Source organism: Synechococcus sp. WH 5701, assembly GCF_000153045.1.
GTDB lineage: Bacteria > Cyanobacteriota > Cyanobacteriia > PCC-6307 > Cyanobiaceae > Regnicoccus_A > Regnicoccus_A antarcticus.
In genome coordinates this window covers 1,738,786-1,792,002 of the sequence record NZ_CH724159.1, presented here as the reverse complement: position 1 = coordinate 1,792,002, position 53,217 = coordinate 1,738,786, and the positions used below count along the sequence as shown (strand labels likewise).

Here is a 53,217-nt window from a genome sequence, read left to right as displayed (position 1 = left end):
GGTCGCCTCCTAAAAGGTAACGGAGGCGCGCAAAGGTTTGCTCAGGCTGGTTGGAAATCAGCCGACGAGTGTAAAAGCAGAAGCAAGCTTGACTGTGAGACCAACAAGTCGAACAGGGACGAAAGTCGGCTTTAGTGATCCGACGGTTCTGAGTGGAAGGGCCGTCGCTCAACGGATAAAAGTTACTCTAGGGATAACAGGCTGATCTCCCCCAAGAGTTCACATCGACGGGGAGGTTTGGCACCTCGATGTCGGCTCATCGCAACCTGGGGCTGAAGTCGGTCCCAAGGGTTGGGCTGTTCGCCCATTAAAGCGGTACGCGAGCTGGGTTCAGAACGTCGTGAGACAGTTCGGTCCATATCCGGTGCATGCGTAAGAACATTGAGAGGAGTTCTCCCTAGTACGAGAGGACCGGGAGGAACGCACCTCTGGTGTACCAGTTATCGTGCCAACGGTAAACGCTGGGTAGCCATGTGCGGAGAGGATAACCGCTGAAAGCATCTAAGTGGGAAGCCCACCTCAAGATGAGTGTTCTCATGGCTTAAGCCAGTAAGGTCACGGGAAGAACACCCGTTGATAGGCTCTACGTGGAAGCGCAGCAATGTGTGAAGCGGAGGAGTACTAATAGACCGAGGGCTTGACCAACACTTGGCCCTGCTCAAGACGAGCATGAGTTGCTGAATTTGCAGACCGATGAGGTGAAAGCCAAGTCGATTACCTATGTAGTTCTCAGGGATCACCTGAGAGTGAACAGATTCTTTCCTGGTGTTCATGGCACTGTGGACCCACTCCGATCCATCTCGAACTCGGTTGTGAAACGCAGTAGCGGCGACGATAGTTGGAGGGTAGCTTCCTGCAAAAATAGCTCAATGCCAGGATAAAACAATCTGAACGCTCAATTCTTGACTCTGCAATGCAGAGAAGAGACGAAAAGGCCACCTATTGGTGGCTTTTTTGTGGCTTTTTTTGTGTGTACGCGTCCAGCCTCATCCTGGGAGTGGATTTATTCAGGTTGCAGGTAGTGTCCTTGCGAAAAAGGAGCGCCCGAATGTTGCCTTGTCGCTTTCGCGGGCAGGCGTCTGGGGCAGGCGTATCGAGCCGTCTTGGCAGGGAGCGCTTAAGATGATATTGATTCTGACCTGCTAGGCAACACGTGGATTCCTCGGAGGCCGATCAGACAGTTGATCGTGCTGGGAAGCGCCTGAAGCGGTTCATGCGTCGGTTGTGGTGGTCTTGTCGACTCTGGAACCATTTTGATTGTGTTGATCTGAGTGCGGCTTTTGCCTATCACACTCTTCAATCATTCTTTCCGGTTCTCTTGATCATCCTTGCGCTGGCCAGTTGGATTCTGGGACGTGATGATGGCCTGACCAGTCAGATCCTTGATTGGACATCCCAACTTTTGCCGGAATCAGCTCAGCGAGTTGTGCAATCGACCCTGGTTCAGCTTTATAGGCAACGCGGTGGTGCTGGCTTTCTTGGTGTGGCAGTGTTGTTGGTCACCGCCAGCAATGCGTATCTCAGCCTGCAGCGCGGCACTGATCATCTCTGGTCCCTGCGATTCGTGCGAGACTCCCGCGTCAGGATTGTGGAGACACCACTGCCTGTTGTTCAGAACGTGGTCCTCGTTGTCAGACGTTTCCTGATGCTGCGCCTGAAGGCCACGATGTTCCTGCTGGCTGTGGGAACTTTGTTTGTCATGGATCAACTGACCGTCAACCTTCGCTTCATGGGCTTTGAAACCTGGCGTGGGTTGACGGCCGCACCTCTTGCCTGGGTGTACCGCTACCTGTTCCCGGTATCTGCGCTCGCTGATCTGCTGGTGTCTTTACTGATAGCTTCATTGGTATCACTTGGCTTGCTGCGGTTGTTGCCTTCTCGGAGAATCAGTTGGCACTTGCTGTTGCCTGGTTCGGTTCTTGTTGGATCTGCGTATACTCTGTTGAACCTGGCTGTTGGTCGAAGTATCGTGTCTTTAGGTACGCGCTTCCAGGCTTATGGATTGATCGGTGGTGTCCTGGTTCTGACCCTGTGGGTGTGGTTGTTGGGGCTGATCTATTATTTCGGAGTGGCTTACAGCGTAGTGTTGGCCACCTCGGGCTCAACGGCGACCGAGCGCTTTGACCTTCACTTTGGCCTCACTCAGGCATCTCCCCTTCAGCAGGATTCCCAAGGGGGAACCCGCTGATGGCTCTTCGGAGATCCGCACCCGCCCCTCTGTCAAAACTCTGCAGGAGTGAGCGACGATGATTGAACCTGAAGATGTTGTGGTGGCCAAATCAAGCCTGACCTTGCGTCCACTCCCCACGGCACTCCTGTTGCTGTGTGCTGGAGTTGGTGCCTGTGTCGTCGGGATGTTTTTCACCCTGACCCTGGTACCAATGCTGATTGTGGCCGGTTTCATTGCTGCTTTCCTGATCGGTGCCTTGGTCTGTGCCTGGGCCGGGGTGGAGGCGCTCGCAGCCCTTGAGCGCTGGTTGGAGCGTGATTCACGCTTTCAGCGCTGATGAACCGGCAGTTGCCCTGGTTCTGGATTCTGCTGGCTGGCCTGTTGCTGGCCGCACCCACCCCGCTGGGCCGCCTGCTGCTTGACCTGCTGGGCGGTCTCACCTTGGCTGTGCTCCTGCTGCCGTTGCTTCTGGCCGGTGCTGGAGCCCTTGCCTTTCAGATCCTGAAGCGACGGGTGCGTACTTGTACGGTCTGTGGACTCAGCAGCATGGCCTCAACAACCTGCCCCGCTTGTGGTGCTCCACTTTCCAGTGAAGCTGACAGTGCCTCAGTCTCTTACTCCCAGTCTGCTCCGGTTGATCAGCCGGTGCCCAGGGGGCTCGCAAGTTGGCTCTGGACAAGCGGTGGGGCAACCTCTCAAGGGCCTCCCAACGATGGCAATCTCGATGTGAGCGATGTCACGATCGATGTGGAGTCGAGGGACGTTGACTCGCGTTGAAAGCTGGTCATCATCGCTCCAGGCCGGTGAAACTCCCTTGACGTAACGATCGTCGCCCTGATCACCTGCGCTGAACGACTATAGCTTGCATCACGACTTGGTCGAACTCCCGCGGCTGATCTCGAGCAGACGTCGCTCCCTCAGGAAGAGAAAGAATGGAGCCGCAAAGGCAAAGGCGATCGTCACACTGCCGAGCAGAACGATCCAGAGTCCGCGCATTTTCAACCGGCGGGCTTCACTGATGATCCAGATTGTGACGGCCGTCGCTCCAATCAGCAGATCGCGCGACAGCGACCGGGCCGCTGGGTTGGCGTTGGCCAATTCGATGAACTGTGCCAAGTCGAAGGCCTGACCGTAGTCGCGGATGAATTCAGCGTTGGCAAGCCATGGGAAGATGGCGCCACCCATGGCCAGAGCCAGGTAGATCCATTGCAACCAGGGCGATGCTGACGCCGATGTGATCAGAACTGTGGCGACAGTGTCCTCACTGCTGGGCACTGAGCCGGCTTCGTTGCTGGCTGGCGTCATGGTTGGGTCTCCAGGGCGTTCTGGTCTAACTCTTCAACTTGCTGTTGCACCTGCTGCAGCACCTGCTCACAGCGATCGGCGTAGGCCACGGCACGTCTGTACAGCCCGGCCATGGCCTCCACCTCCAGCTCCTCCGACTGCAGCGCCGCCAGGGTGAGTTCTAGGGCCGTGCGGCTCTGGGCGAACGTCAATTGCTGTGTTTCCTCGAGCCAGCTGTCCTCGGCCGGCTCCGGGGAAGGGGGCTGACGCTTACGGCTGCTCATGGATCTGGGTTCTCGTGACGACGCTCGAGGACGCGGACGTCGGCGGTTCCATCCAACCACTGAACCCGCAGGCCCTGGCCCACCTCCACCTGCTCGATCGAGCGCAAAAGCTGGCCGGCTTCGCCACGCACCAGACAGAATCCTCGTTTGAGTAGTTGCCTGGGCGAGAGGGCCTCCAGCAGCTGGCGCCGTTGCTGCAATTGCGTCCGGTATCGCTGCAACAGCGCCTGGGGGTGGTGTTGCAGCAGGCGCTGGCGCTGCACGACCAGCTGTTGCTGCTCCCGATCCACTCTCCAGCGCAGGGTCTGACGCAGCAGCTCCTGCCGTTGCCGCAGCTCCTGGCGCAGGGTTCGCCGGTCGGGCAGCAGGGCCACGATCGCTGCCGTGGGCGTAGCGGCCCGGTAATCGGCCACCAGGTCGGCGATTGTGGTGTCGTCTTCGTGGCCAAGACCGGTGACAACCGGCAGGTTCAAGGCCCCGAGGGTCAGGGCCACCTCTTCGCTGTCGAATACGGCGAGATCTTCGCGGCTGCCACCGCCGCGGGCCAGCACCACGGCTTCGATGCCCAGCCGTCCGGCGGCCTGACCCACCAGCTCCAGGGCTGTGCAGATGCTGGTCTGAACGGCACCTTGTACGGGGATGGGCACCACCAGAATCTTGGTGGCTGGCCAGCGTTCGGCAGCGGTGCGCAGCATGTCGGCCAGGGCGGAGCTGGGGCTGCTGGTGAGCAGCGCGATCACCGTGGGGAATTCAGGCAGGGGCCTTTTGCTGGAGGGATCGAACAGGCCGCTGCCCTCAAGGCGCTCCCTGACTCGCTCGAACTGGCGCAGAACGCTGCTCAGGCTGGGGCGGACGTCGAGAGCCTGGACGCAGAGACTGGCACGAGCCCCCCAGAAGTTGAGCTTGCCGACGACGATCACCCCATCGCCATCGGCTGGTGTGAAGCTCAGCCGCGGAAGCGCAGACGCCCAGACCACCGCCGAAATCGAGGCGGTCTCATCCAGGAGTGTCATCCAGAGATGGCCTTTCTTCAGCTGTGGCCTCGAGACCGTGGCCTCCAGCAGAAAGCGGGGGGCGAAGCCACGCTCCAGCAGGCTCCCGATCGAGCGGTTCAGGTCGCTGACGCTGTAACGGGGCAAAGGCTGGCCACTGGCGTCTGCCGCCAGCTCCGGGCCCCCGCTGGAAGTCGCGCGAATCAATGCTCCAGCCGCCCGTAGCAATATCCCCAGTAGAGGCTGATCGCGGAGGCCGCCAGAAAGAGCAGGCGGCCGAACGGATGGTCGAAACGAATCAGACCTGCCGTGGCGATCACCAGGACTGTGCTCAGCAGGCGTGATCCATCACGCCGATTCTTGACGAAGAACGGAGCCAAAGGCACGAACCGCCGAGGGAATCGCCGATTCTGGCTGACGGCTCAGGCGAGAGGAGATTTGGCTGCTGGGCCTGCCCCTCCAGCAGGTGTGGAGATGGCCAGAGCCGTTAAAAGCCCCACCGCCTCCACCTGACAGAGACGATGGGGTTGTCAGAGTACGAAGCCCGGAAACCAGCCGAGAGTGATCTCGGCGGCTCAACCCAGGCCGATCTGGGAGAGAATGCCTTGGCCGGTGAGCAGTTCGGTGGCCAGGCCGATCACGAAACCGAGCATGGCCAGGCGGCCGTTCCAGGTTTCAGCGAAGTTGACGAAACCAAAGCGGGGTTGGGTGGCGTCAGACATGAGTGGATCTAGCGGACATCCGTATTGTAACGAATCTTGGAGCTTGCTTGACGCTGGGATGCAGCCAATTTGCTGTTCGGATTTCCGGCCTGCCGGTCTGCCTTCTCGGAGCTGCGATTCCGTCTCGTTGAGGCAGCTTCCATGACCGGCGTTCCGGTAGGCGCTCGACGACGGCGTCTTCAAGGGCAATTGTCCGCTCCCCTGCCCAGCAGTCCGGACCTGGTCCTGGTCACGGATCTCGATGGCACCCTGCTGGAGGGGCCCATGTCCGGACGCCAGCGCCTCTACGGCTGGCTGAGATCGCGCCGGGAGCAGGTGCTGCATGTGTTCTGCACGGGGCGCGACCTTGGCTCGGTGTCCCGGTTGCTGAGGCAGGAACCACGCCTTGGGCTGGGGGCTCCCCACCTGGTGATCGGTGATGTGGGCTGCACGGTGGCCTGCGGCGCCAGCCTCCAGCTCGTGCCCCTGGCCGTCGATCCGATCGAGCGGCGCTGGCGGGGGCTGCAGCAGCGGCTCGAGCCCCTGCTGAGGGGCCAGCCGGGCCTGAGTGCCGAGCCCATCAGCGTCGATCGGCACCTCGCCTACGACTACGACCCTGAGAGCTTCGACCACGGACTGGTCCCCCGCCTGGAGGCTGAGGGTGTCGATTGCCTGCATTCGGGCGGCCGCTACTTCGATGTGCTCCCTGGTGGCGTCGCCAAGGGCTCCACCCTCCTGGAGCTGCTGGGCTGGCTGGAGCTCGACCCCCGCCAGGTGGTGACGGCCGGGGACAGCCTCAACGATCTGGCCATGTTCCAGACCGGACTCCCGGGGATCATGGTCGGCAATGCCGAGCCGGCCCTGCGCCTTCATCTACCCCGCTTGCCAGCCACTTTCCCGGCGGTGGGCCATGGTTGCGACGGCATCGTTGAGGGGCTTCACCACTTCGGCTTCGCCCACCTCTTCGATTGACTCATGGCGTCCTGGCTGATCCCTGACGGTTGCGGGCCTGGGCGCGGCTGGTGGCGGCAGTGGGCACGGCCTGAGCCGGATCTTCTGGCCAGGGATGCCTGGGGTAGCGCCCCCTGAGCTCCCGGCGCACCTGGGCATAGCTTCCCCGCCAGAAACCGCCCAGATCCTGGGTGATCTGCACCGGGCGCCTGGCTGGGGAGAGCAGATGCAGGCTCACCGGCAGCACACCCTCCAGAACTCTGGGCCCCTCGCTCAGACCAAACAGTTCCTGGAGTTTCACGGCGAGCACGGGCTCGCCACTGCCGTAGTCCAGTCGGGCCTTGCGCCCGGTGGGAAGGACGATCTGGCTGGGGAGCAGGCGTTCCAGCTCCTGGCGTTGCTCCCAGGGCAGCCCGCTCCAGAGCCCTTCCTTCAGGTCGAGCTGGCGTAGATCGTCCAGGGCACGCAGGCCGAGCAGCTGATCTCCCAGCCACTCCTCCAGCTCTCGCGCCAACGCTGCCTCGCTGCGATCGGGCCAGGGTCTTCCCAGGCGAGCGTGGGCCAGGGTGAGGCGGTGTTGCAGGTCACGGCTGTCGCGGGTCCAGGGCAGCACCCCCAGACCGAGCGAACGGATGCCTTCCAGCACCGCCGCCAGCACAGCCGCCTCTGGTGGGTCGTCCCAGGGGCGACGCTCCAGCACCAGGGCCCCGAGCCGCCGCTCGATCACGGCCCGCACCCGTCGCTCGGCCGGCTCCCAGCTCACCAGCGGCAGCTGGCAGCCCTGCTCGGCATGAAGTCTCTCCAGGCTCTGGCGCTGCAGCGGCAAGGCCTGGAGGATGCGAACATCGCTGCCGCTACCGTCCACCGTTGCCACCGCCAGCACGGTGTGGCCAGCCAGGGGGTCGTGGGCCGGCAGTTGGGCCCCGCGGCCACTGCGCATGAGAAAGCGCCCCTGCCCCTCCAGGCGTGCCAGGGCGATCCGCTCGGGATAGGCGCAGCTCAGAAGCCATGCTGCCGCCTCAGCCTCCGCCAGACAGGAGGTGCCGGCTGCTGGCAGGGAGGTCCCCTGCAACTGCTGCTGGAGTTGTCGGCAGAGCTGCCTGAGCGGCCCTCGCCTGGGGTCACGCCCGTCCTGGCGCAGCCAGTCGAGGCGGGCCATCAGATCGCTGCCCGCCCCCTGGCCCGCCAGGGGGTCGCGTTCATTGAGCAGGGTCGCCAGCTCGCAAGCCAGCCGGGCCCTGCCCAGGCGCTGGCCTTCCAGCAGCATGTGAGCCAGGCGGGGATGCAGTCCCAGCTGGGCCATGGCCCGGCCATGGGCGGTGAGAACCCCCTGCTGGTCGACGGCGCCCAGCTGAGTGAGCAGCTCCAGTCCCTGGCGCAGGGCGGCCTGCGGCGGCGGGTCCAGCCAGGGGAGCGATTCTCCCAGGCCTGCCCCCCAGCGGGCGAGTTGCAGCACCAGGGGCAGGGGATCCGCTTCCAGCAGCTCGGGCGGGTCGTAGGCCGGCCGCCGTTGCTGCTCTGCCGCCGACCAGAGCCTCACGCAGCAGCCGGGCCCCAGGCGCCCGGCCCGGCCCCGCCGCTGCTCGGCGCTGGCCTGGCTGGCGGGCAGGGTGACCAGTCCGTCCATGCCGGTGCGGGGATCGAAGCGGCTGCGCCGGCTCAGACCGCTGTCGACCACCAGACGAACGCCCTCGATCGTGAGGGAGCTTTCGGCGATTGCGGTGGTGAGCACCACCTTGCCGCCGGCATGGAGGCTGGCGTCGATGGCGCGACCCTGGGCCTCAAGAGACAGGCCTCCGTGCAGGGTATGGAGCTCCGTCCGCTGGCCCCAACTGGTGTTCTCGATCGTGCGCAGCGCCTGCTGGATCTCCCGTTGGCCCGGCAGGAACACCAGGGCCGTACCGGCTTCGCACTCCTCCTCCTGCAGCCAGTGGCCCTCGAGGGCGCGCACCACCTGGGCCCCCAGCGGCTCCCGCTCCCGTGGCAGTTGGTGGTGCAGCTCCACCGGATGGCTGCGCCCCTCGCAGCTGAGCACCACCGCGTCCGGAAGTTGCTGGCTGAGGGGTTGCAGGTTGAGTGTGGCCGACATCACCAGCAGCCGTAGCTGGGGATTCAGCAGAGGGCGGGCTTCCCGCAACAGGGCCAGGGCGAGATCGGCGTCGCTGCGACGCTCGTGAAATTCATCGAAGATCACTGCCGCCACACCGTCGAGAGCAGGATCGTCCTGAAGACGGCGCAGAAAAAGACCGTCGGTGAGCACCTCCAGGCGGGTTGCTCTGGAACAGCGCTGCTCCAGCCTCACTCGATAGCCCACCAGGGCGCCAACCGGCTCTCCGAGGGCTTCGGCCAGGCGGGTGGCGGCGGCTTTAGCCGCGAGCCGACGGGGCTCGAGCATCAGGATGCTGCCCAGCTCACCCTGGCCGGTGGCCAAGTGCTGCAGCAGGGCAAGGGGGACGCGGGTGGTTTTGCCGGCCCCGGGTGGGGCCTGAAGAAGAAGGGTGCCGCCGGGGGGAAGTTGGTGCAGGATCTCCGGCAGCAGCGGGTCGATCGGCAACGCTTCCCCGTGGCGGTTGCAGGGGAAGCCCATGGAGTTCAGCAGGGGGTGATGGGCCCCGCAGGCGAAAGCGTCTGGAGCGGTGCCAGGAGGCTCAACCTAGGAGCCGCAGGACAAGGGCCAGCAGGGCGGTGCTGAGCAATCCCAGGGAGGCCAGCAAGCGCACAAGCGGCCCGACGGACAGGCCCAGAGAGGACATGAAGAAAATCGGAAGAAGTGGATGCCGATGTTTTAACGCCGCCGGGTGGGGTGGGCGGTGTTGATGGCCACGTTTCGTCGCCACACGTTGGAATGATCACAGAGCCGAAGCTCCCGCTGATCAGCGCACGTGACGGGCCCCATCCACCGGGTGGTAGGCCTCTCCGGTGGTTTCCTCGTAGACAATCGCCGGCAGGCCCGTTTCGAACATGGTCTGGAGGGCCTCTTTGAGGTAGGGGTTCCAGCCGCCGGTGCTGACTTTGCCGTGGCGCACGGTCCAGTCCCAGGTGCCCTGCAGGTCTCGGGGGATGCGGCCTTCACGGTCGCGGCGGGCCACCAGGTCCTGAGATTCCACCAGCCCCACCAGAATCGGGTCTTTGCCGTAGGCAGGGGTCAGGCTCAGCTCCAGGCGGATGGGGTCGTCTTTGATCAGGTGAAGGCGGAAACGGGGCGGCAGCTTCAGTCCGCGCAGCACGGCCGCCACAATGCGTGTTTTCTGATCCAATTCTCGGCCTCCGCCAGAACTCGGGTTCACCAACCGGTTGTACCAGCCGGAAGGATCGCCCCAAGATATGAAGGAGCCGGATCAGTCGGTCTGGGCCGGGAGCTTGGGGGGATCGTTGTCTCCACCGAAGCGCACGGTGAGCAGATCCTCAGAGGTGATCTGCCCATCGGCATCGAGGAGCTCGGGGTGGATGGTGAGCCTGCCCGTGCGGTCTCCTTTGAGCTGGGCCTCGTCAGCCTGACCTGGAGCCATGGGTATTGAGCTGCCTGGATCGCCCGGGCGAGGGACAGCCGAAAATCCCCTGGCCATCACCTTGAAAGCCTGCCAGAGGAGAATCAGCAGGCAAGCTCCGTAGAGGATCGGAAAGATCTGAGACAACAACGGTGCCATTGGCGGCTCGGCGGTGCTGGGAAAATCCCGCTCACACCTCCATCATTGCCTGGATGAGGCTCCCTGGGCGAGCTTCCAGGCCCAGAGGCTGCTGCAAGCGGCTCCAAAGGCAAGAAAAATGAGCAACAACGAGCTCGTATCCATGGTTCGTTCGCAAATCTTTGTAAAGCCTAGGCGCTGGTCTGGTCTTTTGTCTGGGTCTTCCCGCTGCACTTCGTCACACCTTGGCGGGTGACCGGCCTTACGTGCAGCCCGCCACTGCCGTTACGGTCCAAAAACCCTTGTGAACCTCTGACGTGACGACGATGAAGTCCCTCTGGCGTCGGTCCATGCGTCCTGTTCTGCCCCTGGCCCTGCTGCTGGGATCTCCGCTGCTGCCGCTTGCTCCCCTGCCTGCCCTGGCCAGGCCTGCGGCGGCGGCGTCCCTCTCCCGCCAGTCGTTCGTGGCCGATGCGGTGCGCCGTTCAGGTCCGGCCGTGGTCACGATCGACACCGAGCGCACCGTTGTTCGCCCGGGCAGCGGCGGACTGCCGCCGGGAATGATGCTCGATCCTTTCTTCCGGCGTTTTTTCCCCCAGGCCCAGCAGCCCAGTCAGCGCACTGAGCGGGGCCAGGGCAGCGGCGTGATCTTCCAGTCCAATGGTCTGATCCTCACCAATGCCCATGTGGTCGAGAAAACTGACCGGGTCTTCGTGGGGCTCAAGGATGGCCGTCGCACGGAGGGCAAGGTGATCGGCCTCGACAACCTCACCGATCTGGCCCTGGTGCGGCTGATGGAGCCAGGTCCCTGGCCTGTGGCCCCCCTGGGCAATTCCGATGCTCTTCAGGTGGGTGACTGGGCGATTGCGGTGGGAAACCCCTACGGGCTGGATAACACCGTGACCATGGGCATCGTCAGCAACCTCAACCGCAATGTGGCCAAGCTGGGCATCACTGACAAGCGGCTGGATCTGATTCAGACCGACGCGGCGATCAATCCGGGCAATTCCGGTGGCCCCCTGCTCAATGCCGACGGTGAAGTGGTGGGGATCAACACCCTGGTGCGCTCAGGTCCCGGAGCGGGCCTGGGCTTTGCCATTCCGATCAACCGGGCCCGGGAGATCGCCAATCAATTGCTGGCCACGGGCCGGGTCAGTCACCCGATGATCGGCGTGGGGCTCGACAACCTTCCCCCCGAGCTGAAGCGCAGCTTGAGTGGGGGTGCGCTGGTGCGTTCGGTGATGCCTGGAGGCCCAGCCTCAAGAGCTGGTCTGCGCAGTGGAGACGTGATCGTGGCGGCGGCAGGCAAGCCGGTGGCCGGTCCGTCTCAGATGGTGGACGCCGTGGAGGCCAATGGTGTCGGGCGGCCGATGGCGCTCAAGGTGATGCGGGGCGGCACCCCGGTTCAGCTTGAGGTGGTGCCCACGGGCATGGAAAGTGGCAGGAGACAAGCCCGGTAAGCGCCGAAGTGATGATCCATGCAGACGAGGAGAGCACCATGGCAACCATGGGCTCCCCTCTGGATGGGATCAGCGCTGATCCCTGGTTCAGAGGACATCCATCGAACCGTTGACGTTTGGCTGGGAGGAGCTCTCACGGGATGGGACAGCTGCAGACCTCGCCAGGCCTCCGAACTGGCTGGGGGTTCCCAGCTGCTGGCGCATGATCCATTCCGTGGCGGCTTTCTGGGTGTGCCAGGCCTGCAGCAGTTGCTTGGCCAGACCACGCAACGACTGGGGATCCCCAGTGGAATCGATCATGCGGGTCATGCGCTCCAGCTCAAACTTTTGACCAAGGCTGAGGGCGAGCGGTTCGGACATACGAGACATCGCGACGGGGCAGTGAAGCCACGCCAATGCTACGAAGTGTTTCGGGTGCTCGCGTAGCGACCGGCACAGAGTTACCGATTTTTTGTCAGCATCTGCCCATGGCGTCGAGGCGTTTGGGCTGGCGCTGGAGGGGGCTCAGTGGTGCTCCCGGAGCTGCTCCACGCACTGGGTGATGCACTCGCCGTCGTCAAGGGAGCAGGTGGTGATGCACTCGAAGTAGCTCTCCACCGAATCACCGCCTTCGTCGTGGCCGAGGCTGGTGGCGGTGGCGATCACGGCCATGCCCAGAGCGGGTTGGTGGGAGCCTGATCCGCCTTGGCTGGCAGGGGGGTGGCCGAAGGAATGGGTCATGCGCCGGACCTGGGAATGGGGATAAGGTCAGGATATGGAGATCATTCCGGCGGGTCCAGACAGTTGAGTCTTTTTGCCTACTGAAGGATGAAGTTGTTTGTGCTTGCTTTAGAGATTCAGTTGATTCAAGGCTGAAGGCCGCGCTTTGCCGTTCAGCTGCCGGCGCGGGCGCGGCGTGACTGGGTCTTGTCCTTCTGTTTCTGCCGGTTGGCCTCCTGGCGGGCCTGTTTCACCCGTTCCTGCTGGGCGAGCCTTTGGGCTTCGGCCTCTTCGGCTTTTTTCTCCAGGTAATAGGCGTAGTCGCCCCTGTAGAGCACCAGTTCGCCGTCGCGCAACTCCACGATGCGGTTGGCCACCTGGGAGATGAAGTAGCGGTCGTGGGAGACGATCAGCGCGGCCCCTTCGTAGCCCTGCAAGGCCGACTCCAGCATCTGCTTGGCGGGAATGTCGAGGTGGTTGGTGGGTTCGTCCAGCACCAGAAGGTTGCACGGGGTCAGGAGCATCAACGCCAGCGCCAGGCGGGCCTTCTCGCCGCCGCTGAGCTGGCCCACCTCCTTGAACACGTCGTCGTTGCTGAAGCCGAAATTGCCCAGCAGCGAGCGCACCTGGGTCTGGGTCCAGTCGGGCACGGCCTCGAACAGGGTGTCGACGACGCTGCGCTCGAGATTGAGGGCTTCGGCCTGGTTCTGCTCGAAGTAGCCCGCCACCACGTTGTGCTCCCCCAGGCCGGCCTGGCCCCCGTCGGGGGTTTCCAGTCCCATCACAAGACGCAGCAAGGTGGATTTACCCGCCCCGTTCGGACCGACGAAGGCGATGCGATCACCCCGCTCCACCTCCAGATGGGCACCCAGAAAGAGGATCTTTTCGCCGTAGCTGTGGGTGAGGTCGTCGATCACCGCCACCTGGCGCCCCGAGCGGGGGGCCGGCGGGAACTGGAAGCGGGGGCCTGAGAGTCCCTCGAGCGGGGCCTCGATCCGTTCCACCTTCTCCAGCAGCTTCTCGCGGCTCTTGGCCTGGGTGCTGCGGGTGGCGCTGGCGCGGAAGCGGTCGATGTAGGCCTGCTGGCTGGCCAGTTCCTTCTGCTGGCGCTCGAAGGCGGCCTGGCTGGCTTCCCGCTCCAGGGCCTTCTGCTCCAGGTGCTGGCTGTAGTTGCCGAGGTAGGTGCGTGAGATCCCCCGCTCCGTTTCGACGATCAGGTTGCAGACCCGATCGAGGAAGGCGCGGTCGTGGCTGACCACCACCATGGGCACCTCCTGCTCGAGCAGATACCCCTCCAGCCACTGGATCGTCTCGACATCCAGGTGGTTCGTGGGCTCATCCAGCAGCAGCAGATCCGGGTCCTGCAGCAGGATCTTGCCCAGGGCGATGCGCATCTGCCAGCCGCCGGAATAGGCCCCCACCGGCTCCTCGGCCCCTTCGGGAGTGAAGCCGAGGGTGGGCAGGAGTTTGTCGATGCGGGCATCGAGCTCATAGCCGTGCAGCGCTTCGAAGCGGCTGTGCAGCTGGCCCAGTTCATGGATCAACTCGTCGAGGTGGTGGGGATCGGTGGCCGCCTGATCACTGGCCATCTCGTGCTCCACCCGGTGCTGGCGGATCAGCACATCGGCCGCCTCGCCGAAGGCCTGGAAGAGCTCCTCGCGCACGCTGCGCTCCAGATCCACGTCGAACTCCTGGCGCAGGTAGGCGATGCGGGGATTCCCCTGGCGCACCACCTGGCCCGTGCTGGGTTCCTCCAGGCCCGCGATCAGCCGCAGCTGGGTGGATTTACCGGCGCCGTTGACCCCCACCAGACCGACCCGGTCCCCGGCCTTGACCTCCCAGGTGACATCCCGGAGCACCTCGCCATTGGGATAGATCTTCGAGACACGTTCCAGACGGAGCACGGTTTGGGCGGATCGGCTGTGAAACGTCATCATCTCCGCTCGGGCCGATCAATGGCCAAGACCTGGGTTCGATCGGCTGCGGGCCAGACTGCAGTCCATCCCCCAGGGACCGCCTGCGATGGTGAAACGTCTGGAGCAGCTGGCGGCGCTCGTGGTGGCCGCCGGACTGGCGATCGTGAGCTACTGGCTGTTCTTCAGCTGGGCCCAGGGTGGGCGTGAGCTGCGCCAGGCCCCTCGCGAGAGTCAGCCCGTTCCCGCTGAGCCGTCGCGCACGGGGGCCCGGAAACTCCCCTGACAGAGGAGCCTGCCCGGTGCCCCGGACTCAGAGCCCACCACGGGCTTTGATCAGCCACTGCTTGCTTTCCAGATCGTCAAGGGAGGCCAGATGCTGCCGAACCGACGCTTCGGTGACGGGGAGATCGAATTGGGCTCCCATGGCGATGATGCGCTCGATCGTGCCTTTGGGATCCTGCAAGGCCTGGCGGAACAGCGCTTGGGTCAGGGCCTCATCTCCCTGGATCCGCTCGTAGAGCGCGGCGGTGTTGGCGGCCAGTGCGGGTTCGGGGGGATGCTCGGTCATGGTCACGGGCTTGCTCGCGTCCTGAGCGTTCTGAATGGCACCCTATGGCGGGCCACCAGTGCGGGGCCAGTTTTTGTTGGCTGTTGTTGGATCGATGGCCAAAGAGCTCACCACGAACCGAAACCACCCCACGGCCGAAGGTCCGCCGGTAGAGACGCCGTGAGAGCCCAGCGCCAGGACAGGACCAGAAGAGCGAACAAGAAGCCCGCCTGATGGCCTGAGCGGATGGCCCCTCGTTCTTGTCTTGGCATGCTGCCGCTGAACCGGTGGCCTGGTGCGGCCAAGCCAGGGGAAAGGCCAGAGGAGCCTTCAGGCGGCCTGAGGCGGCTCCACCGATTTGCCTGGTTCACCGCCGCTGGCGCCGCTCTCCAGGCTGCGGGCCTCCAGGCAGAGCAACTGGCGCAGCTGGGCGTAGTTGGCGGCCAGGGGCTGGCGACCCTCCTGCAGGGCGTTGAACTCGGCGCGCTGCAGCACGTGATGAAGATGGGTGAGCAGGTAGGTGCTGATCACCGCTGAAACCTCGACGTCGCTGGAGCCGGCCCCGCGAGCGCTGGGGGTCCCAGGGGAGGCCTGACGCTCCTTGGTGCGACGTGGCTTCGGGGGCTGTCCCGCCGCCGACGTGAGCGCGCTGTTGGGCATGGCTCGTGCTCGGAGCGCTTCAATCCTAGTGCCGGATACTATCCGATGGGATCTCTGTACACTGGTGTGTAACGCGTGGGATCTGTTCCGCTGTGGCCACTCGCCAGACGTCCACGAGCGGCCGCCCCAAGTCCCCCCGCATTCAGGTGGTGCTGCCGGAGGAGCTCTGCGACCGCCTCAGCGCGGCGGCCGAAGCGGAATCGCGAACCGTGAGCAACATGGCCAAGGTGCTGATCCAGAGGGGGCTCGACAGCCTCGAGTTGGCCACGGCTCAGCGTCCCCCGGTGATGGGCGAGCGCTCCAGCGGTCCCGGCAGGCCGACCGAGCGCTTCCGCGAGGTGCTGGAACGTCAGGAGCGCAGCCAGCCCCGACGGCTGCGGGGGCTGCCGCGGCGTCTGCGTCTGCCCCGCTCCAGCGCCTGAGTCGCTCCCCTCGGGCTAAAGGGTTGGATCAGCCCTGACCCCCATCACCGCCGCCAGGCGAGCCCCGGTCACCGAGGGCAGGCAGCCGGCATGTCCATGCTGATGCCACCAGGCGAACAGGGCAAAGCCGAGGGCCTCACGGGCGGCCTCGTCGAGGCCCAGCTCCGCCAGCGGCCGCACCCACAGCCCCCGGCAGCGGCGCCTGAGCTGATCCATCAGCATCGCGTTGCGGGCTCCGCCTCCGGCCACCACCAGCTCCAGTGGCCTTGGCCCATGGCGAAGATCGGCCGCCACCACCGCCGCGCTGAAGGCCGTGAGGGTGGCCAGGGCATCCGCGGGCTCCAGGTGGGCTCCAGCGGCGGCCGCCCGCTGCTCCAGATCATGGAGACGCCGCTCCAGATCCGGCAGGCCGAAATCTTCCCGGCCGGTGGACTTCGGTGGCGGCAGCTGAAAGAAGGGCTCCTGCAACCACGACTGGATCAACTCCTCCTGCACCACGCCCCGGCTGGCCCAGGCGCCGCCCTTGTCGTAGCTGAGGCTGCCCTGGCTGAAGCGGTTCACCGCCAGGTCGATCAGGCTGTTGGCCGGGCCGCAGTCCCAGCCGCGCACTGGCTGCTGGCGCTCGGGCCCCTGGGCTGGCGGCAACAGGGTGAGGTTGGCGATCCCTCCGAGGTTGAGCACGGCGCGCCAGCCCCCGATCGGCTCCAGCAGGGCCGCATCGGCTGCGGGCACCAGAGGGGCACCATGCCCCCCCAGGGCCAGGTCGTGGGCGCGCAGATCGAATACCACCGGCCGCTTCAGCAACTGGGCCAGCAGCGGCCCCTGCAGCAGCTGCCAGCTGGCGCCGCGCCGGCCCTCCTGTGGTGCCCGGTGCCAGATGGTCTGGCCATGGCAGCCCACGAGCTCGGCACGGCCGCCTGGATCGCAGCGGCGGGCGCACTCGGCCTGGGCTTCGCTCACAGCTTCGGCCAGATCCAGCAGTGCAGCCGCCGCCAATGGCTGACCCTGCCCCACCGCGATCAGCTGGGCCCGCAGATCGCTTGGGTACGGATAGAAGCAGTGGTGGAGCACACGCCAGCGGGGACGCGCCAGGGGGGGCTGGAAGCTGGCCAGCACCGCGTCCACCCCATCGGCGCTGGTACCGCTCATCAGTCCGAGCACAAGGCTGGGCCGCCCCGGGATCATCACAACTGGGGCAGGCCTTCGAGCGCCTGAACGGTTCCCATCACCACCAGCAGATCCCCCTCGCTGAGCACGTGGGAGGCTGGGGGGTTGACCGAGAGCCGGTTCTCGGGGCCGGCCGCCAGAACGCTCACCTCATAGTTCTTGCGCAGGTTCAGATCGCGCAGGGAGCGGCCGATGAAGGCCTGAGGCACCTTGATCTCCTCGATGCTGTTGCGATCGTCGAGCCTGAGGCGATCCAGCAGGTTGGGGCGCACCAGCTGACGGGCCAGCTGCTCCCCCTGCATGCGTGAGGGAAAGACCACCTTGTCGGCCCCAACCCGGCGCAGCATCTTCTCGTGCAGATCGCTGGTGGCCCTGGCGATCACCTGCTTCACCCGGCTGCCCTCGCTGTCCTTGACGATCAAGGTGGCGGTGATGCTGGCGGCGATCGGTTCGCTGATGCCCACCACCACAGTGTTGAGATCGAGAACGCCCGCCTCCCGCAGAGCCTCTTCATCGGTGCAGTCGAGGGCTCGGGCCTCGATGGCCGGATCGACCTGGCGCAAGGCATCGATGGCGCGCTGGTCCCTGTCGATCGCCAGCACCTCGGCGCCGCAGCGCACCAGTTCCTTGCAGACAGCTGTGCCGAAACGCCCCACGCCGATCACCGCGAAACTGTCCGGTGCGGCCGTTCCGGCTCCCTGCCAGCGCCACCAGTTGGTCATCGAGGCTCATCCGCTTGCGCGGCCATTCTGTGACCCGCACCCACCGGGCAAAAAAAATCCCGCCGCAGGCGGGAGTGAACCGGCAGGGAAAACCAGCCGATGGGCCGTCGCCGATCAGGCTGGCTGGTTTCTCACTTGTTGGGCTGGGGGGTCATGCGCAGGTAGGGCTTGATCTCGGTGACACCCTTGGGGAACTTGACGCGGGCGTCTTCGGTGGCGATCGAGGGAACCACCACGCAGTCTTCGCCGTCTTTCCAGTTCACCGGGGTAGCCACCTGGTGGTGGTCGGTGAGCTGCAGGGAATCGATCACCCGCAGGATCTCGTCGAAGTTGCGGCCGGTGCTGGCGGGGTAGGTGATCTGCAGGCGCAGCTTCTTGTTCGGATCGATGATGAAGACCGAGCGCACCGTCAGGTTGTTGAGGGCGTTCGGATGGATCATCCCGTAGAGATCGCTCACCGACTTGTCGGCGTCGGCCAGGATCGGGTAGTCGACCGTGGTGCTCTGGGTTTCGTTGATGTCACCGATCCAGCCCTTGTGGCTTTCAGCGGAATCCACGCTCAGGGCAATCGTTTTGACGTTGCGCTTCTCCCATTCGGGGCGCAGGCGTGACACCTCGCCGAGTTCGGTGGTGCACACCGGGGTGTAGTCGGCGGGGTGAGAGAAGAGCACCACCCAGCTGTCGCCGGCGAAGTCGTAGAGGTTGATCGGACCCAGCTGGGAGTCCTGGGTGAAATCGGGAACGGTGTCGCCGAGTTGCAGCGTCATGGAAAAAAGCGTGTTGGGAGAGAGGAAAGGGGGCGTGGCGGGAAGGGGCGTCCTTCCGCGGCCGCATCCCGGGCCTGAGCCACGTTAGGCATCGAGGGGGCTAGATCCCGAACTGCCTGCAGATCAGCCAGGGGACCAGCAGGGTCATGGTCAGGGTGAGTGGTAGGCCGTAGCGGGCCACATCGAGGAAGCGGTAGCGGCCGGGGCCGAAGACCATCAGGTTGGTCTGGTAGCCCACGGGGCTGAGGAAGCTCTGGCTGGCGCCGAAGAGCACGGTGAAGATGAAGCCCATGGGCTGCTGCCCCAGGCCCTGGGCCAGCTGGGCCGCGATCGGGATCACCAGCGCCACCGTGGCGGCATTGCTCATCACCTCGGTGAGCAGGGTGGTGAACAGGAACACCATCACCAGCGCCCAGAACACAGGCCATCCCTTCACCATCAGCAGCATCGCCTTGGCGATGGCCTCCGCCAGGCCGGTTTTCTCCAGGGCCACGCTGAAGCTCGCCAGCGAGCCCAGCAGCAGGATCACATCCAGCCGGATCGAGCGCTGCAGGTCGCCTGGCCGCAGGCAGCCACTGGCCACCATGGCCACCGTTCCCAGCAGCACCGAAGCCACCAGCGGCAGCAGTTTGAAGGTGGGCAGCAGGATCGCTAGCAGGGCGATCACCATGGCGACCCCCTTGCGGCTGGCCGTGGGGAGGTCTTTTTCCAGCTGCTCGAGCACCACCAGGTCGTTGTTGGCTTGCAGGCCGCGGATCGCATCGCGGGGCGCCTGCAGCAGCACCACGTCGCCATCGCGCAGCACGATTCGGCCCAGCCGTTCGCGCAGCACTTCGTTGCCGCGGCGCAGGGCGAGCACCGTGGCGTTGTAGCGCTGGCGGAAGCGCAGATCCCGCAGGGATTCACCGGCCAGGGTGGAGCCTGCGGGCAGCAGCACCTCCACGGTGCGTTGACTGGCCGCGTCGACGGCCTCGATCTCGCCGTCTTCGAGCTTTGCCGGCGCCAGCGTGACCATCCGCTCCTGCTGCAGGCGCAGCAGATCCTCGCGACCGCACCTCAGCAGCAGGCGGTCGTGTTCAACCAGTGGCATGTCCGCCAGGGGGGGCAGAAAGCGCTCGCTGGCGCGGTGCAGCTCCAGCACGTCGAGATCGAAGCGCCGCTGCAGGCGGCTGTCGTGCAGCGATCGGCCCAGCAGTTCCGAGTTCCTGGGGATCAGGACCTCGGTGAGGTAACCGCTGCGGGCCATCCCGCCCATCAGGTCGTCCTCGTCGACCCCACGATTGGGCAGGAAGCGGTCGGCCAGCACCACCATCATGGCTCCGCCCACCAGCCACACTCCCAGGCCGATGCCGGTGAAGCTGAACAGGTCGAACTCGCCGTAGCCAAGCTTTTTGCTGACATCGCTGGCCAGCAGGTTCACCGAACTGCCCAGCAGCGTGAGGGTGCCCCCCAGCACCGTGGCGAAGGAGAGCGGCAGCAACACCTTCGAAGGGGCGATCCGGTGCCGGTGGCACCAGCCCTCGATCACGGGCAGCAGAGTGGCCACGATCGGGGTGTTGGGGATGAAGCCTGAGACAGGGCCCACCACAGCCACCATCAGGGTGATCATCCGTTTGGGGCTGCGCACCGCATTGGAGCCGATCAGGGCCCGCAGGCGGTCGAGGGCCCCGGAGCGGAACAGGCCGGCCGAGAGGGCAAACAGGCCCATCAGGGTGACCAGGGCCGTGCTGCCGAAGCCCTCCACGGCCTCGGCTGGCTTGAGCACACCGGTGGCCATCAACAGGCTGGCCGCCAGCAGACCAGTGAGCTCGGGAGCGAGCCAGCCGCTGATGAACAGCACAATCGCCAGGGCCAGCACCAGCAGGGTGATCAGGGCCTGGGGCTGGAGGGCGGCCTGAAGCAGGTCGTCCATGGACGCAATCCCTACGTGGATTGTGGCCAATCTTGCAGCATGTCGCGCAGGTGCTGCAATCCCAGTCCTGCCGTTGCGGAAATGAACACCACGTCGGCGTCGAATGAGCGGGCCTGCTCCAGGGCGGTGGCGGGGCAGCGATCGATCTGATTGGCCACCAGGCGGCGGGGGGCATGGCTGCCGAGGGAATCGAGGATGGTGTGAACCGTTCTGAGCTGCACGGGCCAGGCCGGATCGGCCAGATCCACCACGATCAGCAACCCGTCGGCCTCGAGGGTTTCCTCCAGGGTGGAGCGGAAGGCTTCCACCAGCGGCGGCGGCAATTCGCGAATGAACCCCACCGTGTCTGTGAGCAACAGGCGCCGCACCGCTCCGCTGCCATCGGGCAGATCCAGCCGGCGTGTGGTGGGATCGAGGGTGGCGAACAGCTTGTTCTCCGCCAGGACCTCCTCCCCGGCCACTGGCTGGGTCAGGGCGTTGAGCAGTGAGCTCTTGCCCGCATTGGTGTATCCCACCAGGGCCAACCGCTTCAGCCCACCTCGGCCCTGACGCAGGCGAGCCCGGTGCTCCCCCAGCCGCTCCACGTCGCGCTGCAGCCGCTCGATCCGGCGGGCAATGGCGCGGCGGTCCTTCTCCAGCTGGGTCTCGCCCGGTCCGCGAGTACCGATGCCGCCCCCCTGGCGCGAGAGGCTGAGGCCCCGTCCGCTCAGCCGAGGCAGGCGATAGCGCAGCTGGGCCAGTTCCACCTGCAGGCGCCCGGCGCTGCTGGCGGCCCGCTGGGCGAAAATGTCGAGGATCAGCTCGCTGCGGTCGCTCACCGGCAGGTCCAGCAGGCGCTCCAGGTTGCGGGCCTGTACCGGCGTCAGTTCACGGTCGGTCACCACCAGGGTGGCCCCGAGCCGGCGGGCCTCCAGCGCCGCTTCGCGCAGCTTTCCTTCGCCCCAGAGGGTGTGGGGGGCGGCCTGCTGGCGCTTCTGGCGCACCACCCCCACCGGCAGACCACCGGCGCTGCGCACCAGCCCTTCGAGCTCGGCGATGTCGCGCTGGCTCTCGCTCTCCTCGCCGCTGACCAGAGCCAGCAGCATCACCTGCTCCGGCCCCTGCCGGGTCTGGTTGATCGCCCCGGCCGCTTCCAGCTCGCTGGCCTCGGCGGGGTTGATACCAGGATCACAGAGGTCGGCGAGCTCGCCTTCCAGCCGGCAGGTCCAAGGCTGGGCTTCATCGCGGCTGAGCCCGTAGACGGCGGCGGGCCAGCGTCCACCGGAGCGGGCACGGTCGCTGAAGCGCAGCCAGAACAGGGGCTGCAGGTCCATGCCCACCAGGGCGTCGCTGCCAACGGGCTCCAGCGACTGACCACGGCCGATGCAGCTGAGCAGCCGTAGATCCTGGCCCTGACGCCGCTCAGAGCCAGGCAGGCGCTCGATCAACCGGCCCGATTGCTCCAGGGGACCTACCCACAGCAAGCGGCAGAGGCCGCGGCCATCCACCACCAGGCTGAGGGGCAGCTCCAGCTCCCGGGCCTCGGCCGCCAGCCGCTGCAGCCCCAGCAGGTCGGCGCCCCCTTGCTCCGGGTGGCGCCGCTGGGCCAGGCGCTCCAACCGCCGTTTCTGGGCGGGCCGCAGCCCTGTGACACGGCCGGCGAGGACGGACTGTTTCAATGGCGCCGGATCAGCAGGCAGGTGATTCCGGCTGCCCTGGCACCCGCCAAATCCTCCGGGCTGTCGCCCACATGCCAGACCTGCTCGGGCCGGAGTTCCAGGCCTTCGAGGGCCAGCTCGAAGGGCTTCGGGCTGGGTTTGGCCGCACCGGCCGCACTCGAGACCACCACCAGCTCCAGAAGCTGCGCCAGGCCGAGGGCTTCAAGTAGCCCGTGCAGGCGCTGGTCGAAGTTGCTCACCACCGCCAGGCGCAGGCCAGCCCCGTGCCAGCGGCCGATGGGGCCGATCACATCGGGATACACCCGCCAGAGATCCGGCTCGGCAAAGCGCTCGAACAGCTCGAGAGCCAGCTGTGGGGGAAGTTCAAGCTCTCCCAGGTTGCCGCCGGTTGAGCGCAACGTGTCCTCGATGCGCTGGTGCCACCATTGCTGCTCGGCCGACAGCAGTTCCGGGCCCTCCAGGCCGGGGAAGGCCAGTGGCGGAGCCTGGCGCAGCACAGCGGGAAAAGCCTGATCGATCGCTTCCGGCTCCGCGATCACCCCGTGCCGCCGGGCCACATCCGCATAGGTGTGACCCACTGAGCGGCGCAGGCCGATCAACGTGCCCATGGCATCCAGCAGCAGCGCGGCGGGTGCTCCCGGGTTCAGGGACTCCCTCATCGAGGCACGTTCAGGGGGCGGCCGAGATCGCTCAACCAGCCCGCTGCCACCCTGAGCTGGTGCGGCAGGCCCGGAAGTCTTGAGAGGTAGGTGAGCTGACGGATCCGGTAGGCGGCGGGTCCCGCCAGGGTCAGGCCCAGGCCTGTGAGGCTGGCCTCTCCGATGCCCAGGCTGATCATCTCGCCCAGATCCTTCCAACGGAACGGCTGCAACGACTCACCCTCGAGCGAGCGCAGCAGGTTCTCCGCCAGGCAGTCAGCCTGCTGGAAGGCCACCTGGGCCGTGGCCGCCAGGGGCGCCCCATCGGCATCAGCGACGTGGGCCACATCACCGATCGCAAACACTCCGGGGGTCTGCTTCAGCTCAAGGGTCGATTCGCAGAGCAGGCGGCCCCGGTCATCGAGGCTGGCGGCAGGCTCGATCGGGGGCGGGGCCACCGTCACCCCAGCGGTCCAGATCACGCCATCCACCGGCAGTGTTTCGCGGCTGCTGCCCTCCCCCCCCGCCGTGAGGCTCAACTCCAGACGGCCAGGCTCCAGGGCCAGCACCCGGGTGTGGGTGCGCAGGCGGATGTCGCGGCGCAGCAGCGCCGAGCGGGCCTGCTCGCGGTTGAAGGCCCGGGCCTGGGGCAGCAGATCGGTGCCCTGCTCGATCAGTTCGATCACGGTGCTGCCCTGGAGCAGATCGGCCAGCTTGCAGGCCAGCTCCACCCCGCTCGGTCCGGCTCCCACCAGCGCCAGCCGCTGCAGGGGCCTGGGGTGGCTGCGCAGGTGCTGAACCAGCTCCTGCAGATGCTCCACGTCGGCAAGGCTGCGGAAGGGGATGGCCAACTCCTCCACCCCGGGAATGCCGTAGCTGGTGCCGCGGCTGCCGGTGGCGATCACCAGGCGCGAATAGGCCAGCTGCCGACCCTGCTCGGTGTAGACACAGCCGGCGCTGGCATCGATGCGGCTGATCCGGTCCTGCAGCCAGGCCACTCCCCGGCTGGCCAGCAGGGTGTCGTAGCGGGGGGCCACTTCCCAGCCGCGCAATTCCTCCGAGAGCAGCTCGTAAAGCAGGGGCAGGAACAGGAACCGCTGCTGAGGCTCCACCAGCAGAATCGGCGGGTGATGGCGCTGGGAAGCCAGGGCCAGGGCGGTGTACAGACCGCCGAAGCCGCCGCCGGCAATCAGCACCGGCCTGATGGGGCCGGACGCCTGTGGGGGCGTGTTGGCCGGGCTCCTGCTGGGCTCCTCCATGGGCGAAAGGCCTTGCCGTCTGGGGTTGATCAAACCCTAACCAGCGGTGTTGCCCCGGAGGAGATGATGGAGGCCATGATCAGCCTCACCACGACCCCGTTGCCGACGGATCGGCTGGGCCGGACTGTCGAGCCGGAACCGGCCCTGCGCCTTCTGGAGCCCCTTGATGCCGCTGGGCAACTGGCCTGGGGTTACGAAACCTTCGGCGAGGGGTTCGCGCTCACCACCAGTTTCGGGATCCAGTCGGCGGTGCTGCTGCACATGGCCAGCCGCCTCAGCGAGAGGATCCCCGTGCTCTGGGTGGACACGGGCTACCTGCCCAGCGAGACCTACCTCTATGCCGACAGGCTCTGCACCGCCCTCAATCTGAATCTCAAGGTGGCGCAGGCGGATCTCTCCCCGGCCCGGATGGAGGCGCTCTACGGCCGCCTCTGGGAAACCGGTGGGGTGGAAGACCTTCAGACTTACCACCGCCTGCGCAAGGTGGAGCCCCTGGATCGGCTCTTCCAGGAGCTGGGTGTGCATTGCTGGGCCAGTGGGGTGCGCGGTGGCCAGACCGATCACCGCGGCGCCATGGCCCCCCTCGATGGGGTGCGCGGGCGCTGGTCGCTTCGACCCCTGCTCTCCTGGGGGCCTCGCCAGGTCTTCTATTACATGGAGAGCCATGCCCTGCCCCAGCACCCGCTGTTCGAGCAGGGCTACTCCAGCGTGGGCGACTGGCATTCCAGCCGACCTGACGATGGTGACGGCCGCGCCAGCCGCTTCGGGGGGCTGAAGCAGGAATGCGGCATCCATCTGCCGGGAGTGATGGGCGAGGGCATCTGAGCCGTGGGAGCCGGCGACCTCTGGTTGCTGATCGGCAACAGCCGCTGGCACTGGGTTGAGGCGTTGGCGGAGGCGGCCTCCGACCCAGGATCCCCGGTCCTGCGTTTCAGCCACAGCCCGCCACCTCCTGATCCCGCCCTGCTGCCGTGGGAGCGGCTGCGGGCCTGGGCGGCCGTGGGCCCGGTGCCCTTTCAGGGCAGAGAAAACACCTGTCAGCTCGCGCCGATGGAGGGCCGGCGCCTGCAGCTCGAGCAGGTGCCCCTGCAGCAGCTGCCGCCCTGGTTGGGCATCGATCGTGCTCTGGTGGGCTGGCAGGCCTGGCAGCGCCAGGGCCGGCTGGGGAGAGGGGCTGTGCTGGTGGCCGATGCGGGCACGGCGCTCAGCCTCACCCGGATCGGGGCGACGGGCGCCTTCGCAGGGGGGAGGCTGCAGCCCGGAGTGAGCACCCAGCTGAGCTGCCTGGGGCGGGCCACGGAGCTGCTGCCGCTGCTGGTGCCCGGACCTGAGGGGTTGGATCGTCTCGCCGAGGCGATCGACCCCTGGCCGATCGAGACGGAGCAGGCCATGCGGGTGGGGTGCCTGCTGGGCCTGGCGGCTGCAGTGGCCCAGGCCTGGCGCGACCTGCAACCGCTGGAGCCCACCGCGCTCTGGCTCACCGGCGGCGACGCCCCGAGTCTCGCCCCGCTGCTGCGTCGGGAGCAGGTGCCCTTCAAGCTGGCACCGGAGCTGGCGCTGGAGGCGCTGGTGGCACTCAGTTCAGACCCAGATCCGAGAGGATCTGCTGGGCCATCTCCTCGGCCTTGACCTTCCAGTAGATGAGCTCCAGCTTCCCCTCCGGGTCGACCACGAAGGTGTGGCGCATCATGCCCATGTACTCACGGCCCATGAACTTCTTCAGCCCATAGCTGTCGTAGGCCGCGGCCACCTCACAGGGCTCGGGATCACTGAGCAGGGTGAAGGGCAGCTGGTACTTCGCGATGAACTTGGTGTGGCTGCCGGCTTCGTCCTTGCTGATGCCCAGCACCTTGATGCCGTGCTGCTCGAAGCTGGCCCACTGATCGCGGAATCCGCAGGCTTCCTTGGTGCAGCCTGGGGTGTCGTCCTTGGGATAAAAGTAAAGAACGACTCGCGTTCCACGCAGGTCGGCCAGCGAAACGGATGTGCCGTTCTGGTCGGGAAGGGTGAAGGTGGGGGCCGGATCTCCGATCTGCAGCGTCATGGTTCGACGATTGCCAGGGTTGACCCTAGGTCGCCGGTAGGGTCAGACGTCCTCCCGAAGCCTGATGGCCCTCGCCCTTCGCCTCGGCCTCTCCACCCTGCTGGCGCTGATCGGCGTCGCCGGTCTGGTCCAGCTCACCCTGCAGCCGCCCCTGGCCAGCCGCCCGGGAACTTCGGCGGCCGTTGTGCTGGCCGATCTCGAAGCCCAGGAGGCCCTGTTGGATCAGCGTCAGCAGGCGGCGCTGCTGCTCAACCGCTTCGTGGGGGCCCAGATCACCCGTTACTTCTGGGGTGGCTTCAGCGGCTACCTCGATGTGCTGGGCATCGAAGCCCCCCAGGACATGAAGGCTGAACTGAAGGTGGAGGACCAGAGCGCCCAGCTCAGGCTCATCCCCCGAACGGGCAAGGAGACCTATGTGGCGCGGGTGGAGGCCATCGAAAGTGTGCCGCGAGGGGTGGTCTGCCGCGGAGAGGGCACGCCGGGAGCCTTCTCTTTTCAGTCCGACCGCCTCGGTTGCCCGCCGGGATGGCGGACTCTCGGGAGCCCCAAGCGCCTTCGCCCCACCAGCTGAGGGCTCAAAGGGGGTGGGCCAGCCCAAGGTCTGTCTCCATTCACTTTCAAGATGTTGGCAAGTGCAACTCAGCTGACTAAGTTGAAAGAGATGTTCCTTCGCCTTCCCGTGCTGAAGCGTCTTGCCGCTGGCCTCCTTGCTGGAGCCGCTTTCTCAGCCACAGCCCTGCCCGCTTCGGCAGCTGTGGACAATGATCTCCCTGTTCGTTGGAACACCGGCGGTGCCGTGTGGTCCACCAACCTGGATGCCTTCAAAACGTTCATCGAAGACGGTGATGTGACCGATCGCGGTCTCGCCGGCGGGATCTCTCGCTCCGGCTGGACTGCCAGCGAACTGCGCACCGGTCTGGCCAAGAGCTACAGCGTCGATGTGGTGGGCGTGACCCGCTTCCTCTATTCCGACGCCGGTGTCAAGTTCCTCAAGAACCAGACCCGCAGCTACTTCCCCTACTGGTCGATGTCGACCTACGCCGTTCAGGGTCTGCGTGGCGCGATCATCGCCGACGCCGCCGATGGTTCCATCTCCTCGGCCGGCATCATGGCCGCCCTGCCCACCGACTTCCGTCTGGCTGACACCTGCGGCACTTACGACGGCAAGCAGAACATCTGCGCCGAAGGCAAGTGCCAGGGAGAAGCCCAGTGCACCTCCCTGCTCTCCTGGTACGTCTTCCTGCCGGCCTGCATTCAGGCCAACCAGATGATGGACCCCGTGGCTGAAGTGCGTACCGCTCCCGCTCCCGCTCCTGTCTTCACCCCCCAGAACGAGCCCATCCGCGGCCTCTGGTGACACCGGGCCACTGGCTGAGGCCAGAAGCCCTTTCAGCGAACCCCGGCAGTGCCGGGGTTTTTTTATGGGTGCGCTCCGGCTGGCTCAGCCTGCCGGGATCATCTGCGGTGGGCGATCAGGCGATGGTGGAGCAGGCGCTGGGGAAGCTGCCCTCGGAGCTGACCACGGAACCCTGCTTCCACCGTGGCGATCTCAACGGGGTTCAACACGGTTTCCAGCCGGTTTCGGTAGGCCGCACCGGGGCTGAACCAGCGCTGGTAGGCACTCTCGTTCAGGTCCAGGGTGAGTGACTCCTGCCAGCTCTCCTGTTCCACCTGCCAGTTCATGGCTTCCAGGGCTCCCGTCAGCTCGGTCGGGGTTGGCTGCGCTGTCAGCCAGGTGTCCTCTTCGAAGCTGACGCGTTGCAGCAGCTCAAGCAGGGTCTTGTCAGCCAGAGCAGTCTCTGAGGCGCCAGGCCTGGCCAGCAGTTCCGCCAGCGCCCCGGCGGGACCCAGCAGCGGTCCACTCAGCAGCAGGCGCCACTGCGCCCTTGGGCTGGCCAGCTGATCGAGTTCCTTCAGCCACCGCTGCCACAGCTCTGGCGCGAGTCCCTGGAAGGGCGAGCGGCCCACCAGCCACTCAAAGCGCTCGCCGGGTTCCATCGCTTTGCTCAGGTTCCCAGGCCTGGTCGGATCCAAAGGCTGCAGCCGCGGGCTGCGCAGGCTGTCGAGCAGCTGGCACTGGGCCTGCAGGCGCTCCTGATCCGCTGCGGTATCAACGGTGATCAGTACGCCCCCCTCCGGGCAGTTCTCCAGGGGATCCAGGGCCCAGAGCAGGGACCTGGCCGCCAGGATCAGTGTCCGGTCCTGTCGCCGCCAGTTGGCCCCCTGCCAGAAGCGCTGGCGCAGCTGATCGAGCCGCTCTCCCTCCGCGGCGGCCTGGCGCTGCAGCCAGCGCTCCAGCTCCGCGTCGTCGGGTCCGCTGCTGAGCAGGGGGCCGGAGTCGGCTGCGCTCTCGGCGGCGGCAGCCAGCAGGGCGGCACGCCGCCGCTGCAGCCGGCCCTGCAGGCCCCCCTCCCAGCCGAGGCGACCAGGTAACCAGAACACCTCCCCCTGCAGGGCGGCCGGGAGGTAGGTCTGGGCCACCCAGTGCTCGGCGTAGGCATGGGGGTAGCGATAGCCCACCCCATCGCCGAAGGCCGCCCCATCGCGGTTGGCGTCGCGCAGGTGGGAGGGCACCTCCTGGCGGTTGGTGGCCCGCACGCTCTTGAGGGCGTCAAAGAACCCCAGCAGGCTGTTGCTCTTCTCGGCACCCGCCAGGTAGAGGGCGGCCTGGGCCAGGGGATACAGCCCCTCCGGCAGTCCCACCCGCTCGAAGGCCGCCGCACAGGCTTCCACCACCACCATCGCCTGGGGATCGGCCAGACCGATATCTTCCCCGGCGGAGATCAGCATGCGCCGGAAGATGAAGCGCGGATTCTCACCGGCCTCCACCATCCGCGCCAGCCAGAACAGGGCGGCATCGGGGTCGGAACCCCTGAGCGACTTGATGAAGGCGCTGATCGTGTCGAAATGGGCATCCCCCTGCTTGTCGTAGAGCACGGCCCGCTGCTGGATCGATTGCTCGGCGATCTCCAGGTCGATCCGGATCACCCCGCTGGCATCGGCGGCGCTGCTCTCCACCGCCAGCTCCAGGGCGTTGAGCAGGCTGCGGGCGTCACCGCCGGCCACATCCAGCAGGTGATCGGCAGCCTCGGGGGTCAGCTCCACCGGCCGGCCGCCATAGCCGCGCTCCCCGTCGGCGAGGGCCCGCTCCAGCAGCACCCTCAGATCACGGGGCTCGAGGGGTTGCAGGCGGAACAGCCGCGAGCGGCTCACGAGGGCCTTGTTGACCTCGAAGTAGGGGTTCTCGGTGGTGGCGCCGATCAGGGTCACGGTGCCGTTCTCCACCCAGGGCAGCAGGGCGTCCTGCTGGGCCACGTTGAAGCGATGAACCTCATCGATGAACAGCAGGGTGCGCAGGCCGTGGCGCTCCAGCCGCTGACGTGCCGCCTCCACCTCGACCCGCAGGTCCTTGACCCCAGCCAACACCGCATTGAGGCTGGTGAAATGGGCACGCGTGCTGCTGGCGATGATGCGCGCCAGGGTGGTCTTGCCCACCCCCGGCGGGCCGTGCAGGATCAGGTTGCCCACCCGATCGGCGCGGATCGCCCGCCGCAGCAGCCGCCCGGGGCCCAGGATCTCCGCCTGGCCGACGAACTCTTCGAGGCTACGGGGGCGCAGGCGATCGGCGAGGGGGGCAAGCGCCCGGCGGTGGATCTCCCCCTGATGGCTGAACAGATCGCTCAAAAAGAGTGTGGCGGGATGAGGACAATCCTGGGATCAACCCTCACAAGCTGCAGCTGGAGGCTCGTGCCTGCAGAATCGGGCAACTCTTGTCCTCGTGCGTGAAGCGTTCCTGTCTGGTGGTCCCGGCCGCAATCAGTCTGCTGGCGGCTGGTCTCAGTGGCTGCGGCGATCCCCCCAATCCGCCGCCCAGGCAGGTCCAGGTCAAGACCGAACCGGTCGCTCAGGCCCGCTTCAGCGATGACGTCGACACGATCAGCACCCTTGAGGCTCTCAGCGTGGTGGAGCTGGCGGCCCAGGCCGGCGGCCGCATCGAGCGCCTGCTGGTGCGTCAGGGCGATGTGGTGCGACAGGGCCAACTGCTGATGGTGCTCGATCAGGTGCAGGTGCGTGCCGATGTGGCCAGTCTGCGCGCCCAGCTGGAGAAGGACGAGCTCAATTACAAGCGCTTCGAGTTCCTGGTGCGCCAGGGTGCCGCCAGCGCCCTGCAGCGCGACCAGTTTCGGGCCCAGTTCGTCCAGTCGAGGGAGGCCCTGCGGGCCCGAGAGGCCGATCTGGCCTTTCGCGACCTGCGCTCCCCCAGCGATGGGGTGATCAGTGATCTGCAGGTGAAGGTGGGCGATGTGATCAGTGCCGGGGATCCCTTCACCAAGGTGGTGCGCAACGACCGCCTCACCGCCCGCATCGACGTTCCCGGCGTGCTGACCGCTCGGGTGAGGCCCGGTTTGCCCGTGACTCTGCAGGAGCCTCAGTCCCCGAGGGTGCTGGCCCGCGGCGTGGTCAGCTCGGTGGATCCGGTCGTCAATGCCGGCAACCAGGCCTTGCTGGTGAAGGCCGAATTCAACAATCCCACCGGCGCCCTGCGCAGCGGCCTGCGCTTGCGCACCCGGGTCCAGCTCGATGCGGCCGATCTGCCCTCGGTGCCCTTCGCCGCCGTCACCCAGACGGCTGGCCAGAGCTTCGTGTTCGCCCTCGGCACCCTGCAGGATCTGGAGAAGAACCCCGGCAAGGCTTCTCTGGATCAGTTGCGCCAGTTGCCCCCGGGCACCAGCTTCGCCCTGCAGCTACCGGTTCAGCTCGGCTCCCTGCAGAACAATCGCTATCCCGTTTTGAGTGGTGTTTCTCTCGGTCAACGTGTGATCACCACCAATCTGCTCACCCTTCGTCACGGCACTCCCGTGACGCTGAAGTAGGAGCAGTCGATGTCTGCGTCCGATAACTTCATCACCCGTCCGGTTCTGACCGTTGTCTGCAGTCTGCTGATCGTGATCGGTGGTCTGATCTCGATTCCGTTGCTGCCGGTTGAAAATCTTCCCGACATCGCACCCCCCACGGTGACGGTGAATGCCCTCTACAACGGTGCCGATGCGATTTCCGTCGAGGAGGGTGTCACCAATGTGCTGGAGCAGCAGATCAACGGGGTGGAGAACATGGATTTCATCACCTCTTCCAGTGCAGCCTCCGGCACAAGTTCCATCACCGTGTCATTTGCCAGTGGCACCGACGGTGACATCAATCAGGTGAATGTCCAGAACCGGGTAGCCCTGGCCCAACCCCAGCTTCCGGAGGAAGTGCGGCAATCAGGTGTTGTGGTGAATAAAGCCTCCAATTCCATCCTTCTTGTTTACAACTTCGGCAGTGAGGACGCTAATAAGCCGTACAGTACGGAGTTCATCAGTGGTCTGCTAGATCAGACCCTGCTTGACAAGATCAAGCGCGTCAAGGGGGTCGGAAATGTCACCATAGCCGGCCAAACGCTCGCCTTTCGCCTCTGGCTCGATCCTGATCGTCTGGCTGCCAATCGGCTCAGCTCTGCCGATGTGGTGAATGCTCTGCGCAGCCAAAGCCGACTTGTTCCGGCTGGGCAGGTGGGAGGCGAACCGGCCCCCAAGGGGCAGAAGTTCACCTTCACGGTGCAGTTGCAGGGAAGGTTGCGCAGCTCCGAGGAATTCTCCAACCTGATCCTGCGCAGCACCGGGGATGGCGGTCTAGTGCGGCTGCGGGATGTGGGTCGTGTGGAGCTGGGAGCTGAAAGCTACGTTTCCAATGCCACTGATCTGCGGGCCGTTCCCTCCGTGGGTCTGCTGGTGTATCAGTTGAGCGGCAGCAACGCTCTGGAAGTGTCCCGGGGTGTGCAGGAGGTGCTGGAGGAGTTCAGCAGCACGATTCCTCCAGGGATCAAGATTGAGAAGATCTACGACGTCACCGACTTCATCAATGCCTCGATCAAGGGAGTCACCAACTCCCTGCGCGATGCCGTGGTCCTTGTGGTGCTGATTCTGTTCCTGTTCCTTCAGAACTGGAAGGCCACCCTGGTGCCCGGCATCGCCATCCCGGTGGCCCTGGTGGGCACATTCATGTTCGTGAAGGTCGCCGGTTTCTCGCTCAACCAGCTCACTCTCTTCGGCCTGGTGCTGGCCACGGGGCTGGTGGTGGATGACGCCATCACCGTGATCGAGGACACCTCCTCGAAGAAGGCCCAAGGGATGACGGCCTTGCAGGCAGCCAAGAGCACGATGAACGAGCTGTTCGGTGCCGTGATCGCCACCTCGCTGGTGCTGTTTGCGGTGTTTCTGCCGGTGCTCTTCTTTCCAGGAGCCACGGGCACGATCTACAAGCAGTTCGCCGCCACGATCATCTTTTCGGTGGCGATCTCCACCTTCAATGCGCTCACCTTCTCGCCGATGCTCTCGGCCCTTCTGCTGGCCCGAGAAGGTGATCCCCCGGGACGGCGCACCTACGCCATCGCCGGCACATCCATCGGTTTCATCTATGGGGTGCTCGTGAGCGGCGGCGGCATCCTTGTGGTGCTCGGCTTCCTGGTGGCGGGGCTTTTGATGGGCTACCTGCTGGGGCTGATCACGCGCCTCCCCCTGCGGTTGCCGGTCACGGCGGCGGCGGCGGTGCTTGGCCTGGTGCTGGGTGGAGTGGCCCGGCCACTGGCGGTGGTGATCTTCGCCTTGATCGGTCTGGCCCTGGGCTTCTTCCTTGAACCGATCTTTACGCGCTTCAACAGGTTCTACGCCTCCGGAGAGCGGGGCTACCGGAAGGGCCTCGGCTGGGTGCTCAGCCACCGGATTCTGATCATGGGGGTGCTGGTGGGAGGTATCGCCCTCACCGGTGTGGCCTTCACCTCCATCCCCTCGGGTTTCGTGCCGATCGAGGATCAGGGTTATGCCATCGGCTTCGTTCAGGCCCCCGATGGGGTCTCAGAGCAGAACACCCGGGCCATCAACAAACAGGTGGCCGAAATCCTGCGCAGCGAGAAGGACATCAGCAACGCCCTGCTGATCAGTGGTTTCAGCCTGGATGGAAATGCGCCCAACAGGGGTCTCTTTTTCTTCGGCACACGGAACTGGGCCGATCGCCCCGATGCCGACCAGTACATGGCCGCCATCGTCGAGCGGCTGAACCGCAAGATGGCGGCGATCGACGGGGCCAGGATCTTCGTGGTCGAGCCGCCCGCCATTCCCGGCTACGGCACCTCCGGCGGGTTCGAATTCCAGCTGCTGGATCAGAGCGGTGGAGCCCTCAGCCTTCCCGACTTCTTCACCAGTGCCAATCAGCTCATCGCCAAGGCCATGCCCACGGGGATCTTCGAGCGGGTCTTCACCCAGTTCACGCCTGAATCCCCCCAGCTCAAGGTGAGTGTGAACCGCGACCAGCTGGCCGCTCTCGATGTGGACTATGGCCAGGCGATGCAGACCTTCAGCTTCTACTTCGGCGGCGCCTACATCAACGACACCTTCCAGGAGGGCAAGATCCGCCGGGTCTATGTGCAGGCCGATGCTCCGTTCCGGGCCACGCCAGAGCAACTGAAGGCCCTGTTTGTGAGCAATCGCCTTGGTGAGCCGGTGCCTCTGGCGGAGGTGTTCACCGTGGAGCCGGCCACAGGTCCAGCGGTGATTCCTCACTTCAATCTGTTCCGCTCCATCAAGGTTGAGGGCTCCCCGGCGCCGGGTCGAAGCTCCGGAGAGGCGATCAAGGGCATGCAGGACACCTTCTCCCAGCTCGGGATCAATGGCCTCAACTTCGACTGGACCGGCCTCTCCCGGGAGGAGGTCAAGGCAGGGGCCCTGGCTGTCGTGATCTTCGCCTTCGGAATTCTTGTGGTGTATCTGGTTCTCGCCGCTCAGTACGAGAGCTACGTCGACCCGCTGATCATCCTGATGACGGTTCCCACCGCGATGCTGGGAGCTCTGGCCTTTCTGGCCGCACGCGGCGAAGTGCTCAACATCTACGCTCAGGTCGGTCTGGTGATGCTGATCGGCCTGGCCGCCAAGAACGGCATCCTGATCGTGGATCTGGCCAATCAGCGCATGGCCGAAGGAGCCTCGGCCATCCAGGCCGCACGTGAGGCGGCCGAATCCCGCCTGCGGCCGATTCTGATGACGGCCATCTCCTCCCTGTTCGGCTTCCTGCCCCTGGTGCTGGCCAATGGAGCCGGTGCCCGCAGCCAGGCCTCCCTCGGTACCGTGGTGTTCGGCGGCCTGATGGTGGCCACCGTGCTTTCGCTGTTCGTGGTGCCGGTCTTCTACGTCGTCATCAAGCAGCTGGGCAGTACTGGGGCGGCGACCCCTCCTGAACTTCCCGCTTCCTCGCCCTGATGGCCGCTGAGCCCCAGCCCCTCAATGGACGGCGCATCGTGCTCACTGGGCTGGTGGGTGCTGGCCTCGGCCTGGCCGTGAGCGTGTTTCTGCAGACCGTGGTGCGCAACACGCCGGTCTCGGTGACGTCCTACGCGGTCTTCTGGTTCCGGATCCTGCTGGCCTCCTTCGGTGGACTGGGGGGCATGGCGATCGAAACCGTGCGTCAGCTGCAGGTCACTAATCCGGATCCGGCGTATCGCCAGCCACGAGGCAAAAGCGCTGGACGCAGGAATAGCTCCTGAAGGGGACTTTCTGCGTGGAGCCTGCAGGTGGCGCTCGACGCCCTCGGGGTCTTCACTTAGGTTTGCGCCAAATACTTCCTGCCAAGCCTGTCCCGATGCGGTTACGCCTGGCACCCCTCTCCCTCCTGCTGGCGGTGGCGATGGTGGGATGCTCCCGTCCGAAGTCTGCGGCCTTCACCCCACCGGCGGTACAGACTGTGGTGCTCGGTGAGGCCACCTTCACCCCCGGCATTCAGGTGGTGAGTGAGCTGGAGTCCCGCACCAGCGTCACCCTCAAGCCGGAAACCGATGGCAGGGTCGTGAAGATCGAGGTGAACCAGGGTGACCTTGTGCGCAAGGGCCAGGTGCTGTTCGTGCTCGACAACGTTCAGCCCACGGCGGCGTACGACGCCAGTAAGGCGGAGGCCCGCAAGGATCTGCTCAACGCCGAGCGCTACATCTTCCTGAATGATCAGGGGGCCGTGTCCACCAAGGAACGCGATTTCTACATCACCCAGGCCATCCAGAGCCGCGATCAGGCCCGAGCCTCGAAGGCCACCCTGGGGTACAGCTACATCCGGGCACCGTTCGATGGGGAGATCGGCGATCTGAGCTCGGTGAAGGTGGGCGATTTCGTCAAGACTGGCCAGGCGATCACCGGGATCGTGAGCAACAGCCTGCTGTGGACGAACATGGATGTGCCTGCCACGGTGGCCAACAGGGTGAAAACGGGCCAGCCCGTGCTGCTCACCACCCAGGAGACTCCTCCCTTCCGGGGTCAGGGCAAAGTGGTGTTCATCTCCCCCTACTACCGAACCCTCTCGGCCTCCAGCAGCAGCTCTCCGAACACTGTGCTGGTGAAGGCCGAATTCCCCAACCTCACCGGCAAGCTCAAGCCCGGTCAGAAGGTGACCAACCTCATCATCACCGAGGAGAAGCGTCAGCTGGCTCTGCCGGTGCAGGCTGTGCTGATGCAAGCGTCCCAACCGTTTGTGTACAAGATCTATCCGCTCTCGGAGGTGGCTCCGAAGATCCGGGAGTCGACACAGGTACCGGAGGAGATGAAGAGCAAGATCCTTTCCTTGCCCGGTGGAACACCGATCGTGGTACAGACGGCCGTGAAGGTTGGCAAACTTCAGGGCGATGTCTATCCGCTGCTCGATGGCCTCAAGCAGGGCGACAAGGTAGTGGTGAGCAACACGGCCCTGCTGCGCTCGGGGCTGCCGGTCCGGGATGAACCCGCCAACGACCTGATGGGGAACTGAGGCGCCCCGATGTCCTTCTCCGACAATTTCATCAAGCGGCCCGTCCTCACCACGGTCTGCAGCATTCTGATCGTGTTGGTGGGGATGATCAGCATCCCGGTGCTCGCCATCGAGAACCTGCCCAACATCGCTCCCCCCCTGATTCAGGTGGTGGCCAACTATGGGGGCGCCAACGCTGAGGTCACTGAAGTTGCAGTGACCAACCCCATCGAGCAGCAGATCGATGGTTCCCCAGGGGTTTCGTACATCGCTTCGAACACGACCCTCACCGGCAACAGCACGATCAACGTCTATTTCGATCAGGGCACTGACATCGACATCGATCAGGTGAACGTCCAGAACCGGGTAACTCTGGCGATGCCCCAGTTGCCGCAGCAGGTTCAGGCCACCGGCGTATCGGTGAAGCAGTCCACCCCCTCGATCCTCCTGGCCTATCAGGTGGGCTCCAGCGACGGGCAGTTCGATGCCCCCTATCTCAACGGTCTGATTTACTCCAACCTCTACTACCAGCTCAGCCGGGTTCCCGGTGTGGCCAATGTGAGCCTGCTGGGGGGGAGCAATCCCGCCTTCTGGCTGTTCCTGGATCCCAACAAGCTCACCACCAACGACATCACCGCCGATCAGGTGCTGAGTGCCGTGAGCAATCAGAACTTCGTGGCCGTCGGCGGACTCATCGGTGGACCTCCAGCCGGCGGCAATCAGGCTTTCACCTATCCCCTGAAGGTTCAGAACAACGGCAACCTCACCTCCATCGACCAGCTCAACAAGCTGATCCTGGGCAAATCACCCAACGGCAATCTGCTGCGTCTCGAGGATGTGGGCCGCGCCACCTATGGGTTCAACTCGTACAGCACCGCCGGCGTTGACAAGCACAATCACCCGGCGATTGTGGTGGCGGTGTTCCAGACGCCCGGCAGTAACGCCCTCGATGTCTCTGAGGGGGTGGTGAAGGTGATGAACGCGTTCGCTGCCGGCGCTCCCCCGGGCGTCACCGTGGGACTGATCTACAACATCGGTCAGTTCATCCAGTCGGCTGTCGAAGGGGTGATTGATGCCCTTGGACTGGCGATCGTGCTGGTGCTGCTGATTCTGTTCCTGTTCCTGCAGGACTGGCGAGCCACGATCGTGCCCAGCCTGGCCATTCCGATCTCGCTGGTGGGCACCATGGCCTTCGTGAACGTGTTCGGATTCTCGATCAATCAGCTCACTTTGCTGGGTCTGGTGCTGGCCACCGGACTGGTGGTGGACGACGCCATCGTGGTGATCGAGGCCGTGTCGGTGAACCTGGCGGCCGGCATGAAGCCGCGCCAGGCGGCCATGGAGTGCATGGGGGAACTCATCGGCGCCCTGATCTCCACCGCACTGGTGCTGATGGCCGTATTCGTGCCGGTGGCGTTCTACCCGGGCAGCATTGGCATCATCTACCGCCAGTTCGCGCTCACGATCGCCTTCGCGGTGGGGATCTCGGCCTTCAACGCCCTCACCTTCTCGCCGATGCTCTCCGGCCTGATCCTGCGCAGCAGCAAGCCGCCGCCGCCGCGCGGCTGGCCCTGGATCGTGGCCGGGGTCGTGGTGGGTCTGGCCTTCGGCCGCTTCAACGGTGTGGGCGGCTGGACCTATGTCCTCGGCGTGGTGCTTGGGGTGATCGGCGGCGCCAACCTGCCTTGGATCTTCGATCGCTTCAACGCCTTCTTCGATCGGCTTCAGAACGGATACGCGCGGCTGGTGGCCTTCCTGGTGGACAGCCGCAAGATCGTGATGCTCACCCTGGTGGGCGGCATCGTGGTCACCGGCTTCGCCTTCTCCGCCCTGCCCCAGGCCTTCATTCCCGACGAGGATCAGGGCTATGGCCTCGGCATCTTCCAGCTGCAGAACGGGGCCTCCCTGAGCCAGAGCCAGAAGATGGCCAGCCAGATCGCCAAGGTGCTCGATGAGGAAGAGGAGATCGTCGGCGCCACGGTGATCAGTGGCTATGGCTTCAATGGCGGCAGCCCCGACCAGGGAGCTTTCTTCTACGGCTTCAAGCCTCTGGACGAGCGCCAGTCGGCGGATCAGAAGGCACCGGCGATCATCGAGCGCCTCAACACCAAGCTCAAAACAATCAGCAGCGGCCTGGCCATTGCCGCGCAGCCTCCACCGGTGCCTGGCTTCTCCTCCCAGGGTGGCTTCGCCTTCCAGTTCAACGACCTCAGCAACGGGGGCTTCAGTTTCAGCGAGCTCGATGATCTGGCCAAACAGGTGGTGGCCAAGGGCAACGCCACCGGCTTCTTCGGATCGCTCTACACCCAGTTCATTCCCAGCGCCCCCGCCTTCGAGCTCAAGGTGGACCGCGACGCGCTCGGCACCCTGGATGTGGACTTCAAGCAGGCGATGACCACGATCGGGATCCTGGCGGGCAGCAACTTCGCCAACCTGACCTATCAGGCCGGCCAGGTGCGCAACATCTACGTGCAGGCGGATGCCGATCACCGCAGCACCCTGGAAGATGTGGAGGGCTACTACGTCCGCAACCGCAGCGGTGATCTTGTGCCTGTTTCTCAGTTCACCAGCGTGGAGCTCACCAGCGCCCCGCCGGTGATCAACCATTACAACCTTTACCGCTCGATCGTGATCCAGGGGGCCGAGGCGATCGGCAAGAGCTCGGGGCAGGCTCTCGAAAAGATCCAGGAGGTGTTCAAGGCCCAGAATTTCAACAACATCGCCTATGCCTTCACTGGGCTGGCGGCCCTGCAACTCTCGGCCGGTGCGTCAAGCATTCTCGTCTTTGGTTTCGGCATCCTGGTGGTGTACCTGGTGCTCTCGGCCCAGTACGAAAGCTATGTCACCCCGGTGATCATCCTGATGACCGTTCCTCTGGCCATGCTCGGTGCTCTTGTTTTCCTGGCCGCCCGATCGATCGACCTCAACATCTACGCCCAGGTAGGTCTGGTGACCCTGATCGGCCTGGCGGCCAAGAACGCCATCCTGATCGTGGAGGTTGCCGAGCAGAAACTCAAAGCAGGATCCAGTGCCACCGATGCCGCCATCGCTGCGGCCGAATCCCGCCTGCGGCCGATCCTGATGACGGCCATCGCGGCCCTTGCTGGTTTCTTCCCACTGGTGGTGGCCAGTGGTGCCGGTGCCCACAGCCAGCAGGCACTCGGTTCGGTGATCTTCGGGGGGCTGCTGGTGGCCACGGTGCTGTCCCTTGGGGTGGTGCCGCCGTTCTATGTGTTCATCAAGCAGATCCGGCACTCAGATCCTGGCCTGGCGCAGCCGCATTCCGATCCGGTTTCATGACACGGAGCCGTCCTCGCCCTGCTGCAGGATCTGCTCAACGAGAACACAGCACAGTCCCCAGCGTGGGCAACAGTTGCTGGGGTGATCACTGGTTCAGGTGATCACCGTGGGCCGCTCCATGCCGGTGCAGCCGCGGATCTCGGCAAGGTGGTCGGCGGCGGTGATCAGATCAGCGAGGGCCTGCTGGGGATCCTGATCGAGGTTGCCTCCGGCTCCCACGTAACTCTCCAGGTAGAGGCGCAGGGTGGCCCCCTGGGTGCCGGTGCCCGAGAGGCGGAACACCACCCGACTGCCGTCGTCGAGCAGCAGGCGCAGGCCCTGGCCGCTGGTGAGGGAGCCATCCACCGGGTCGGTGTAGCTGAAGTCGTCGGCGGTGGCGATGCTGCGGCCGGCGAAGCCGGCCCCCGCCAGGGAGGGCAGCAGACCCTTCAGGCGGCCGTAGAGGCCATCGGCTCTGTCGCTGGCGATTGCTTCGTAGTCGTGGCGGGAGTAGTAGTGGCGGCCGAAGCGGCTCCAGTGGCTGGCCATCACCTCGGCCACCGAGCAGCGCCTGCGGGCCAGGATCTGCAACCAGAACAGCACCGCCCAGAGACCATCCTTCTCGCGGATGTGGTCGCTGCCGGTGCCGAAGCTTTCCTCACCGCAGAGGGTGATGCGGCCGGCATCGAGCAGGTTGCCGAAGAATTTCCAGCCGGTGGGGGTTTCGAAGCAGGGGATGGCCAGCTCCTTGGCCACCACATCCACCGCGGCACTGGTAGGCATCGAGCGGGCAACCCCGGAGAGCCCACCGGCATAGCCGGGAGCCAGGGTGGCGTTGGCGGTGAGCACCGCCAGGCTGTCGCTGGGGTTCACGAAGCAGCGGTGGCCCAGGATCATGTTGCGGTCGCCGTCGCCGTCACAGGCGGCCCCGAAGCGGTAATCGTCGCCATCGAGCAGCAGCTCGGCCAGATCATGGGCATAGGTGAGGTTGGGGTCGGGGTGGCCACCGCCGAAATCCTCCAGGGGCGTGCCGTTGCGCACCGTGCCTGCCGGTGCCCCCAGCATCCCCTCCAGCAGGCGGCTGGCGTAGGGACCGGTGACGGCATGCATGGCATCGAAGGCGATCGGGAAGTCTCCCCTCAACATCTCGCTGATCGCGTCGAAATCGAACAGGCCCTGCAGCAGGGCCACGTAGTCGTCGACCCCATCGATCACCTCGATGCGCAGGCCGCCCAAGGCGTAGGTCCCCGTCCCCTTCAGGGACGGTGTCTCGGCGTCAAGGATCCGGTAGCCCTCCAGCTGGGTGGTGGCGCTGTAGATGGCATCGGTGATGGATTCGGGGGCCGGCCCGCCATTGGCGCCGTTCACCTTGACGCCGAAATCGCCCTCGGGGCCGCCGGGGTTGTGGCTGGCCGAGAGGATGATGCCGCCGATGGCCTGGTGCTTACGGATCAGGTTTGAGGCGGCGGGGGTGGAGAGAATCCCGCCAGTGGTGGTGATCAGCCGGGCCACGCCATGGGCGGCGGCCATGCGCGCGATCACATCGATGGCCCGAAGATTCCCGTAGCGGCCGTCGCCGCCAAGGATCAGCGTGCCCCCCGCCACTCCGGGCATCACCCGGAACACCGCCTCCACGAAGCTCTCCAGGTAGTGGGGCTGCTCGAACTGACGGCTGCTCTTGCGCAGGCCGGACGTGCCGGGTTTCTGGTCGGTGAAGGGGGCGCTCAGGAGCACCTGACGAACCGATGGCGATGGAGAGGTGTCCATGGCAGCGGCTGGAGCATCAGAGGAAGCGCTGCTGGTCATGGGGCCGACCTGTGGAGAAGCCCAAGCTAGCCCTGCGGTCAGGCTGCATCTGGCACGTCGCTATCCACTGGCTAGCCTGCGCTCACTGCAGGATGTCTGAGCCAATGGCCTTCCCCGCCGCCCAGTCGAGCCGGATCCAGGGGCTGTTGTTGTCGCTGGCGGCCCTGAGCCTTGCCCCAGTCCAGGCCGGAGTGATGGGGGCTGCACCTGCCAAGCCCATGCCTGAGGCCATCAGCGTCAGCCGGAAGGCGGCCACGGCCGTTCTTGAGAAATCGGGTACCTCGAGCTGCCTCACCGGCAAGCTCACCAATGCCCTGCTCGGCCTGTCCTCCAGCTGTGAGGCCCAGGGTGATCGCTCCCCCCTCTGTGAGCTGGCCAATCAGGCGGCGGTGACCACCGGCTGGTCGATGGAGTTCATGGAGCGCACCTCCAAGGAGTTGCTGAAGCTCTCGGACACGCCCGTGGCCACAACCCCCTGAGCTGAGCGCGGCCACCAGGCTTGGGCCACCCCTCAGCGGCCGCCTGATCCGAAACCGAAGCCCGAACCGGATGGTCGACTCCCGCCCGAGGCGCCTGGAGGCCCACCGCCTGTGGAATCAGGCCCACCTGGACCACCTGCCCCGTCCGTTTTGGCCACGGGCTTGCTCACCGGACGGCAGCTGCTGACCACCCGATCTGCGGCGGCATCGATGCCGTCACGCCGGCTCAGGCTGTTGCTCTGTTCGGTCACGGCAATCTGGACCACGCCCCAGAGGGCGTCCTTGCAGAAGCCCGAGAGCAACGGGTGATCCATCAGGGGATCCGCCAGCTTGCGGGCCCGATCACAGGTGGCGGCGCTGTTCTCCCTGCCGCAGTCGAGGGCGGCCAGTTGCACCTGGCGCAGCGTCTCCGTGCTGGGGTAGATGGCGTAGAGGTCATTGGCCCGGGCCGGGCCATGGGCCAGGCCGGGAGCCGCGAGCAGAGCGGCGCTCAGCAGCGTGACGGCAAGGCTTGATCGGGCCATCGATGCAGGGCAGCAACTGCCCCCATCATGGCGGCGGCTCAGACCGTGAGCTGAACCGGAGCCAGACCCTGCCGCAGGGGAATCTGGCGCTGCCGCCAGGAGTGTCCGATCCGCTCTCCCAGCCATGGAGCCAGCTGCACCAGGCCGCGGCGCAGCAGGGGCGTTCGACGCAGCAGCTGGGCCTGGCGAGCCTCCTGCTGTTGCAGGGCCTGGGCTCGCCGGATCTCCGGCCAGCGCTGGGCCTGGATCTGATCCAGGCTGCTGTCGATGGCGGCGGCATCGCCCGCCAACAGGGGTGCCAGCAGGTGGTTGGTGGCCACGATCGCGTCGCGCAGGGCCATGTTGATGCCCTGCGCCCGGATCGGGCTCATCGGGTGGGAGGCATCGCCCAGCAGCAACAGGCCGGGGCGGTGCCAGCGGCGGCAGCAGCCCACCTGCACTGAGAGCTTCAGAGGTGAGCTGATCGCTGGGGCCACCTCGAGCAGGTGATCAGCCAGCCAGCCGGGGGCCATCGCCGCAAAGGCTTCGCCCCAGGCCTGGGGGCTGCGCTCAATCCGCTCGCCGGGGCTCAGCACCCAGCCCAGCTGCAGTTCCCCCGGAAGGGCGCCATGGAAGAGGCTGCAGGCGCTGCCGTCCTCCCCCAGCAGCATCGTGAAGACGTTGTCGCGCTCGAAGCGGGGGTGGCTGGGAAGGCGGAACCAGAGCAGATCGATGGGGCTGCTCTGGCGCTCCAGCTCCAGGCCCGAACGCTGCCGCACCAGCGAGGAACGGCCGTCGGTGGCCACCACCAGGGAGGCTGCAAGCCGGCTTCCATCGCTGAGCACCACCCCGGTGATGCGGCCCCCGGCTTCGATCAGATCCACCACCGCCAGTCCGGGCCTCCACTGGAAGCCGCTGGCCCGGCTGGCCCGCTCCAGCAGGGCGTCGAGCAGTGCCGGCTGGGAGATCAGCGTGCAGGGGCGATCGCCCTCCAGGGGTTCCTCGACCCGGAACAACTCCCGGCCATGCAGCTGGAACGACCAAGCGCTGAGGGTCCGCTGGGGCAGGCGGGCCAGCAAGGGGCCGCAGCCCATGGCCTCAAGGGCTGCCAGGCCCGAGGGCATCAGCCCCTCGCCGCGGAACTGGCGCTGAAAATCCCGCGCCGCTTCCACAAGGGTCACCGGCACCCCCCGCTCGGCCAGAAGCATCGCCAGGGACGCGCCTGCCGGGCCTGCCCCCACGATCACGACGGCCTGGGGGGATGGGGCTTGGGTCATGACTTCTGCGCTTTGGCTGCCAGGGGCCGCGGCGTCCCTTGCCCGCAGGTCTGGCGAATTCGTTCCAGCTTGCGCCGCAGCCGGGGCGTGATTCCCAGTTCCGCCCCCTGCCACATGCGGTCTTCCTCGCGGGTGAAGTGGGGCCTCCTGAAAAAGCTATTGCTCGGGCCAGCCTCTGATCCAGAGATGCCTGCGCCGTGATCATCTCAGCATGTAGCCAAACTCAGTCCCGATGAAATGAGCAGCGTGGGACGCCTCTCAGAGGCGATACATGCCATTAGCAAGCCTTGGAGTATGGCAATCAATACAACAAGAAGCTCCAGGAGCTTCTCGAGGTTCATGACCAACAGATTTATGGCGATGGTGCAACCTGAGGTCTCGGCCAGCTTCTCACGAACGAGCCCAAGCCCGAAACGGCGCTTCCCTTGGCCGAACTTCCCCTCTACACCGTTGCGCCGCCTCTGATCATCTAGAGCGATCTTCTTCTCTGCAGCGACGAGATCAGGATCATTTTTTGGCCTGCCAAGACGCGGCCCGCTCAAGCGAATTCCATGCCTCATGCAAAAGGCGCGGTTGGATCGTGTGCGATAGATCTGATCAGCACAGACAACCTTTGGATAAAAGCCATGGCGACGGTGAAAAGTGCGTACCTGGGATTTTAGGTCTTCTCCTTCGTTGTAGGGATCCCAGCTGAGACGATCCAGGAATGCAAATCCATCGCCACTGACCGAGATCGAGATCTTGGCACCAAATTCAACATTATTTCTAGTCTTGCCACGAACGATTGGCCTGATGTGGGGTTGTGTCAAACTGACGATTCGATCCTGAATACTTCTGGTGTCTGAGTGATACAGGATCTTTTGCTGCCTCACCAGCTCACTGATCACCAACAGCTTGCGATACCAATGGCGACCAGCCGCCAAAACTCTTGCACCGCAGGCGATCAGAGCATCGATACTGGACAGGTTTCGAGCCAGATGCCGGAGCTGCTGACCAATGGCCTTGCGAATCTTGCTGAGGCGCGGACGCTTCTTCTTGGCCACCGCCAGGAATTGACGACGGGCCTGACGCCGGTTGGTTCTTGGTTTGTGGCCAAACACATCACGCACTTGCTTGTGCATCTCATCAATCAGCTTCTCTGTCGTTTCGCGGGCTTCATTGAGAAGAGAGAGATCAGTGGGATAGCGAATATCGCTGGGCACGCATGTGGCGTCAATCAGAAGGATTCCTTGATGCCTCTTGGGCGCCTTCGCATCTTGGCTGGGGCGTTCAAGAGCGGCAGGCACTGATCCGTCACCATCATCAGGATCATCATTGTCGCCTTGTTTATTCTGTGCAATTTGTTGTTTGCCATGCCGGACGATCCGCTCGTTGCAGTCATTGATGGTCTTCTCTGGCAGCCGACGACGGAAATACACCATCATCGAGGGATCAAACGGTGCCTCGAACTGGAAGCCTTCCAAGCCAAGAAAGAACTGAAGATAGGGATTTTCCTTGATCTGCTCAACGAGCTCTTCGTCGGTGACCTGCAAGCGCTCCTTGATGATCAAGGCACCAAGGGCCATGCGAAAAGGCTTGGCAGGCGCTCCGAACCCCTTTGAAAACTGCGAGGCGTAGTGATGCTCCAGCTCATCCCAAGGGATCAGATCCGCCAACTTCACCCAGCGGTTATCCCCCGAGAGCTTCCCGCCGAATGGGAGGAAGAAATCATCAAAGGAGAGCTGATTGCCTTCCTTGCGGCGGTACATGTGGAAAACTTGGTGCAGCTTTTCGGCTCAATCCAGCCGATTTGCGCACATTATACCGCCATAGAAGTGCCCAGATCCACTGCACTGCAAGCGGTCTGGAGATCTTCAGGAAGCCCGAAGTGGGCCGCCAGTTGGGGCGACTCCACGATCATCAGCGTTTCGTCGTTGCCGTGGGCGGCGGACGGGCTCCAGTTGAACGAACCGGTGATCACGGTCTTTCCATCCACCACGGCGAACTTGTGGTGCAGCTTGTCGCCGCGAGCCAGGCGGGGCGTGCCCACCCCTTTGTTCGGCTGCTGCCAGGGGCTGTTGTCCTGCTCCAGTTTGCAGAAGCGATCCGGCATCGAGACGCCCAGCAGATCGAGCACCTCCGAGAAGCTGCGGCTGGCGAAGCCAGGATCGGCCAGAAGCCGGATCGCCACGCCCCGCTGCTGCAGCTCGGCGAGCCGGTTGGCCAGTCCCTGGGCTGAGAAGACGAACAGGCTCAGATCCAGCCGCCTCCTGGCCAGAGCCAGGCGTTGATCGAGCAGCAGCAATCCCTGGTTGGGATCCTTGCGGCGGTGGGGAGCGAAGAGCACTTCGACCCTGGTGGGCCCCACCATCACGGCCTGCACCGGCCCTTCCTCCTTGGCAATGCCGAAACGGCTGTCGGCAAGGCCACCGGGGCCATCCCCCCACATCCTGGTGAATTCCTTGCTGAACAGCGCGGAGAGCTCCCGGCTCTCGAAGCGCAGCAGGTGATTGACGTTGCCCAGGGTGCGACGGTCGTCGGGATCGCCGTGGATGCAGGAGGGGGTGAAATTGGCGGAGCCGGTCACCAGCCAGCGCTGGTCCACCACCATGAACTTGTGGTGCATCAGGCCGCTGCCTGCACTGCCATCGGCCGTGTCGTCGATCAGGGGAATGCCGCCCCGCTGCAGAATCCGGACGGCATCGCCCCGGTCGCGTTCGCTGGCGCTCAGGCGTCCGTCGTGGTCAGTGTCGGCCAGGGCCAGCAGCTGGCGATAGCGGCCGAGCTGGTGGGAACTCAGCCCCACAGGCAGCTGCTCACTGAAGGGGGTGCTGTAGGTGTTCTCGAGGATCACCCGCACGCGCAACCCCTGGCGCTTCCGCTTCGCCAGGGCTTCGGCCACCCGGGGCAGGGAGAGCTCCTGCACGGCCACCAAGATGTCGCTCTCGGCCCGCTCGATTGTTTCGAGCAGCAGTTGCTCGAGGTCGTCACCTCTGCGGCGCTCGCCGCTGATCGGGCTCCGGTAATGGCGGTCGGCGCGCTGATTGAAAGCCACCTCCACCTTCTCCGGCAGGGGCAGATCCACCGGGGGGGAGCCCAGGATGCGAGCGGTAGCGGAGCATCCGCCAAGGCCGAGAGCGAGCAGGCCTGACACCAAGAAGAGCGCCCGGGCGGCCTGGCTGGTGGGTTGAACGGCTGAGTGGGGGCTCACGGACAGCGCATGGCGGCTGCCCTGAGAATTCCCCGCTGAGGGGGAGTTGGACTGATCTCAGTGGTGACCTGGCATCTCGGCGGTGCGCAACATCAGGACGAACCAGAGGGTGCTCACCAGCACGGCCATGCCCACGGCCGTGCCCACGCCCACTCTGACCATCAGGATGGGGACGAGGAACGGCAGGGTGAGGGTGCCGGCCAGTGGTGTGAGGGCAACGAAAGCGCGCATCAGAACCACTCAGCCACGGCCTGGCTGGAGGGGTTGCTGTTGTCTTCGGGGGTGGTGCGCTCGAACTTGAGAGTGATGCTGCGTTTCTGCTCGCCATCAGCAGCCACCGCCTGAATGGGATAGAGCTGCTGGCCGTCGCGGAAGGGCACCTGCACCCGGAAGGTGCCATCGGGGGAGAGGGGCACGTCTTCATCGCCGATCGTGAGTTTGGCGGCCGGATCGGTGGCGCCGTAGACGATCAGCTCTGCATCGGCCACCAGCCAGAAGGAACGCTGGCGGGGCGCCACACCACCGATGCCTGATTCATTGCGGCCACTGGCCCAGAGGCCGATTCCCGAATCGTGGAGACTGCGCAGGCCTGCTGCGGAATCGGAGTCTTCGAGCTCGTGGAAGGCTTCGGAACCGCGGCCGAAGTGCTTCCAACGCACCGTGGCGGTCTGATAAAGGCGCTCGTGCAGGCCGCTGTCCACTCCGGTCGCGTTGGGGCTGCTCTGCGGATAGGTGGTGGCCAGGGCTGTGTCAGAGGGGGCCGCTTCCAGGGAGAAGGGAACGAACTGATCGAGGATCTGCTCGCTCGGATGCAGGGTAGGCACCCGGGCCACGGCGGAGAAGCCCATGGAGAACCAGCCGCCACCGTGCTTGCGGTATCCCAGCTCCACGCGGTAATCGCGGTCGCTGAGAGGAACGGGCAGGTACCACTCGGTGGCATGGCTGTCGACGGGCACCTCCTGGAGCGTGTGGGGGTGAGCAGCCCCCGAGGGCAGTCCGGTCACGTCGGCGACACGAAGGCAGAGCTGGCCGGCGCCGGCCTCGATGGCCCTGGAGCGCTCGGCTTCGGCGATCTCCCAGAACACATAGGCCCACTGGGGGTCCCGGGGCAGGAACACCACCTTGGTCTCAGCCTCGGGGCGTGGAGCTGGGCTGAAACCGGCCTCCAGGCTCTCGAGACTTGGGGAGGCGGAACCGGGTGCTGCGGATGGTTCGGAGCGGGCGACTTCCCCTTCGCCCTTGACGCTGTGGATTTCGCTCAGAAGCTCCTCCTTGGATTTGCGGCTGTACAAGCTCACGCCGAGGTCACTAGCGATCTGACGGAGCTGACGCAGGGTCATGCGAGCCAAGGACGAGAGAGCCTGAGTCACCGTTTCTCCGGATTTCGTTTGGGATCAGTTTGGGGTGAATCCCGCCGATCTCGGCCATCCAACCTCCCTCCGTCAGCAACAGCTGACTGGGGCACCGCTGGATGGCCACGAAAAAACGGCGGTGTGAGCCGCCGTTCTGAAGGGAGTTTTTGGTTGCAGGCCGCTGGTGTCAGCGGCCGACGCTGCGGTAGGGAACCTTGGAGAGATAATCCATGCCGGTGTTGCCCGACGATGCGGCTCCGGTACGCAGGGCAGGCAGGGAACGGACCCAGGGCAGGTAGTCCTCGGGGAAGCCACCACGGCGTTGCCGTGCCCATTTGGGCAGGGACTTGGCGGTGCCGGTGTAGACGATCTGGGGGAAACCCAGGATGCCTCGGTGGTAGGCCTCGTAGCGGGGCGAGGTGATGTTGAAGGGAGTTTCGCCCACTTCACGGGAGCCCACCACCCGGTTGCGGTGGTAGGGAACGGTGTCGTAGCCGAAATTCTCGAGATACTCGTCGCTGTCGAGGATCTGATCGACGGCGCCGGCGACGCCCTTGGTCATGATCACCGCCGACCAGGCGATCTCTTCGGCTTTGCCATACACCTGGCGGCCCAGCAGTTTCTCCACCAGGTGGCGGGCCACCCGGTAGTTGCTGTTGAGGTTGTAGAAGCTGCGGGTGAAGGTGTCCGAGAGGCAGAGGGCCCGGATGAAATCACGCACGGTGATCTGGCCATCGCGCAGCTGCGACTCCAGGATCGTGTCGCGATCGACCTTGAAGGCATGGAAGAAAATCTGACGGTAGGCCGATTCGATCACCACGTTCTGGGCGTTGCGGTCGAAGGCCTTGTCAAGCGAGACGCCTTTCGGATCCTCGTCGGAGCCCACTCGAAACGCCTTCACTCGAGAGTTCTGGCTGGTGGGTGCGTACTTCAGAAGCGGGATCGCCACGCGAACATCGTCATCCGTCGCTGTGGATCGTAGAAGTCAGGCCCGATCGAACCCCGCTCGGGGCGGCAGGGCTCACAGTCCGTAACGTTTGACACGCCCGCCGGGGCAAGCCCGCCCTACCAGCCGAAGGCCGAAACCAGAGCTCTGCGGCGGGTCTCCGCCGGGCCCGTGGCGCCCTCGCCCAAGTCGGCGGTTTCCCGGTCACTGTCGCTTTCCAGGCAGCGGCTTTCCATGCAGAAGGAGGCGGTGTTCGAGAGCCCTTCCACGGTGCTGGTGCGCAGGCGCAGGTTGGGGTTGGGAAACCAGAAGCGCTCCAGGCTGCTCATCGTTTCGTAGGCCGTGGTGAGCAGCAGGCCGTCGCGCTCGTCCATGCGGAAGTGGCCAGCCACCGGAGCGGTCTCCGCATACCCCCGGTCGCGCAGCAGCAATCCCACGCGCCCTGAGGGGTCGGTGGGAATCAGGCCGAACACCGACTCCCCCCCTGATGGGCTTCGCCGGCCTTGTCCCAGGCCATCGAGCCGCTCCAGCGCACCTGGCAGCCCCCCACCAGGCCCGCTGGGTCCTGGCCATGCAGTTCAGCGATCGCCTTGAGGCGCGGGTCGCGGCCCTCCACCTCGGTGACCTCGATCACCGACCCACCGGCCTCGGCACGCCGGTGCAACAGGTGGTGGCTGGTGCGCTGGGAGCGCCAGCGCCCGCAGCTGAGCCTGAAGAAACTGAGGGCATCGGCGATCGGAACGCTCACGGGGGCAGCACAGCTGCAGCGATGATCGCAAGTCCTTAACCCCAGCTGTTGCCCGGTGGCCACAACGGGAGTCGTGGCGGCCCTGGCCGCAGCCCTCTGCTGGGCGGTTTCCAGCAGCCTCTGGCGCCGTTTGCCCACCTCTTTGAGCGCCGCCCAGCTCAACCTGGTCAAGAACCTGCTGGCCGTGGGGATTCAGTTGCCGGTTCTGCTGCTGGGGGGCTGGCTGGTGTCGCCCCTGGCGCTGGTGCTGCTGGTGGCCAGCGGTGTGCTCGGCATTGCCCTGGGGGACAGTCTTTATTTCGCGGCTCTGCGCCGGCTGGGGACTCGCCGAACGCTCACCCTCGAAGCGGGTGGCCCGGCGCTGTCGCTGCTGGGCGGAGCTCTGTTCCTGGCCGAGTGGCCCCGCTGGCCCCAGGGGCTGGGGGTGGCGCTGATCTGCCTGTCGGTGGCGCTCGTGGCCCGTCAGCAGCCCCCGCCGGGGACTGCTGGCGTGGTGCCCTTGCCCCCGGGCGGCCAGCAGCTGGGCCTGTTGCTGGCCCTGGCCGCCCTGGTTTGCGGCAGTGCCGGCGCCCTGCTCTCGAGAGCGGCCCTGCGTGATTCGGCTCTGCCTCCGCTCCAGTCGGCCACCCTGCGCCTGGCGGCGGCGGCCATCGTGATGCTGCCGTTGCTGTGGCGGCTGCCGCCCCCGGGCGTGCGCCCGCGTCCCCTGCGGCGGCGTTGGCCCCTGGTGCTTTTGGCCACTCTGCTGGGCACGAGTGCCGGCATCGTTCTGCAGCAAACGGCCCTGCAGCATCTGCCGGCCGGCCTTGCCGTGGCCCTGCTGGCCACCGCTCCAGTTCTGGCCCTGCCCCTGGCGGGGTTGGAGGGGGACCGACCAGGCCTCGGTGGGCTGCTGGCGGCGGTGCTGGCCCTGGCCGGGGTCAGCCTGGTGGTGGGGTTGGGGTGGAGAGGCTGAGCCGGGTTCTGGCCTCCGCCTCCGCCCAGGCGATCAGGTCGTCGATCTCGAGGGCGAGAGGTTCCAAGCCCTGGCTGGCCGCCAGCTCCTGCAACTGCAGGGCTCCACGTTCTAGCTGGGTGAGGAACACCTGGTGAAAGTCGGGATCGGCGGCCAGGGTGCTGTGCCGCTCCATCCAGGCGAGCAGGGTGGGGCGTGCCGGCAGGGGACCGCTGCGGCGGCCGGCCACCTCCTGCAGGGTGCGCAGGCAGTGGGCCAGCAGGCGCAGGTGGTGGCGCTCAAGGCTGGGGAGCAGGGTCGCCTCGAGGATGGCCAGGTCGCCGCTGGCGAGGGGGCCATCCTGGGACTTAGCCATCCTTGGAGAACTGGGTGGCCCCCCCGTTGTGAGGGGTGATGCGGAAACCGCAGGAGTGCCCCGATTCGAGACGCCAGTGCACCCGCTCCACGCTGCAGTCGGGAAAGGTGTGGCGCATTTGTTGCAGTTCCTGGTCGCACAGCACCGGGAACTGTTCAGCCAGGCGGGAGACGGAGCAGTGGAATTCGCTCATGCACCAGGAGAGCCCGTCGGGCTCGGGGTGGCAGTCGCTGACATAGCCCTCGTTGCAGCGCAGCTCCACCAGCCGCTCCAGCCGCTCCAGCAGGCTGCCCGTGCCGATCTGGCGCCGGTAGTCGAGGGCTTTGGCGATGGCCTGCTGGCGCAGGAGGGTCTGCACGGTGTCGGCCGGCAGGCTGTCGGCCAGGGAGGTGAGCAGGCCGAGGGCGAAGTGCTCGCTGCCATTGGGGAAGCGGTCGTGGCCTTCGGCGGTGAGGTGCCAGTGATTGCTGGGACGCCCGGGCCCTTCGCCGCTGGAGCTGCTGGCCACCAGCCCGTCGTCTTCGAGGCTGCGCAGATGGCGGCGCATGATCTGCACAGACACGCCCAGAAGCTCAGCAAGCTGGGTAGCCGTGGCCTCCCCCTGGCGCAGGAGGAGAGCCAGAGCTGCTTCTCGGGTTGGGGCCTGGGTGGAGGCGCTCATCGGACACTCAGTCCGGTCCGTCCAATCGCGAACCTTCTCCACACATTGCCACGCTCTTTCGACTGTTGTGGCAAAGAGCAGTTCACAATGGCTCCAGCCCCCATCGCCAGCTCGGCTGCCCTAGGGTTGCTAGTAACGAAACGACTGAGTTTCGTAATTCAATGGTGCCGTCAGTGCGGTCCATTGGCCCTGTTGGGGAGCGCCAGCAGCCTCCCCCCGCCCTGCCGCTGCTGGGTTCTGTCTCCGCCATCCCGCCGCCTGGGTTCTCCGCTCCGGCCTCGGTGACTCCCTCGTTCTTCTTAATTCATGTCCGACGCCCCCTCCGCCACGGCCGCCCCCAGCAGCGACAACCTGGAGTTGATCAGGCGCTTCGCCGAGGCCTACGCCAAGCGGACCGACACCTATTTCTGCAGTGATCCCGGGGTGACGGCGGTGGTGCTCGAAGGGTTGGCTCGGCACAAGGACCAGCTGGGAGCCGCTCTCTGCCCTTGCCGCCACTACGAGGACAAGCAGGCCGAGGCGGAGCAGGCGTTCTGGAACTGCCCCTGCGTGCCGATGAGGGAGCGTAAGGAGTGCCACTGCATGCTCTTCCTCACCGAAGACAATCCCTTTCGCGGTGAGCAGCAGACCATCGGTCTCGAGGAGATCAAGACCCACATCGAACCCCCTGCCGCCTGAATGCCATGAGCAGCACCACCAGCGTCGGTGATCTTGTCAGCCAACCCTATAAATACGGGTTTGTCACCGACATCGAAACTGACAAGATCGACAAGGGTCTCAGTGAAGATGTCGTCCGGCTGATCTCCTCCAAAAAGGACGAGCCGCAATTCTTGCTCGACTTTCGTCTGCGGGCTTACCGGCAATGGCTGCGCATGGAGGAGCCCGACTGGGCGGCCCTGGGGCATCCGGCGATCGATTATCAGGAGATGATCTACTACGCTGCGCCCCGCCAGCAGGAGAAGAAGGCGAGCCTGGATGAGGTGGATCCGAAACTGCTGGAGACCTTCGACAAGCTCGGCATTCCTCTGAGCGAACAGAAGCGTCTCAGTAATGTGGCTGTCGACGCCGTGTTCGACAGTGTGTCGATCGCCACCACCTACCGCGAGAAGCTTGCGGAGCACGGCGTGATCTTCTGCTCCATCAGTGAGGCCGTCAAGGATCACCCCGAGCTGATCGAGCGCTATCTCGGCACGGTGGTTCCCAGCAACGACAACTTCTTCGCGGCTCTCAATTCCGCCGTCTTCAGTGACGGTTCCTTCGTGTTCATCCCGAAGGGCGTGGAGTGCCCAATGGAGCTCTCCACCTATTTCCGCATCAACTCTGGTGACACCGGCCAGTTCGAGCGCACCCTGATTGTGGCCGAAGAAGGCGCCTCGGTGAGTTATCTGGAGGGCTGCACTGCCCCGATGTTTGACACCAACCAGCTGCATGCGGCGGTGGTGGAGCTGGTGGCTCTCGACGATGCCTCGATCAAGTACTCCACCGTTCAGAACTGGTATGCCGGTGATGAGAACGGTGTGGGGGGCATTTATAACTTCGTGACCAAGCGAGGTCACTGCCGCGGCGACCGCAGTCACATCAGCTGGACTCAGGTGGAAACCGGCTCGGCGATCACCTGGAAGTACCCCAGTTGTGTGCTCCAGGGGGCCCATTCGGTCGGTGAGTTCTACTCTGTGGCCCTCACCAACAATCTCCAGCAGGCCGACACCGGCACCAAAATGGTGCATGTGGGTCCCCATACCCGCTCCACGATCGTGAGCAAGGGCATCAGCGCCGGCCATTCCTCCAACAGTTACAGGGGGCTGGTCCAGATCGGTCCAAAAGCCCGGGGTGCGCGCAACTACAGCCAGTGCGATTCGATGCTGATCGGTGATCAGGCGGCTGCCAACACCTACCCGTACATCCGCTCTCAGCAACCCGAGGCCAGCGTGGAGCACGAGGCCAGCACCTGCCGCATCTCTGCCGATCAGCTCTTCTATCTCCAAAGCCGGG

Annotated in this window: 52 protein-coding genes, 2 rRNA genes and 1 pseudogene (1 of these 55 only partly in view); 22 read left to right on the top strand and 33 right to left on the bottom strand. The window is 65.3% G+C overall.

All coding sequences use genetic code 11. The features are described from left to right. The 5 genes from WH5701_RS10080 to WH5701_RS10060 all read left to right on the top strand — a co-directional run. A 23S ribosomal RNA gene (locus tag WH5701_RS10080) occupies window positions 1-645 on the top strand; the annotation flags it as partial. A gap of 116 nt (window positions 646-761) precedes the next feature. After that, window positions 762-878 (top strand): 5S ribosomal RNA (gene rrf / locus WH5701_RS10075). Between the two features lie 275 nt (window positions 879-1,153). Then, window positions 1,154-2,188, top strand: coding sequence for a YihY/virulence factor BrkB family protein (locus WH5701_RS10070; RefSeq protein WP_232201825.1), 1,035 nt, complete (start codon window positions 1,154-1,156; stop codon window positions 2,186-2,188). A gap of 58 nt (window positions 2,189-2,246) precedes the next feature. Next, the gene (locus tag WH5701_RS10065; protein ID WP_006172193.1) at window positions 2,247-2,507 is read left to right on the top strand and encodes a hypothetical protein; all 261 of its coding nucleotides are present in this window, start codon (window positions 2,247-2,249) and stop codon (window positions 2,505-2,507) included. Next, window positions 2,507-2,947, top strand: coding sequence for a hypothetical protein (locus WH5701_RS10060; protein ID WP_006172191.1), 441 nt, complete (start codon window positions 2,507-2,509; stop codon window positions 2,945-2,947). The genes WH5701_RS10065 and WH5701_RS10060 overlap by 1 nt, the downstream gene beginning before the upstream one ends. A 90-nt stretch (window positions 2,948-3,037) precedes the next feature. Here the strand turns inward: WH5701_RS10060 and WH5701_RS10055 are convergent, their stop codons facing one another. The 5 genes from WH5701_RS10055 to WH5701_RS18620 form a co-directional block, all read right to left on the bottom strand. Further along, on the bottom strand, window positions 3,038-3,445 hold the full coding sequence (locus WH5701_RS10055) for a DUF2834 domain-containing protein (protein ID WP_369791637.1): 408 nt from the start codon (window positions 3,443-3,445) through the stop codon (window positions 3,038-3,040). A gap of 26 nt (window positions 3,446-3,471) precedes the next feature. Next, window positions 3,472-3,738 carry an exodeoxyribonuclease VII small subunit gene (xseB, locus tag WH5701_RS10050; RefSeq protein ID WP_006172185.1) on the bottom strand — a complete coding sequence of 89 codons (267 nt, stop codon included), beginning with the start codon at window positions 3,736-3,738 and terminating at the stop codon, window positions 3,472-3,474. Beyond that, window positions 3,735-4,937, bottom strand: a complete 1,203-nt coding sequence (gene xseA, locus WH5701_RS10045; protein ID WP_006172183.1) for an exodeoxyribonuclease VII large subunit — start codon at window positions 4,935-4,937, stop codon at window positions 3,735-3,737. The genes xseB and xseA overlap by 4 nt, the downstream gene beginning before the upstream one ends. Next, window positions 4,934-5,116, bottom strand: coding sequence for a hypothetical protein (locus tag WH5701_RS17680; protein WP_156776624.1), 183 nt, complete (start codon window positions 5,114-5,116; stop codon window positions 4,934-4,936). The genes xseA and WH5701_RS17680 overlap by 4 nt, the downstream gene beginning before the upstream one ends. 189 nt (window positions 5,117-5,305) lie before the next feature. Then, window positions 5,306-5,635 carry a chlorophyll a/b-binding protein gene (locus WH5701_RS18620; RefSeq protein ID WP_255346387.1) on the bottom strand — a complete coding sequence of 110 codons (330 nt, stop codon included), beginning with the start codon at window positions 5,633-5,635 and terminating at the stop codon, window positions 5,306-5,308. Here WH5701_RS18620 and WH5701_RS10035 point away from each other — a divergent pair. After that, entirely contained in the window at window positions 5,594-6,403 is an 810-nt protein-coding gene (locus WH5701_RS10035; protein WP_050751523.1) for an HAD family hydrolase, read from the top strand. The genes WH5701_RS18620 and WH5701_RS10035 overlap by 42 nt on opposite strands. A 1-nt stretch (window position 6,404) precedes the next feature. Here WH5701_RS10035 and hrpB read toward each other — a convergent pair whose 3' ends face one another. The 3 genes from hrpB to WH5701_RS10020 form a co-directional block, all read right to left on the bottom strand. Next, window positions 6,405-8,969, bottom strand: a complete 2,565-nt coding sequence (gene hrpB, locus WH5701_RS10030) for an ATP-dependent helicase HrpB (protein ID WP_006172178.1) — start codon at window positions 8,967-8,969, stop codon at window positions 6,405-6,407. 286 nt (window positions 8,970-9,255) lie between these two features. Beyond that, complete coding sequence (locus WH5701_RS10025) at window positions 9,256-9,639, bottom strand: hypothetical protein (RefSeq protein WP_037979909.1); 384 nt, start codon at window positions 9,637-9,639, stop codon at window positions 9,256-9,258. 81 nt (window positions 9,640-9,720) lie between these two features. After that, complete coding sequence (locus WH5701_RS10020) at window positions 9,721-10,029, bottom strand: DUF2973 domain-containing protein (protein ID WP_006172175.1); 309 nt, start codon at window positions 10,027-10,029, stop codon at window positions 9,721-9,723. 329 nt (window positions 10,030-10,358) lie between these two features. Here WH5701_RS10020 and WH5701_RS10015 point away from each other — a divergent pair, with 329 nt between their 5' ends. Further along, window positions 10,359-11,468: a trypsin-like peptidase domain-containing protein gene (locus tag WH5701_RS10015; protein WP_006172174.1), complete on the top strand. Its 1,110-nt coding sequence runs from the start codon at window positions 10,359-10,361 to the stop codon at window positions 11,466-11,468. 87 nt (window positions 11,469-11,555) lie between these two features. Here the strand turns inward: WH5701_RS10015 and WH5701_RS10010 are convergent, their stop codons facing one another. From WH5701_RS10010 to WH5701_RS10000, 3 genes are all read right to left on the bottom strand, one after another. Beyond that, window positions 11,556-11,828 (bottom strand): hypothetical protein, encoded by a 273-nt coding sequence (locus tag WH5701_RS10010; protein WP_006172172.1) that lies wholly within the window; start codon window positions 11,826-11,828, stop codon window positions 11,556-11,558. Between the two features lie 144 nt (window positions 11,829-11,972). Then, complete coding sequence (locus WH5701_RS10005) at window positions 11,973-12,188, bottom strand: hypothetical protein (RefSeq protein ID WP_006172170.1); 216 nt, start codon at window positions 12,186-12,188, stop codon at window positions 11,973-11,975. Window positions 12,189-12,340: 152 nt separating this feature from the next. Continuing rightward, window positions 12,341-14,104, bottom strand: a complete 1,764-nt coding sequence (locus tag WH5701_RS10000; protein WP_006172168.1) for an ATP-binding cassette domain-containing protein — start codon at window positions 14,102-14,104, stop codon at window positions 12,341-12,343. 85 nt (window positions 14,105-14,189) lie between these two features. Here WH5701_RS10000 and WH5701_RS17675 point away from each other — a divergent pair, with 85 nt between their 5' ends. Continuing rightward, window positions 14,190-14,366, top strand: coding sequence for a hypothetical protein (locus WH5701_RS17675; RefSeq protein ID WP_006172166.1), 177 nt, complete (start codon window positions 14,190-14,192; stop codon window positions 14,364-14,366). Window positions 14,367-14,393: 27 nt separating this feature from the next. On the opposite strand, the gene WH5701_RS09995 is transcribed toward WH5701_RS17675, so the two are convergent. Together WH5701_RS09995 and WH5701_RS09990 are read right to left on the bottom strand one after the other, a co-directional pair. After that, window positions 14,394-14,651: a hypothetical protein gene (locus WH5701_RS09995; RefSeq protein WP_006172164.1), complete on the bottom strand. Its 258-nt coding sequence runs from the start codon at window positions 14,649-14,651 to the stop codon at window positions 14,394-14,396. A 309-nt stretch (window positions 14,652-14,960) separates the two neighbouring features. Beyond that, the gene (locus WH5701_RS09990) at window positions 14,961-15,290 is read right to left on the bottom strand and encodes a hypothetical protein (RefSeq protein WP_006172163.1); all 330 of its coding nucleotides are present in this window, start codon (window positions 15,288-15,290) and stop codon (window positions 14,961-14,963) included. A 92-nt stretch (window positions 15,291-15,382) separates the two neighbouring features. Between WH5701_RS09990 and WH5701_RS09985 the strand changes: the two genes are divergently transcribed. Continuing rightward, on the top strand, window positions 15,383-15,712 hold the full coding sequence (locus tag WH5701_RS09985) for a hypothetical protein (RefSeq protein WP_006172162.1): 330 nt from the start codon (window positions 15,383-15,385) through the stop codon (window positions 15,710-15,712). Between the two features lie 15 nt (window positions 15,713-15,727). Here WH5701_RS09985 and WH5701_RS09980 read toward each other — a convergent pair whose 3' ends face one another. From WH5701_RS09980 to WH5701_RS09950, 7 genes are all read right to left on the bottom strand, one after another. Next, window positions 15,728-16,897 (bottom strand): anhydro-N-acetylmuramic acid kinase, encoded by a 1,170-nt coding sequence (locus WH5701_RS09980; RefSeq protein WP_006172161.1) that lies wholly within the window; start codon window positions 16,895-16,897, stop codon window positions 15,728-15,730. Next, entirely contained in the window at window positions 16,897-17,601 is a 705-nt protein-coding gene (locus tag WH5701_RS09975; protein WP_006172159.1) for a TrkA family potassium uptake protein, read from the bottom strand. Before WH5701_RS09975 ends, WH5701_RS09980 begins: the two co-directional genes overlap by 1 nt. Window positions 17,602-17,732: 131 nt before the next feature. Beyond that, window positions 17,733-18,368, bottom strand: coding sequence for a peroxiredoxin (locus WH5701_RS09970; protein ID WP_006172158.1), 636 nt, complete (start codon window positions 18,366-18,368; stop codon window positions 17,733-17,735). Window positions 18,369-18,468: 100 nt separating this feature from the next. Continuing rightward, entirely contained in the window at window positions 18,469-20,280 is a 1,812-nt protein-coding gene (locus WH5701_RS09965) for an SLC13 family permease (protein WP_006172156.1), read from the bottom strand. An 11-nt stretch (window positions 20,281-20,291) separates the two neighbouring features. Further along, window positions 20,292-21,938 (bottom strand): GTPase HflX, encoded by a 1,647-nt coding sequence (gene hflX, locus WH5701_RS09960; RefSeq protein WP_006172155.1) that lies wholly within the window; start codon window positions 21,936-21,938, stop codon window positions 20,292-20,294. Next, entirely contained in the window at window positions 21,935-22,597 is a 663-nt protein-coding gene (locus tag WH5701_RS09955; RefSeq protein WP_006172153.1) for an HAD-IA family hydrolase, read from the bottom strand. The genes hflX and WH5701_RS09955 overlap by 4 nt, the downstream gene beginning before the upstream one ends. Then, window positions 22,594-23,835 carry an NAD(P)/FAD-dependent oxidoreductase gene (locus tag WH5701_RS09950; RefSeq protein ID WP_006172151.1) on the bottom strand — a complete coding sequence of 414 codons (1,242 nt, stop codon included), beginning with the start codon at window positions 23,833-23,835 and terminating at the stop codon, window positions 22,594-22,596. The genes WH5701_RS09955 and WH5701_RS09950 overlap by 4 nt, the downstream gene beginning before the upstream one ends. Before the next feature lie 63 nt (window positions 23,836-23,898). Between WH5701_RS09950 and WH5701_RS09945 the strand changes: the two genes are divergently transcribed. Both WH5701_RS09945 and WH5701_RS09940 read left to right on the top strand, forming a co-directional pair. Beyond that, window positions 23,899-24,660 (top strand): phosphoadenylyl-sulfate reductase, encoded by a 762-nt coding sequence (locus WH5701_RS09945; RefSeq protein WP_006172149.1) that lies wholly within the window; start codon window positions 23,899-23,901, stop codon window positions 24,658-24,660. A 3-nt stretch (window positions 24,661-24,663) separates the two neighbouring features. After that, window positions 24,664-25,464 carry a type III pantothenate kinase gene (locus WH5701_RS09940; RefSeq protein ID WP_006172147.1) on the top strand — a complete coding sequence of 267 codons (801 nt, stop codon included), beginning with the start codon at window positions 24,664-24,666 and terminating at the stop codon, window positions 25,462-25,464. On the opposite strand, the gene bcp is transcribed toward WH5701_RS09940, so the two are convergent. Continuing rightward, the gene (gene bcp / locus WH5701_RS09935) at window positions 25,412-25,879 is read right to left on the bottom strand and encodes a thioredoxin-dependent thiol peroxidase (RefSeq protein ID WP_006172146.1); all 468 of its coding nucleotides are present in this window, start codon (window positions 25,877-25,879) and stop codon (window positions 25,412-25,414) included. The genes WH5701_RS09940 and bcp overlap by 53 nt on opposite strands. 64 nt (window positions 25,880-25,943) lie before the next feature. Between bcp and WH5701_RS09930 the strand changes: the two genes are divergently transcribed. Further along, entirely contained in the window at window positions 25,944-26,450 is a 507-nt protein-coding gene (locus WH5701_RS09930; protein ID WP_006172144.1) for a hypothetical protein, read from the top strand. 90 nt (window positions 26,451-26,540) lie between these two features. Beyond that, window positions 26,541-27,236, top strand: coding sequence for an alpha/beta hydrolase (locus WH5701_RS09925; RefSeq protein WP_006172142.1), 696 nt, complete (start codon window positions 26,541-26,543; stop codon window positions 27,234-27,236). Between the two features lie 98 nt (window positions 27,237-27,334). Here WH5701_RS09925 and WH5701_RS09920 read toward each other — a convergent pair whose 3' ends face one another. Next, window positions 27,335-29,563, bottom strand: coding sequence for an AAA family ATPase (locus WH5701_RS09920; RefSeq protein ID WP_006172140.1), 2,229 nt, complete (start codon window positions 29,561-29,563; stop codon window positions 27,335-27,337). 98 nt (window positions 29,564-29,661) lie between these two features. Between WH5701_RS09920 and WH5701_RS09915 the strand changes: the two genes are divergently transcribed. From WH5701_RS09915 to WH5701_RS09895, 5 genes are all read left to right on the top strand, one after another. After that, on the top strand, window positions 29,662-30,753 hold the full coding sequence (locus tag WH5701_RS09915) for an efflux RND transporter periplasmic adaptor subunit (RefSeq protein ID WP_232201823.1): 1,092 nt from the start codon (window positions 29,662-29,664) through the stop codon (window positions 30,751-30,753). Window positions 30,754-30,762: 9 nt separating this feature from the next. After that, window positions 30,763-34,167 (top strand): efflux RND transporter permease subunit, encoded by a 3,405-nt coding sequence (locus WH5701_RS09910; RefSeq protein ID WP_006172137.1) that lies wholly within the window; start codon window positions 30,763-30,765, stop codon window positions 34,165-34,167. Next, window positions 34,167-34,451 (top strand): hypothetical protein, encoded by a 285-nt coding sequence (locus WH5701_RS09905; RefSeq protein ID WP_006172135.1) that lies wholly within the window; start codon window positions 34,167-34,169, stop codon window positions 34,449-34,451. Before WH5701_RS09910 ends, WH5701_RS09905 begins: the two co-directional genes overlap by 1 nt. A gap of 95 nt (window positions 34,452-34,546) precedes the next feature. Continuing rightward, a complete protein-coding gene (locus WH5701_RS09900; protein ID WP_006172132.1) occupies window positions 34,547-35,695 on the top strand; it encodes an efflux RND transporter periplasmic adaptor subunit in 1,149 nt (382 codons plus the stop codon). A gap of 9 nt (window positions 35,696-35,704) precedes the next feature. After that, a complete protein-coding gene (locus WH5701_RS09895; protein WP_006172131.1) occupies window positions 35,705-38,974 on the top strand; it encodes an efflux RND transporter permease subunit in 3,270 nt (1,089 codons plus the stop codon). Window positions 38,975-39,067: 93 nt separating this feature from the next. On the opposite strand, the gene WH5701_RS09890 is transcribed toward WH5701_RS09895, so the two are convergent. Further along, window positions 39,068-40,720 carry an alpha-D-glucose phosphate-specific phosphoglucomutase gene (locus tag WH5701_RS09890; protein WP_037980895.1) on the bottom strand — a complete coding sequence of 551 codons (1,653 nt, stop codon included), beginning with the start codon at window positions 40,718-40,720 and terminating at the stop codon, window positions 39,068-39,070. Between the two features lie 143 nt (window positions 40,721-40,863). Here WH5701_RS09890 and WH5701_RS09885 point away from each other — a divergent pair, with 143 nt between their 5' ends. After that, entirely contained in the window at window positions 40,864-41,238 is a 375-nt protein-coding gene (locus tag WH5701_RS09885; RefSeq protein ID WP_006172128.1) for a hypothetical protein, read from the top strand. 32 nt (window positions 41,239-41,270) lie between these two features. Here the strand turns inward: WH5701_RS09885 and WH5701_RS09880 are convergent, their stop codons facing one another. The 8 genes and pseudogenes from WH5701_RS09880 to WH5701_RS09845 form a co-directional block, all read right to left on the bottom strand. After that, entirely contained in the window at window positions 41,271-41,762 is a 492-nt protein-coding gene (locus WH5701_RS09880) for a hypothetical protein (protein ID WP_006172126.1), read from the bottom strand. A gap of 38 nt (window positions 41,763-41,800) precedes the next feature. Beyond that, window positions 41,801-43,132 carry an FAD-dependent oxidoreductase gene (locus WH5701_RS09875; RefSeq protein ID WP_255346386.1) on the bottom strand — a complete coding sequence of 444 codons (1,332 nt, stop codon included), beginning with the start codon at window positions 43,130-43,132 and terminating at the stop codon, window positions 41,801-41,803. Between the two features lie 92 nt (window positions 43,133-43,224). Continuing rightward, window positions 43,225-44,766 (bottom strand): IS5-like element ISSysp4 family transposase, encoded by a 1,542-nt coding sequence (locus WH5701_RS09870; protein WP_006170113.1) that lies wholly within the window; start codon window positions 44,764-44,766, stop codon window positions 43,225-43,227. 50 nt (window positions 44,767-44,816) lie between these two features. After that, window positions 44,817-46,208 (bottom strand): phosphatidylserine/phosphatidylglycerophosphate/cardiolipin synthase family protein, encoded by a 1,392-nt coding sequence (locus WH5701_RS09865; protein ID WP_006172122.1) that lies wholly within the window; start codon window positions 46,206-46,208, stop codon window positions 44,817-44,819. Window positions 46,209-46,265: 57 nt separating this feature from the next. Continuing rightward, window positions 46,266-46,439, bottom strand: a complete 174-nt coding sequence (locus tag WH5701_RS18050) for a hypothetical protein (protein ID WP_006172121.1) — start codon at window positions 46,437-46,439, stop codon at window positions 46,266-46,268. Continuing rightward, window positions 46,439-47,548, bottom strand: coding sequence for a DUF4912 domain-containing protein (locus WH5701_RS09855; RefSeq protein WP_006172120.1), 1,110 nt, complete (start codon window positions 47,546-47,548; stop codon window positions 46,439-46,441). The genes WH5701_RS18050 and WH5701_RS09855 overlap by 1 nt, the downstream gene beginning before the upstream one ends. A gap of 199 nt (window positions 47,549-47,747) precedes the next feature. Further along, window positions 47,748-48,509 (bottom strand): phycobilisome rod-core linker polypeptide, encoded by a 762-nt coding sequence (locus WH5701_RS09850; RefSeq protein WP_006172119.1) that lies wholly within the window; start codon window positions 48,507-48,509, stop codon window positions 47,748-47,750. A gap of 116 nt (window positions 48,510-48,625) precedes the next feature. Further along, window positions 48,626-49,254, bottom strand: a pseudogene (locus WH5701_RS09845) (phycobiliprotein lyase). A gap of 55 nt (window positions 49,255-49,309) precedes the next feature. Between WH5701_RS09845 and WH5701_RS09840 the strand changes: the two are divergent. Then, window positions 49,310-50,209 carry a DMT family transporter gene (locus WH5701_RS09840; protein WP_156776621.1) on the top strand — a complete coding sequence of 300 codons (900 nt, stop codon included), beginning with the start codon at window positions 49,310-49,312 and terminating at the stop codon, window positions 50,207-50,209. On the opposite strand, the gene WH5701_RS09835 is transcribed toward WH5701_RS09840, so the two are convergent. After that, window positions 50,175-50,564, bottom strand: a complete 390-nt coding sequence (locus tag WH5701_RS09835; protein WP_006172111.1) for a hypothetical protein — start codon at window positions 50,562-50,564, stop codon at window positions 50,175-50,177. The genes WH5701_RS09840 and WH5701_RS09835 overlap by 35 nt on opposite strands. Further along, complete coding sequence (gene sufR / locus WH5701_RS09830) at window positions 50,557-51,225, bottom strand: iron-sulfur cluster biosynthesis transcriptional regulator SufR (protein ID WP_006172109.1); 669 nt, start codon at window positions 51,223-51,225, stop codon at window positions 50,557-50,559. The genes WH5701_RS09835 and sufR overlap by 8 nt, the downstream gene beginning before the upstream one ends. Window positions 51,226-51,531: 306 nt before the next feature. On the opposite strand from sufR, the gene WH5701_RS09825 reads away from it, so the two are divergent. Together WH5701_RS09825 and sufB are read left to right on the top strand one after the other, a co-directional pair. Beyond that, the gene (locus WH5701_RS09825; RefSeq protein WP_006172107.1) at window positions 51,532-51,903 is read left to right on the top strand and encodes a ferredoxin-thioredoxin reductase catalytic domain-containing protein; all 372 of its coding nucleotides are present in this window, start codon (window positions 51,532-51,534) and stop codon (window positions 51,901-51,903) included. Window positions 51,904-51,908: 5 nt separating this feature from the next. Beyond that, on the top strand, window positions 51,909-53,217 hold the 5' portion of the coding sequence (gene sufB, locus WH5701_RS09820; RefSeq protein ID WP_006172105.1) for a Fe-S cluster assembly protein SufB. The gene runs 134 nt beyond the window's last position; only the first 1,309 of its 1,443 coding nucleotides appear in the window; it begins with the start codon at window positions 51,909-51,911; its stop codon lies off the right edge, out of view.

What these genes read in the sequence shown, in the direction of transcription:
- WH5701_RS10005 (WP_006172170.1), bottom strand. Translation starts at nt 12,188, where the DNA reads ATGACCCATTCCTTCGGCCACCCCCCTGCCAGCCAAGGCGGATCAGGC.
- WH5701_RS09965 (WP_006172156.1), bottom strand. Translation starts at nt 20,280, where the DNA reads ATGGACGACCTGCTTCAGGCCGCCCTCCAGCCCCAGGCCCTGATCACC.
- WH5701_RS17675 (WP_006172166.1), top strand. Translation starts at nt 14,190, where the DNA reads ATGGTGAAACGTCTGGAGCAGCTGGCGGCGCTCGTGGTGGCCGCCGGA.
- WH5701_RS09945 (WP_006172149.1), top strand. Translation starts at nt 23,899, where the DNA reads ATGATGGAGGCCATGATCAGCCTCACCACGACCCCGTTGCCGACGGAT.
- WH5701_RS09990 (WP_006172163.1), bottom strand. Translation starts at nt 15,290, where the DNA reads ATGCCCAACAGCGCGCTCACGTCGGCGGCGGGACAGCCCCCGAAGCCA.
- WH5701_RS09910 (WP_006172137.1), top strand. Translation starts at nt 30,763, where the DNA reads ATGTCTGCGTCCGATAACTTCATCACCCGTCCGGTTCTGACCGTTGTC.
- WH5701_RS09880 (WP_006172126.1), bottom strand. Translation starts at nt 41,762, where the DNA reads ATGGCCCGATCAAGCCTTGCCGTCACGCTGCTGAGCGCCGCTCTGCTC.
- WH5701_RS09925 (WP_006172142.1), top strand. Translation starts at nt 26,541, where the DNA reads ATGTTCCTTCGCCTTCCCGTGCTGAAGCGTCTTGCCGCTGGCCTCCTT.
- WH5701_RS09905 (WP_006172135.1), top strand. Translation starts at nt 34,167, where the DNA reads ATGGCCGCTGAGCCCCAGCCCCTCAATGGACGGCGCATCGTGCTCACT.
- bcp (WP_006172146.1), bottom strand. Translation starts at nt 25,879, where the DNA reads ATGACGCTGCAGATCGGAGATCCGGCCCCCACCTTCACCCTTCCCGAC.
- WH5701_RS09890 (WP_037980895.1), bottom strand. Translation starts at nt 40,720, where the DNA reads ATGGACACCTCTCCATCGCCATCGGTTCGTCAGGTGCTCCTGAGCGCC.
- sufR (WP_006172109.1), bottom strand. Translation starts at nt 51,225, where the DNA reads ATGAGCGCCTCCACCCAGGCCCCAACCCGAGAAGCAGCTCTGGCTCTC.
- WH5701_RS10010 (WP_006172172.1), bottom strand. Translation starts at nt 11,828, where the DNA reads ATGTCCGAACCGCTCGCCCTCAGCCTTGGTCAAAAGTTTGAGCTGGAG.
- WH5701_RS09900 (WP_006172132.1), top strand. Translation starts at nt 34,547, where the DNA reads ATGCGGTTACGCCTGGCACCCCTCTCCCTCCTGCTGGCGGTGGCGATG.
- WH5701_RS09980 (WP_006172161.1), bottom strand. Translation starts at nt 16,897, where the DNA reads ATGATCCCGGGGCGGCCCAGCCTTGTGCTCGGACTGATGAGCGGTACC.
- hrpB (WP_006172178.1), bottom strand. Translation starts at nt 8,969, where the DNA reads ATGGGCTTCCCCTGCAACCGCCACGGGGAAGCGTTGCCGATCGACCCG.
- WH5701_RS10015 (WP_006172174.1), top strand. Translation starts at nt 10,359, where the DNA reads ATGCGTCCTGTTCTGCCCCTGGCCCTGCTGCTGGGATCTCCGCTGCTG.
- WH5701_RS09955 (WP_006172153.1), bottom strand. Translation starts at nt 22,597, where the DNA reads ATGAGGGAGTCCCTGAACCCGGGAGCACCCGCCGCGCTGCTGCTGGAT.
- WH5701_RS10060 (WP_006172191.1), top strand. Translation starts at nt 2,507, where the DNA reads ATGAACCGGCAGTTGCCCTGGTTCTGGATTCTGCTGGCTGGCCTGTTG.
- WH5701_RS10000 (WP_006172168.1), bottom strand. Translation starts at nt 14,104, where the DNA reads ATGATGACGTTTCACAGCCGATCCGCCCAAACCGTGCTCCGTCTGGAA.
- WH5701_RS10035 (WP_050751523.1), top strand. Translation starts at nt 5,594, where the DNA reads ATGACCGGCGTTCCGGTAGGCGCTCGACGACGGCGTCTTCAAGGGCAA.
- WH5701_RS09825 (WP_006172107.1), top strand. Translation starts at nt 51,532, where the DNA reads ATGTCCGACGCCCCCTCCGCCACGGCCGCCCCCAGCAGCGACAACCTG.
- WH5701_RS09885 (WP_006172128.1), top strand. Translation starts at nt 40,864, where the DNA reads ATGGCCTTCCCCGCCGCCCAGTCGAGCCGGATCCAGGGGCTGTTGTTG.
- WH5701_RS09930 (WP_006172144.1), top strand. Translation starts at nt 25,944, where the DNA reads ATGGCCCTCGCCCTTCGCCTCGGCCTCTCCACCCTGCTGGCGCTGATC.
- WH5701_RS09950 (WP_006172151.1), bottom strand. Translation starts at nt 23,835, where the DNA reads ATGGAGGAGCCCAGCAGGAGCCCGGCCAACACGCCCCCACAGGCGTCC.
- xseB (WP_006172185.1), bottom strand. Translation starts at nt 3,738, where the DNA reads ATGAGCAGCCGTAAGCGTCAGCCCCCTTCCCCGGAGCCGGCCGAGGAC.
- WH5701_RS09895 (WP_006172131.1), top strand. Translation starts at nt 35,705, where the DNA reads ATGTCCTTCTCCGACAATTTCATCAAGCGGCCCGTCCTCACCACGGTC.
- WH5701_RS10020 (WP_006172175.1), bottom strand. Translation starts at nt 10,029, where the DNA reads ATGGCACCGTTGTTGTCTCAGATCTTTCCGATCCTCTACGGAGCTTGC.
- WH5701_RS09855 (WP_006172120.1), bottom strand. Translation starts at nt 47,548, where the DNA reads ATGACCCTGCGTCAGCTCCGTCAGATCGCTAGTGACCTCGGCGTGAGC.
- WH5701_RS09975 (WP_006172159.1), bottom strand. Translation starts at nt 17,601, where the DNA reads ATGACCAACTGGTGGCGCTGGCAGGGAGCCGGAACGGCCGCACCGGAC.
- WH5701_RS09835 (WP_006172111.1), bottom strand. Translation starts at nt 50,564, where the DNA reads ATGGCTAAGTCCCAGGATGGCCCCCTCGCCAGCGGCGACCTGGCCATC.
- WH5701_RS09995 (WP_006172164.1), bottom strand. Translation starts at nt 14,651, where the DNA reads ATGACCGAGCATCCCCCCGAACCCGCACTGGCCGCCAACACCGCCGCG.
- WH5701_RS09970 (WP_006172158.1), bottom strand. Translation starts at nt 18,368, where the DNA reads ATGACGCTGCAACTCGGCGACACCGTTCCCGATTTCACCCAGGACTCC.
- WH5701_RS10065 (WP_006172193.1), top strand. Translation starts at nt 2,247, where the DNA reads ATGATTGAACCTGAAGATGTTGTGGTGGCCAAATCAAGCCTGACCTTG.
- WH5701_RS18050 (WP_006172121.1), bottom strand. Translation starts at nt 46,439, where the DNA reads ATGCGCGCTTTCGTTGCCCTCACACCACTGGCCGGCACCCTCACCCTG.
- WH5701_RS09870 (WP_006170113.1), bottom strand. Translation starts at nt 44,766, where the DNA reads ATGTACCGCCGCAAGGAAGGCAATCAGCTCTCCTTTGATGATTTCTTC.